Below are 49,468 nucleotides of genomic sequence, written 5' to 3' on the forward strand. Positions count from 1 at the left end.
ACCCGAATCGAACTTGTCGGTAGAAACAAACAAAGGCTCTCCGGTGGTAATATCAACATAAATGCCTGGGCGGTGCTCATTCCAGTATTCATTGTGGAAGGCCGGTTCGGTGGCATTCTTCTGGGTTACTGCATATTGTTCCGCCGACAGTTCCTTGCGGAGGGTTGAGTCATCCGGTTTTTGATACACTTTTGTTTTCGGTGCATTGGCTTTGCGTGCCATTTCAAATAAAGCGGGATTGATATGGCAATATCCTCCCGGATTTTTATCCAGATAGTCCTGATGGTAAGTCTCTGCCGGATAGAAATTAGTCAATGGCTTTACTTCTATAGCGATAGGAGTCTTATATTGTGCAGACAATAGTTTAATAGCCTGGTTAATGATAGGAAGATCTTCTTTATCTACATAATAAATTCCGGTTCTATACTGTGTTCCCCGGTCATTACCCTGACGGTTGAGGCTGGTAGGATCAATTGTCTTGAAATACAGATCGAGCAGCAAATTTAAATCTACCGTTTTAGGATCATAAACCACCTTTACTGTTTCCGCAGCATTGGTTTTTCCTGAACAGACCTGTTCATAACTCGGGTTGGCAACATTACTGTTGGCATATCCTACTTGAGTACTTTCTACTCCTCGAATTTGTTTCAGGAAATGTTCTGTTCCCCAGAAGCATCCTCCTGCAAAATAGATTTCTGCTTGATTTTTCATTGGTTTAGCAACTCCTAAAAATGTATTACTAATCACTACGATCACTATGATGATAAAATACTTCATATCCGTTAGTTCTTTCTATAATAACGAATGAACCAACGGATATGTTTTAAGGAACTACTATACTAAACTCAAATATATTTCTTTTTATTCAATGATCTGTCCTTTGTAGAAATCCAGAATTTTAGTCCTGAACAGATAGTCGTATTTAGCTTGCAACTTATCCGAAAGAGCTTTCGTCAGATTAAGTTTGGCTTCATTATATTCTACAAAGGTAGCTTTGCCGTTATTGAATTTCTCACTCATCAGGCGGAAAGACTCCTCGTTGGCTTTCACTGCCACTTCACTGGAGTTGTACTTGCTTTCAGCAGCTAGAGCATTATACCAAGCCTGCTGAATCTCTTTGTAGAGTACTTTCTTTGCGTTATCCAATCTCAAAGATAAGTCTATTTGTTGTAAACGAGCGGTGCGTACTCGGTTTCGTGTAGAAAAACGATTAAAGATCGGAACGCTCAAATTGAATCCTATATACTTATTTAGGTTGTTCTTTATCTGACTGCCGAAGCTGTTTTCTGATCTTCCGCTCACCGTATAATAATTGCTACCCAAACCGGCGCTGAAAGAGAGTTGTGGATAGAATGCACTTTGAGCAATACGAATGCTATTAAGACTACCTTGTAAACGGTATTCTGCAGCCTTAATACTTGGTTTGTAAGCAAGAGCCTGTGTATATATATCATCCGGTGGGGTGAGAGATTCGAACTCTAGTTCTTCCTTAGGACTTTCGAGCACGAATCCTTCAGGCGTAGGTAATTCCAAAAGTTGGGTGAGGTCTAATAATGACAACTTGTACGTATTGTCTGATTGTACAGCAGTCATTTCGTCCTGTGCGACACGGGCTTGTGCTTCGGCCACTTCAGAAGGGGATGCTTTACCTACTCCGTGAAGTCCTTGGATGCGCTTTAGCTGGTCTTTGCTTAAATCTACCTGATTATGAGCAACCTTACTTAATTCTTGGTTGAATAAAACCTGCAAATAAGCGGAAGTGACATTGATTGCAATGTCTTCTTTGGCTTTATTCAAATCTTCTATAGCGGCTTTTAAATCCAACTTGGCAAGTGAATATTGGTTGGATAACTGCAAACCGGTAAATATAGGTACATTGGTTCCCAAGCTGAAACTGGTATTGGCACTGTTAATGTCACTATACGAGTTGTCTATCGGAGAAGCAGTACGTCCCCAACTCCAGTTTTGGCTGGCGCTACCGCTCAAATTCGGAAGACGTGTCCATTTGCTAGTGTTTACACTCACTTTATTGGCTTCAACACTGTTGGTCGATTGACGAATCTCTATATTATGCTCGATGGCATAGTCGATACATTGCCGCAATGTCCATGCTTGCGGGGAGTTGTTCTGTGCTTGGATAGAAGTGATTCCGATCCCGGCAAGCAGAAGGGCTGATATGGTTTTACGAATTATTTTCATTGAATTCAATTATTTATCTTTTTTCTCTGCACCCCGTATTTTGTCCTGTGCAGTTATTCCTTTCTTGATTTCTATCTTGATTCCATCACTCATACCGGCAGTCACCTGCGTACGCTGGAACTTTTGTTCGGGCACTGAATCTGTCATGATGTACACAAATGTAGAGTCGCCATTAAACTCAATAGTGCTTTCGGGCACTGCCAATACTTGATTTGCCCTTTGCAACACGATTTCCGCATTAGCCGAATATCCGGAACGAATCTGAACGGAATCTGGAATGGTAATTGCAGCCTTGATTTCAAATTGGTTGGCACCATTGGTTTCTACCCCTTTCGGAGAGATATATTCCAGAATGGCGTTGAAAGTCAGATTTTGCAAAGCTCCGATTGTCAGTTTGATCGGCATCTGTTCGTGGATACGTCCCACTTCCGTTTCATCAATATTACCACGGAAAATCATGTCGTTCATATTGGCTACCGTAGCAATCGTGGTTCCATCATTGAACGTGTTACTCATAATCACAGAGTTACCGGCTTTTACAGGTACATCCAAAATCAACCCGTCAATGGTAGAACGAATCATCGTACTACTGAACGATGCGCTGTTTTTGGTAATCCCTTCTTTTACGATTTCCAGATTATCTTTAGCCGTCTGTCTCTCTTCACGAGCTTGCTTCAAGGCTACTTCACTTTTCTCATATTCTTCCCGGCTAATCAGCTGATCTTCGTACAACTTCTTTACACGGGCAAAATCCGTTTCTGCCTGTGTTGCATTAATCTCTGCCAGGCGCACACGACTTTCCGCAGAATTCAGTTGACCGAGTTCAGGGATTACTTTTACTTTGGCGATCACTTCCCCTTTCTTCACAGCTTGTCCGGCTTCTTTGTACACTTCGTCGATAATACCCGAAATCTGCGGTTTGATTAAAATTTCGTCTCTCGGTTCTACCTTTCCGGTAGCTACTGTGGTCTTTTGGAGGTCAGTGACTTCCGGTTTTACTATTTCGTAAGTGATTACCTTGGGTTTAGACTTCTGATAAAGGAATACGAATGTTCCGACAAGAATGATAGCAATGGCTACCAATAATGTGATTTTCAGATACTTTTTCATGACTTTATTTATATTTTTATTGTTTACGATTAATAATTGAAATCCCTCGCACCTCTTTATTCGTCTCGAATAGCTTCAATCGGTTTGATAGCCATAGCCCGATAAGCAGGTGCCAGACCTGCCAACATTCCCAGTGCGATCAGAAGAGCACAAGTGCCGATTGCCAGTCCGAAGGTAACCTGAAAACGGACGTCTCCTCCGTCGGCGTTTGCTCCCATTTCTACCAATTGCAACACCATGACGGCAAAAGAGATTCCACACATTCCTGCAATAGTGGTAAGCACCATACTTTCCGATAGAATTTGTTGCAGGATATCTTTGGGGCGTGCGCCGATTGCCCGGCGGATACCAATTTCGGTGGTACGTTCTTTCACGGTTACCATCATAATATTAGATACGCCGATGGCACCTGCCAGCAGAGTCCCCAATCCTACCATCCAAACCAGTATGTTGATACCGGTAAACAGATTGTCTACCATCGAAAACATTGCTTCCGCATTCAGGTACATAAGTGCCTGTTTGTCGTTAGGCGCGATATAATGCGCAGCTTTAATAATCTGCTCCATTTCCGGTTGTACGTCGGACACTTTGATTCCATGCTTCACGGTGAAGCAGATGACGTCGATCCGTCCCCCTAAGTTATACGTTTGCTGCATTGTGGTGAAAGGCAGGGTGACAGCTTCCGAAGCCCGTCCCTGTATGTTCATATCCCCTTCGGAGGAAGACATGCCGATCACCTGATAATAAATTCCGTCCACACGTATGTATTTTCCGCAAGGGTCTTCTCCCGGTTTGAACAGGCTTTCATAGATACGTTTTCCGATAACGCACACTTTACGTGCTTCCTGTATATCCACTTCGTTGATAAACCTGCCGTAGGCCATTTCTTGTGATTCGATGTGGAGATAGTCCGGATATAATCCTTTCACGCTGCAATCGTATTTCTTATCTTCGTATACAGCTTTGGAACCCCAACGGGCAATGGAAGGAGTAATGACCTCCACATCTTTGACTTTCGAACGAAGACGCTCGATGTCGATAGCTTCCAGATTCCACCACCTGCCTTTGCGGAAACCTTTGTAAGCTTCGCCCGTTTTCTGTGCGGCAAGGAAGCCGGAGTTGGTTGCGAATCCTTCAAAGTTCTTTTTCATCATGCCTTCCAGTCCTTGTCCGCCGCCGATCAGGGCGACGAGCATAAAGATTCCCCAGAAAACACCGAATGCAGTCAGCAGGCTTCTCGTTTTATTTCTTGTAATGGTAATGAGGATTTCCTCACAGGTATCCATGTCTATTCTCATAGTCTTAATCTGCTCTAAGTGCTTCGATTGGTCGGATGCTGACTGCTTTTCGGGCAGGGAATAATCCGGCTAATGTACCAGCTATTATTAATGTGAGTGTAGCCTGTATGGCGATTCTTATATCTACTGTCGGATTCAGGAAAACAGTTTCCGTCCACATTCCGGTATCCATTGTCTGATTGCCAAAGGCGTTATTCATCCATTCGGTCACTCCGATACCCGCCACCATACCTATATATCCGAATATCGTGGTAATGGTGACACTCTCTACGATAATCAACCAGAGAATAGAAAGCGGCTTGGCACCCAGAGCTTTGCGGATACCGAATTCACGGGTACGTTCTTTTACGGTAATCAGCATAATGTTGGACACTCCTACAATCCCGCTTAACAGTGTGAAGATACCGATCACCCAGATAGCGATGCGTAGCATGTTCGAGCCTTGCTGCTGTTGCAAGTAGTTGGTAAACCGGTTCCAAATCCAGATAGCACTATGGTCTGTCGGGTCAAAGCGATGATTAGCCCCCAGCACCTTGCGGTAATGAGCTTCAAATGCTTCATTCGCTTCTATCGTTTCCAGGTTTTTGGTAGTCATGACAAGGTTATTCAACTTGTCTCCTTTGTTGTAAATCGTTTGCAGGGTGGTGAAGGGGATGTAAGCATCGCTGTCTCCGCTGTCTCCTTTATCATTATACAGCCCTACTACCTGATAAACCACATTTCCGGCATTGACAAACTGCCCGATAGGCTCGGTATGCGTTTTATCGAAAAGAATCTCTGCTGTCTTTTTATGGAGCACAATTACTTTCCGGCGCTCTTTAATATCAATTTCATTGATGAAACGTCCTTTGAAGAGTTTCACCACTTCTACTTCCGTATGGTTGGGATATACGCCGGAAAGATTCAAACTGACGTATTCTTGTCCGAAACTTAAGTTAATACCTCCTTGCCACACAGTTGCCCCGGCTTTAATGACATGGTCCGGAAAATAATGGTCGGTAGCGTCCACGTCTTTATTATCCAATTGCACTCGTCTTCCTTCTTTCAGTCCATCGTATGATTTGCTGGTCCATCCCGGAAAAATCTTGATGGAGTTCATGGCACGTTCGGAAGCCGATTGCTCGAATGCATGGATCAATCCGTTGCCTGCGCCTAACAGGACGATCAGCATAAAGATACCCCATGCCACAGCAAATCCTGTGAGAAAAGTCCTTAGCTTGTTACGCTTGATGGTACTGTATATTTCTTGCCAAATATCAATCATTTTTTTAAGTATTAGGTGATAAGTAGGTATTAAGTATTAGGTGTTAAGTATTAGGCTGCGCTGCGACCGCATGGAATTAATACTTAATACTTAATACTTATTTCATGAAACCGTCTTTGCCGAACGGAGAGGCATCGTGGTCGATATTATCTTCAATGCGTTCGATAACCCCGTCCTTGATGTGTATAATCTTGTCTGTTTGGTTGGCAACTCCGCTTTCGTGGGTGACAACCACAATCGTCATTCCCAGTTTATGAAGATCTTTCAGAATTTGCATCACTTCCACGGAAGTTTTACTGTCCAAAGCTCCCGTAGGCTCATCTGCCAGAATGATTTGCGGTTGGGTGATTAAAGCCCGTGCGATTGCTACACGTTGTTTCTGACCGCCACTCATTTCGTTGGGCATGTGATGTGCCCAGTCTTTTAAACCCAGACGGTCGAGATATTCCAAGGCAAGTGCATTTCGCTTCTTGCGGCTTATCCCTTGATAAAATAAAGGAAGTGCTACATTCTCTACGGCATCTTTAAAGGAAATCAGATTGAATGACTGGAAGATAAATCCGATCATGCGGTTCCGGTATTCGGCAGCTTTGGTTTCGCTTAAGTTCTTGATGAGTACGTTATTCAGATAATACTCTCCGGTGTCGTAGTTGTCGAGAATTCCCAATATATTGAGTAAAGTTGATTTCCCAGACCCGGATGCTCCCATGATGGAAACAAATTCTCCCTGTTCGATATTGAGATTGATACCTTTAAGTACATGGAGAGGCGCTCCGTTGTTGTAGGTCTTGTTGACGTTTGTTAGTTGTATCACAATTTTCTTTATTTAGATTCTGTTTTCTAATAATTTTCTACTATTAGACGGCTGCAAGATACGAAAAGTTGCAAAGAGGTTGAACTTTTTTTGAAAAACATTTTGTAGACTCAATCTTCTTTACGTAATTTGTGTGCAGTAAACTTAATGATTAACTAACCCTTTTAAATAAAAGTATCATGAATTCAAACATGGAAAAGCCCTACGTAGTAGGTATTGACATAGGCGGAACGAATACCGTCTTTGGAATTGTAGACGCACGCGGAACTATTATTGCCAGCAGTTCAATCAAAACATCTGGTTATCCTACAGTAGAAGAATACGCTGATGAAGTGTGTAAAAGCCTGCTTCCATTGATTATTGCTAATGGTGGCGTTGATAAAATCAGAGGCATCGGTATCGGTGCTCCGAATGGTAACTATTACACGGGAACGATTGAATTTGCTCCGAACTTGCCTTGGAAAGGAATTCTTCCGTTGGCTGCCATGTTTGAAGAAAGACTGGGTATCCCCACTGCTTTGACAAACGATGCAAATGCTGCTGCTATCGGTGAAATGACTTATGGCGCTGCCCGTGGTATGAAAGACTTTATCATGATTACACTGGGTACCGGTGTGGGTAGTGGTATTGTTATCAACGGCCAGATGGTATATGGACATGACGGTTTTGCAGGCGAATTAGGACACGTGATCGCTCGTCGCGATGGTCGTCTTTGCGGTTGTGGACGTAAGGGATGTCTGGAAACTTACTGTTCGGCTACCGGTGTAGCTCGCACAGCTCGCGAATTCCTTGCCGCTCGTACGGATGCCAGCTTGCTTCGTAACATTCCTGCAGAAAACATTACTTCAAAAGATGTATATGATGCAGCTGTACAAGGTGATAAATTGGCACAGGAGATCTTCGAATTTACAGGTAATATCTTGGGTGAAGCTTTGGCGGATGCTATTGCATTCTCCAGCCCTGAAGCCATTGTATTGTTCGGTGGCTTGGCTAAGTCCGGTGACTATATCATGAAACCGATTCAGAAGGCCATTGATGATAATATCCTGAATATCTATAAAGGTAAGACGAAATTGCTCGTTTCCGAATTGAAGGATTCTGATGCTGCTGTACTGGGTGCCAGTGCATTGGCTTGGGAACTGAAAGATTTGAAAGAATAATATATCATTATTATAATAAAGGTGATGAAGCCTCGGGAGTCTATGACTTTCGGGGCTTTGTTTTATTATTCCTTTCCGCCATCTACAAGGCATCTACAGCCTATTCAGAAAAGGGTTTATTCTCACTAGTATGAGAAATAATACTCATACTAATGGGAATATATTCTCATAGGTATGAGTATTTTTTCTCACAGGTGTGAGTATAGTTGAGAAAATGTACTTCCCAGATAATAGCTTTGCGAGAATGGTAGCAATAAAAAAGGGAACTTCATTCATTATGAAGTTCCCTTTTTTATTTCGAATCGAAAAGTTCGGCTTAGCCGTTAACTCTTTTTTCTTTGATTCTAGCTTTCTTACCAGTAAGAGCACGCAGGTAGTACAATTTAGCGCGACGAACTTTACCTACCTTGTTCACCTCGATGCTATCGATAGCCGGTGATTCGATTGGGAAAATTCTTTCTACGCCTATAGTTCCTGACATTTTACGTACAGTAAAACGTTTCTTGTCTCCGTGACCGGCGATTTTGATAACAACACCACGGTACAACTGTACACGTTCTTTGTTACCCTCGATAATACGATATGCCACTGTTACAGTGTCTCCTGCTTTGAAGCTCGGGTGCTGTTTTCCGGTAGCAAATGCTTCTTCTGCAATTTTAATTAAATCCATTGTTGTTATTATTAAATTGTTTCATCGTTACAACGCAACATACCAAGTATCTCTTCTCTTGACAGCGATTGCGCGAAAGCGGTGCAAAGTAACGAATTATTTGCCAGATAGCCAAATGTTTTTGTATATTTGTAGCATATCTAAAAATAGCGAACATGAAACAGACTTATGTAAAGTATCTGATGGTGGCAGTGTTGACAGGAGGTTTCCTGTTTACTTCCTGCCGGACCGCACGCGAGACTACGGCACAGTACGAAGTAACCAAAGTAGAGGGTAGCATGATAACGATTGATTCTGTTTGGGACACCACTCCCAACGTGAAAGCTACCGAAATCTTAAAGCCTTATAAGGAAAAGGTGGATGCGATGATGTATGAAGTCATCGGTACCAGTGCGATGAAGATGGACAAAGGAGCTCCTGAAAGCTTGCTATCCGACCTTGTCGCGGGTGTTTTACAGCAAGCGGCAACCCAGGTATTGGGGAAACCGGCCGATATGGGATTGGTAAATATGGGTGGCTTGCGTAATATCTTGCCCGAAGGAGATATCACGGTAGGAGATGTTTTTGAAATTCTTCCTTTCGAGAATTCCCTTTGTGTATTGACTATGAAAGGGACAGACTTGCGACGGCTTTGTGAAGCAATAGCGTCTCTGCATGGCGAAGGAGTGAGCGGTATCCGCCTCGAAATCACAAAAGACGGAAAGCTGCTGAACGCATTTATTGCCGGAAAACCGCTAAAGGATGACCAGCTTTACACAGTGGCTACTATCGACTATCTGGCAGATGGAAACGGACGAATGGATGCGTTCCTGCAGGCAGAAAAGAGAGTATGCCCCGAAGATGCTACCTTACGCGGACTGTTTCTTGATTATGTACGCAAACAAACAGCCGAAGGCAAAGTGATTACCTCCAAACTGGACGGACGTATTACGATAAAATAAAAAAGGAGAATCTAAAAATATTGAATATGAAAAGATTTCAGATATTATTCCTGCTATGTCTTGCATTGAGTTTCACTTTTTCAATCTTTGCGCAGGATACCAAAGAAGTTATCATTTTACAAACAAGCGATGTGCATAGCCGTATCGAACCTATCAATCAGAAGGGCGACCGATATTATAACAAAGGTGGTTTTGTCCGCCGGGCTGCTTTTCTCGAAGAGTTCCGCAAAGATCATAAGAATGTATTGCTTTTCGATTGCGGAGATATTTCCCAGGGGACACCTTATTATAATATGTTCCGTGGAGAAGTAGAAATCAAACTGATGAATGAAATGGGCTATGATGCAATGACAATCGGTAACCATGAGTTTGATTTCGATGTGGATAATATGGCCCGTATTTTTAAGATGGCTGATTTTCCGGTCGTTTGTGCCAACTATAATCTGGATGCTACGGTGTTAAAAGATATAGTCAAGCCCTACGTCGTTCTGGAGAAATATGGTTTGAGAATTGGCGTGTTCGGTCTCGGAACCCAGCCGGAAGGAATGATTCAGGCCAATAAATGCGAAGGAGTCGTTTATGAAGATCCTATCCGTGTATCCAACGAGATAGCTACCTTGTTGAAAGAGGAAGAAGGTTGTGATCTGGTCGTATGCCTGTCTCATCTGGGCATCCAGATGGATGAACATCTGGTTGCCGGAACACACAATATCGACGTGATTCTGGGTGGACACTCCCATACATTTATGGAAGGCCCCAAAACATACTTGAATATGGACGGAAAAGAGGTGCCTGTCATGCACACAGGAAAAAATGGTGTTCGTGTAGGCCGTCTCGATTTGACATTGAAACATAAATGAAGATAATTCCCTCAATAGTAACGCTTTTATTCCTTATCGCGGCCGGCACAGTTTCGAGTCCGGCGCAAAATGCTACCACCGTTGAACCTCTGCTGGTGTACAAAGCCCTTCAGGACAAGGACTGCCGGCACTGGGTTGATTCGGTGATGGATAAACTTTCCTTTAAAGAAAAGGTAGGTCAGTTATTCATCTATACCATTGCTCCGGTAGACACCAAACGAAACCTGGAACTGCTGCGCGAAGTCATCGACACTTATAAAGTAGGCGGACTTCTCTTTTCCGGCGGGAAGATGCAAAACCAGGTCGAACTGACGAACCGGGCGCAACGACAAGCCAAAGTACCTTTGATGATTACCTTTGATGGAGAATGGGGGTTGTCTATGCGCTTGCGCGGTACGCCTGTCTTCCCGCGAAATATGGTGCTGGGATGTATACGCGACAATCGGCTGCTTTATGAGTACGGACGTGAAGTTGCCCGTCAATGCCGGCAGATTGGAGTACAGGTAAACTTTGCTCCCGTGGCGGACGTGAATATAAACCCTAAAAATCCTGTCATCAATACCCGTTCTTTTGGCGAAGATCCGATCCAAGTGGCCGATAAGGTAATCGCTTATGCTTCCGGTTTGGAAGGTGGAGGGGTGTTATCTGTGTGCAAACACTTTCCCGGACACGGGGATACCGATGTCGATTCGCATAAAGCGCTTCCGGTACTTCCTTTCACTCGCGAGCGTCTGGATAGTGTGGAGCTTTATCCTTTTAAAGAGGCCATCCGTGCCGGACTGGGCGGTATGATGGTGGGGCATCTGCAAGTTCCGGTGATTGAACCTATTGGCGGACTTCCGTCTTCCTTGTCCCGCAATGTCGTGTATGATTTGCTGACCGATGAACTGGCGTTCAAGGGATTGATATTTACCGACGCGCTTGCCATGAAAGGTGTGGCAGGAAATGGAAATGTCAGTTTGCAGGCTTTGAAAGCAGGTAATGACATGGTACTGTCTCCCCGGAACCTGAAGGAAGAGATACCGGCCGTACTGGAAGCTGTTGAAAAAGGGGAACTAAGCCGTGAAGAGATTGAAAGCAAATGCCGCAAAGTCTTGACTTATAAATATGTGTTGGGACTTAAGAAGAAATCGTATGTACAATTATCCGGTCTGGAACAACGCATTAACAGTCCGCAGACACGTGACCTGGTTCGTCGGTTGAATTTAGCGGCAATAACCGTTTTGAATAACAAGAATCATATCCTTCCTCTACATACAGACAAGGAACAGAAGATTGCACTGCTCGAAGTGGGAAATCCCGGAAAAACTGATGTATTGGCCAAACAACTTTCCCGTTATACCTCTTTGGTCCGCTTTTGCCTTCGCGCTAATCAGACAGAAGAGGAAAACCAACGGTTGCGTGATTCTCTGTCTACCTATAAACGAATCATTGTAGCCATTAGCGAACAGCGCTTGGCTTCTTATCAGCCTTTCTTTGCGAAGTTTGCTCCTCAAAGTCCGGCTATTTATCTGTTCTTCACTCCTGGGAAGATGATGTTACAGATTCAGCGGGCCGTGGCTCATGCTTCGGCAGTCGTGTTGGGACATAGTTACAATGTAGACGTGCAGCGTCAGGTCGCAGATGTGTTATTTGCCAAGGCATCCGCAGACGGACAGTTGTCGGCAAGCTTGGGAGAACTGTTTCCAACGGGAGCAGGAGTGACCATTACCCCCAAGACGCCATTGCATTTCGTGCCGGAAGAATATGGGCTTTCTTCCACTCATTTGAAACGCATTGATTCCATCGCATTAGACGGTATTCGTCAGGGAGCTTATCCCGGTTGCCAGGTGGTAGTGTTGAAAAACGGGCATATCATGTTCGACAAATCTTTCGGCACTTATGCGGGTAAAGGAAGTCCGCGTGTCGAATCTACCAGTATCTACGATTTGGCTTCCCTATCAAAGACGACGGGCACTTTGCTTGCCATCATGAAACTCTACGATAAGGGACGTTTCAATCTGACAGATAAGATTTCGGATCATTTACCGTTTTTGCAACGTACTGATAAGAAAGATATAACGATTCAGGAAATCCTGTATCATCAGTCTGGTTTACCTTCCTGGATTCCTTTCTACCAAGAAGCCATTGATAAGGATAGTTATGACGGAAGATTGTTCAGCGCACGCAAAGACGCGCATCATCCGTTACAGTTGGGAACGACTTCATGGGCGAATCCGAAGTTCAAATTCAAAAGTGAATACGTCTCTCCCGTCAAGACCGGTGATTACACTGTTCAAATCTGCGATAGTTTGTGGTTAAACCGTTCTTTCCGGAAGGTGATGGAAGAGAAAATAATGGAAGCTCCGTTAAAGCAGAAACGCTATGTATATAGTGATGTCGGATTCATTCTGTTGGGCATGTTGGTAGAACAACTGGCCGGTATGCCTATGGAAGCCTATCTGCAACGTGAGTTTTACGAACCGATGGGGTTGGAGTATACAGGCTACTTGCCTTTACGCCGTTTTGCCAAATCGGAAATTGTCCCTTCCAACAAAGACCGTTTCTTGCGTAAAGAGACTTTGCAGGGATTTGTGCATGATGAGGCTTCCGCTTTCTTTGGCGGATTGGCCGGAAATGCCGGACTTTTCTCTACTGCCCGTGATGTAGCCCGCGTTTATCAGATGTTGCTGAATGGAGGAGAAATAGATGGTCAACGCTATCTAAGCAAAGAAACCTGCCAGTTGTTTACTACGGAAACTTCAAAGATCAGCCGGCGTGGCTTGGGCTTTGACAAACCGGATGCTGATGATCCGAAGAAAGGAAATTGTGCTCCTGCCGCACCTGCCGGAGTGTACGGTCATACCGGCTTTACCGGTACATGTGCATGGGTAGATCCGGTCAATGAACTGGTTTATGTATTCCTTAGCAACCGGATTTATCCGGATGTAACAAATCGCAAACTGAACCAACTGCACATTCGTGAGCGAATACAAGGGGCGATTTATGATGCGATGAAGAAAAAATAAAAAAAAGAAAGGTAAAAGGTGCCTATATTAAAAGCTACCTTTTACCTTTTTTATTATTAACGTAAATTCTGATAGTTGTCAGCCAGCCTTAGAAGGATACACCCAGGCGGAAGCCGAAGTTGCTCAATCCATCTACACTGTAATGCAGTACGTCAGCCTTGTTGGTACCATAGCTGTAGTACAAAGCAAAGTGCAAGCCCGGTCCGTAAACCCATGGGAATACATTGATACCTACTTCAGGAGAAGCGTAGAATCCCCAACTGTTTTCTCTTGCTTCCAGCATGCTGAAATTAGAGCGGATTTTAGCATATTCAGCACCTAATTTAGCACTGACGTATGGTTGAAAGGCTCCACCACGATTCCACTGGTAACGTGCAGCAGCACCGAAAGGCAATTGGAAAATGGTATGTTGCTGATCGGTAGTCACTTCACCGGCACCCATCTGGAAGGTTTCGCGACCTACATATTCGTGGTTGCTGTGATAGTTGAGGAAAAGACCCAAACCGATGTTAGGAGTAACGAAATAACCACCTTCGAAGTTCATACCCCAACCGCTTGCTTTATCAGCAAAATTGTTACTTAGCGGAGCGTTGAACTGCCAGTCGATATTTGCATATCCATTGTCCGATAGCTGTGCCTTAGCCGGCATGGCGAAGGCGATGGCAATAGCCGCCAAGGCTACTACCTTGAAGTATATATTTTTTCTTGTTTTCATAACAGTTGTAGTTGTTTATTTGTTAGTAAGATAAGGTGACTGTGTAAATGACTGGTTGACAGCTTCTACTGCAAGAGTACGGTTGATAGCTTTGGAACCAGTTTCAAATCCGGTCAGATAACTTGTCCATACAACAGGCAGTTTTTTACTGTCTCCCTGTTCGGCTTTCAAGTTCACCATTTCTGTCAGGAAGGAGTTGGTGCTATAACTATAAGTTACTGCATACGGGTAGTACCATCCACCACCCCAGTTGCCACCCCAGTAGCCAGGGCCCCAATATCCGGGATAACCCCACCACCATTCAGGTTGTGTGTAGCTGGTGAAATAATAAGTACTTGCGATGTAGCTTACCTGGATACCAAGATCTGCGCTTTCCTGGTCAGCTGCTGCTTCGTAACCTCTAGCTTCCATATTGTCTGTATAAGCTGCCAGAATTTGTTCTGCGCCTTCACCTTCGAGATATTCCGGTTCTTTACTATCACTGATGACCAGAATCTGTGGTGCCAGATAGAATGTAGGAACTTTGAAATCGGCTTTCTTGTCGTAGTTAGTGTATACCAGATAATTGTCATCCAGTTTACCCATGTCCGGGTCTTTTTCACATGAAGCGAGTGCAAAGACCGCCAATAAAATAGGAATTAATTTCTTCATATCTTTTATAATGTTTAGGTTATATAAAAATCACGCCCAGGTACCTTGGGCTTTTGATACAAACAACAAGAAAGGTGGAAAAAGGTTCGCGTGGAAATTTCTTTTGCCGGAAAATTAACATATTTCTTTGGCCCGGCGGAAAGAAAAACGGTGAGCGCTCTGCCCTATTATCAGGGAGTTTGCTCACCGTTTATTATTTACAGATATTTATTTGAAAAATCCGTTTATTAAAACAGAGGTTTTAGTAGATCCGGTATTTCTACCTTATCAAGTTCCAGTTCAGTTACCCGTTGTTTACCCAATTGAGTCAGATGGAAATACATCTGTCTCCGGTCTTCACTTCCGAGTGATCGGACGATTAGTCCTTTTTCTTCCAGTATCCGCAGCATTTTGGATGTGTGTGAGGGGCTTAGTTCGGTTTGTTTAGACAGGTTGGTAGCCGTCACTTTGTCCGAAGCCTCTTTAAGGGCACACAATATCATTGCTTCATTAAGCGTTATCTGGTACATTTTTTCAAATGCTGTTTCAAAGTTTCCCATTGCTTTGAATACATCACGCATTGCACATATTGTTTTCATACCTTATTTAAATATTTCATTTGTTCATTTTTTAAATAAATAGATTAACGTTTGCGTTATCCGCCCGTTCCATATACGTTGCTACGCCGCCAATGGTCACCTCGTCCAGGAGTTCTTCTTGTTTGACTCCCATCACGTCCATTGACATCTGGCAAGCAATAAATTCCACACCGTTTTCCAGCGCTTGCTGGCGCAGGGATTCCAGTGAATCAATCCCTTTTTTGTTCATGATATACCGCATCATTTTTCCGCCTATTCCGCCCATACTCATCTTAGAAAGTTTCAGCTTTTTGGAGCTGGAAGGCAGCATCATGCCAAACATTTTTCCGAAAATATCCTTTTCGGTTTCCGGTTTGTGCAACTTCTTGATGACGTTCAGTCCCCAGAATGTAAAGAAGATGGTGACTTTCTGCCCCGTAGCTGCTGCGCCGTTTGCTAGTACAAAAGTAGCCAAAGCTTTATCCAAATCATCACTAAACATGATAAAGGTTTTTCCTTTGCCCTCACATGAAGTAACAATATTGCACGATTTTGGTTCTCCTTTTTCTATGACAACAACAGATTTTCCTCCGGAGCTGTCTTTCGAAATCAGTTGATTGCCCGTTGAACTGCACCATGCGGCAGCGTCACGCGGAAATCCCGGATCGGTTGAGGTGATTTCCACCCGTTCGCCTGACGCCAGTGTATCCATTGTTTTTTTCATTTTCAAAATCGGGCCGGGACATTGTAATCCGCAGGCGTCTACCCGAACTGTTTTAGCGGGGTTTGCAAGAGTATCGGCGGTGACGGCAGCAGTGGCAGTAACCGTGGTATCCGAAACCTTAGCAACCCCAGGTTGCCCAACTTGGGGACTACCTCCCTGTTGTTCGGGTGATTCGTCTATTTCATTTCCATTTTCTTCGCGTATGATAATCGGAGCAGTGGCAGCTCGATAAGTCTTCAGTCCTCCCGAGAGATTACGCACCTTGTCAAATCCATGTTGAGTCAATATCCGGTAGGCAAGATACCCCCGTAGTCCGACAGCGCAGAAGGTATAAATCATTTTATCTTTCGGCAGTTCGGCCAGCCGGTCACGAAGCTCATCCAGCGGAATATTCACGGCGCCCGGTAAGCTGCCTAAAGAATATTCGTCCGGGGTGCGGACATCCAGCAGGAACTTATTTTCCATTTCAATGTCCCGCAACTCTCTCCAATATACCGGATTGGTTTTGCCGGTAATGATGTCTTCCGCTACATATCCTGCCAGTGCTACCGGATCTTTGGCCGAAGAGAACGGAGGAGCATACGCTTGTTCCACTTTCATCAGGTCGTAGATCGTTCCCTCGTGTTTGATGACAAGCGCGAGTTCGTCAATCCGTTTGTCCACTCCGTCGTAACCGACGATTTGCCCGCCGTACAATCTTCCCGTCTTTTTGTCGAAAGTGATTTTGATACTCATCGGCATGGCATCCGGATAGTAGCCGGCATGAGAGGCGGGATGGATGGTAGATGACATATAATCTATCTCTTCCTGGCGCAGGCGCTTGCCGGGTAAACCGGTTGAAGCAACGGTCATGTCGAAAACTTTTGCGATTGAAGTGCCGATAGAACCTTCGTAAGGTATTTTTGCCCCGAGAACGTTGTCTGCAACGATGCGTCCCTGACGGTTGGCAGGTCCGGCAAGATAGTTGAGCCAGGGTTTTCCGGTGATCGGATGGCGGAACTCGATTGCGTCACCGATGGCATAAATCGATTCATCAGACGTTTGCAGGTAATCATTCACGGCAATACCTCCTGCAGGGCCGATAGTCAGTTCGGCAGCTCGTGCCAGACTGGTTTCTGGGCGTACTCCGATTGACAGGATAACGATATCGGCAGAAATGGACTGACCGTTTTTGAACGTTACTTTCAACCCTTTTCCCTCCCGGCTAAAAGAGGCGACAGCTTGTTCCAGATAAAGATTGACTCCTTTATCCATCAAGTGCTGGTGGACGAGCGATGCCATCGAGAAGTCAATAGGAGCCATCACTTGATTGCCCATTTCCACAATCGACACTTTCGCTCCCTGTGTATGTAAGTTTTCCGCCATTTCCAGACCGATAAATCCGGCTCCTACGATAACGGCTTTTCGCGGAGCGTGGCTCTTGATATATTCTTTGATCCGATCCGTGTCGGTGACATTCCTTAACGTGAAGATTCCGCTAAGGTCGATTCCTGGAAGAGGAGGACGCACCGGGGAAGCTCCGGTGGAGATGACTAATTTATCGTAGCTCTCCTCATAAGTGTCTTCACTGCTTTGCCGGATGGTCACTGTCTTTCTTTTCCGGTCAATGAAAATCGCTTCGTTTTCTGTACGTACATCTACACGGAAGCGTGTAGAGAAGGCTTCGGGCGTTTGCACGAACAATTTATCCCGTTCCTCTATCACTCCTCCTATATAATAAGGAAGCCCGCAATTGGCGTATGATATATACTTTCCTTTTTCCAAAAGGATAATTTCTGCTGTTTCATCTACTCGTCTGATTCGGGCAGCAGTGGTGGCTCCTCCTGCAACTCCCCCAATAATAATTATTTTCATCTGTTTATAGTGTAAATAGTTTCCTATGGAAATAACAAACAGGATCGAAGAAATGTTCATGGATTCAGATAAAAAAACTATATTTGCGCACCCTGTTTTTCATTCTTCTATTTAATGTAGACAAATTGTATGAATAAAATTCTTATTATTGACGATGAAGTCCAGATTCGCAGCCTTTTAGCTCGTATGCTGGAACTTGAGGGCTATGAAGTGTGTCAGGCAGGTGATTGCAAAGCTGCCATCAAACAACTGGAAATTCAATCGCCCGACGTAGCTTTATGCGATGTTTTTCTTCCTGATGGAAACGGAGTGGATCTAGTTTTGAATATCAAAAAAATAGCTCCCAATGTAGAAGTGATTCTTCTTACTGCTCACGGCAATATTCCCGACGGGGTGCAGGCTATCAAAAACGGTGCGTTTGATTATATAACGAAAGGAGACGATAATAACAAGATTATCCCTCTCATTAGTCGTGCCGTAGAGAAAGCAAAAATGAATATCCGTCTCGAAAAACTGGAAAAGAAGGTCGGGCAAATGTACTCGTTCGATTCTATCCTGGGGGAGTCAAAAGTGCTGAAAGAGTCGGTGTCTTTGGCGCAGAAGGTGTCTGTGACAGATGTTCCCGTATTGCTGACGGGAGAAACCGGAACAGGAAAGGAGGTCTTTGCGCAGGCTATACATTATAACAGCAAGCGGAGCAAACAGAATTTTGTGGCGGTCAACTGTTCGTCTTTCAGCAAAGAACTGCTCGAAAGCGAGATGTTCGGACATAAGGCAGGTTCGTTTACCGGTGCGTTGAAAGATAAGAAAGGGCTTTTTGAAGAGGCCAATAACGGAACGATCTTTCTGGATGAAATCGGAGAGATGGCTTTCGAATTGCAGGCAAAGTTACTGCGTATCCTTGAAACAGGAGAATATATAAAGATCGGTGATACCAAGCCGACAAGAGTCAATGTGCGTATCATCGCTGCTACCAACCGGAATTTGCAGGAGGAGATCAAAGCCGGGCATTTCCGTGAGGACTTGTTTTATCGTCTTTCGGTTTTTCAGGTGCATCTTCCTTCGCTTCGCGAACGTACCGGTGATATCAGGATTCTTGCGACTGCTTTCGCCAAAAGTTTCTCTGAAAAACTTTCGTATGCCGTCAATGAGATGACTCCTGCTTTTTTGGAAGCGCTGGAACAACAGCCGTGGAAAGGGAATATCCGTGAGTTGAGAAATGTGATTGAGCGTAGCCTGATTGTTTGCGAAGGTGGACGGCTGGATATCTGCGACCTTCCTTTGGAAATCCAGAACACTCATTATGAATGTTCGGACGATAGTACAGGTAGTTTTGAACTGGCTGCAATGGAGCGCAGGCATATTGCGCGTGTGTTGGAATATACGAAAGGGAATAAAACGGAAGCTGCCCGCTTGTTGAAAATCGGACTTACTACGTTGTATCGGAAGATAGAGGAATATAAAATCTGAATATACATTTTAATCAGGCCACGCACTGGCTTTCGAGAAATTGTTTGGATAGCGAACTGATTAGTTTGTTTTTATCTGTGCTGTGCACAGATAGTGTGAGCCGATGATATGTATTACAGACATATTTTCGTCCATAACCATTTCGGCATATTTGTGTAGTTCCCTTTCAATGATTCGCAGGGTGTCCCGACTGGCTGTCAGCATCATCGAGATAGATACATTAGATGAGGCCATTGAGATGACATTGATTTGATATTTGTTGATAACTTCCAATATCTTACCCATAAACAAATATCCGGGCAATACATTCAATGAGGTAAAACGTACAAAGGTAGCCGAATCCTGTGAGAGGATGGCCTTGACACTGTTGCCTGTGTCATGGGAAGATATATAGAGTCGTTCTGTTGACAGATCGTGTGTATCGGTTAGGCGGATAACTATATTAGAGCGTGCCGCAAGGGTGATACAATCTGCGTAGAGCAGGTGTACTCCGCTGTTAATCAGTTGTTCGGCTTCTATGTAAGTTAGTGAATGTTGTTCTCGCAGACAATTCCGGTTTGCGTAGATATGGTTGATAGGGGTGGATAACAGCATTTCGTCCGCTTTGAATAGGGTGGCAAGCACTGTTGCATAGTAATCATTGCGTTGTTCGCTCATAAAGTCTATTTCACCATACACATTTCTGCAAATGGAAAGTGGGGCGATAAAAATATCTACATTCCGGTTCTCGTCAATGTATTGTTGGATAGATTCCTGAATATATGGGATGTCCGGCTTTCTTTCCAGGTTGATCTGTATAAGTTTGCCGGTATCTAATGTTTGGGCACGAAGACCCTGTTGACGTAAGCAATAAGTGAATAAATCGCTGGATAATCCGTATACTTCCGCTTTTATCATTTTATCAATCAGTAAATCTGCTTTGTCTTCTACAAGTATATGTATTTTCTTTATACACTCCAGAATCCGGTTTTTAATTTCCTGATTTAAGTGCGAATCTGTAATGAGATGATTGGCAAGGGTACAGCAATATGCTTCGATGGCATTGACTGTGGTATGAGAAGCTTCATCTTCTTCGTGAAACCAACTGATGGAAATAGCCTGTAACCACTCCTGTAATTGTGCCAATATAGGGACTACAGCTACATAAGGATGTTCTTTCTGAATACAATTGATTACTTGCTTCATTTCATCCTCATCTTTAATTTTCTCGAATTTACAAACTTTCATTGTTATCTGGTTATTTATTGGTTACTACTCTTTTCAAAATGATATGCCTTTTTTCAAAAGAGAAAGATATTTAAGAATTATTCCTTAGCTTTAGAATATGGTATATCTGTATAAATCAATCTGTTAATGTTGCAATCAATGTTTTTAATACATTTCTTTACTATAAGTAATCTGCTAATACCATACCACATTGGGATATGAAAATAAGATTTCTTATCTTTGTTGCGTAATTGATTGATAAACCAGCAATATTCATCCATTTATGAAACTCTGCATATAGCTACGCTCAACGAATAGCATCATTTCTAACAGGGCTATTCAGCTATCCGACAGGCAACTACTCGCCTGGCAAAGAGTTTTATATCCATTTTTATAAATTTACGGAACTGTGTGCTGCTATGATGTGGTATACCGTATCGTGTTATTTTTAAGTTGAGCAATGAATTATACATATAAGCAAATATGGCTCATCAACTTTCCTGTGATGATGAGCATTCTGATGGAACAATTAATCAATATTACCGACGCTATTTTCCTGGGGCATGTGGGAGAAGTCGAACTGGGAGCTTCTGCGCTTGCCGGAATCTATTATTTAGCTGTTTATATGTTGGGCTTCGGATTCAGCATCGGGCTGCAGGTAATGATTGCCCGGAGAAATGGGGAACAACATTATAAAGAGACGGGACGTACATTTTTTCAGGGAGTATATTTCCTGTCGGGGATGGCAGTCATTCTTTGCCTATTGCTCCATTTGGCTTCTCCCTTGATCCTGCGCCGGTTGATAACTTCGGATGAAATTTATCAGGCAGTGATTCATTATCTGGATTGGCGTAGCTTCGGTTTGTTATTCTCATTTCCTTTTTTAGCTTTCCGGTCTTTTCTGGTAGGGATAACAACGACCAAAGCATTGTCCGTGGCAGCTATCATGGCTATCTGTATCAATATTCCTTTTAACTATCTGCTGATATTCAAACTGAATCTGGGTATATCCGGGGCGGCGATGGCTTCTTCTTTGGCAGAGTTCGGAGCTTTTATCGTACTCCTATTATATATGTGGGTGAGGGTAGATAAAGTGAAATATGGGCTGAAGGTCGTTTATGATGGGAAAGTGTTAATAAAGTTGTTGAGGATATCTGTATGGAGTATGCTTCACTCTTTTGTCAGCGTTGCTCCCTGGTTTCTGTTCTTCGTTGCTATCGAGCATCTGGGAAGGACAGAGCTTGCTATTTCCAATATTACTCGTAGTGTTTCTACCGTCTTTTTTGTGATTGTCAACTCTTTTGCATCCACTACTGGTTCATTAGTCAGCAATCTAATTGGGGCGGGGCAGGGGAAGGAACTTTTTCCCGTTTGCCATAAAGTTCTTAGGTTGGGTTATGCCGTGGGGGGGCCATTGATAGTTATGGCTCTTTGGGGTAACCAATGGGTTATCGGATTTTATACGAATAACGATAATCTGGTGAGACTAGCTTTCTATCCTTTTATAGTTATGCTGTTGAATTATGCTTTTGCACTGCCCGGATATGTTTATATCAATGCTGTTACCGGTACAGGAAAGACGAAGCTCGCCTTTATCTTCCAGTTAATCACCATTCTTGTATATTTGATTTATCTGTATCTGTTAAGTGAATGTTTTCATGCTTCTCTGACTGTGTATATGACGGCAGAATATTTGTTTGTTATTTTATTAGGGATACAATCTATCATTTACTTAAAGAGGAAATCCAACTAGAATATGTATTTTTGTACTTTCAATACTTGATACTTTCTCGAAATGACTGAAGATATAAAGAATAAACTTTTGATGTGTGCGGAGATGTATCATCGCGCAGACTTTATACAAAGCGATCCGGTGCAGTTTCCCCATCGTTATACGCTGAAACAGGATATCGAAGTCAGCGGTTTGCTGACAGCGATTATGAGTTTTGGCAATCGCAAACAGATCTTGAAGAAAGCGGACGAATTGCACGGGCTAATGGGAGATTCGCCTTATCAGTATGTACTGTCCCGTCAGTGGGAGAGAGATTTCCCATCGGGAGCAACCGGTAGTTTTTATCGGATGCTGTCACATGCTGATTTCTATGGATATTTTCAGCGATTATACATTGCTTATACACAGTTTGAAAGTCTGGAAGAAGCCTTGAAGACATACCCCGGAATACCGATGGAAAAGCTATGTGCATTTCTTGAAGTCTCTGCCAAAAGCCCTCAAAAGAAACTGAATATGTTTTTGCGTTGGATGATTCGTCGGGACTCGGAAGTCGATTTGGGCATTTGGGAGAGTTTTGATCGCAGGGATTTGATTGTTCCCTTGGATACACATGTCTGCCGGGTAGCCCATTATTTCAAGTTGACGGATGCGGAAAACTTTTCTCTGAAAAATGCCCGTCAGATAACGGCAGCATTGGCTAAAGTCTTTCCGGATGATCCTTGTTTGGGCGATTTTGCTCTGTTCGGATTAGGGGTGAATGGGGAGATTTAATGTATAATCTGATAAAATGAAATTTTCGATTATAATCGGAAAAGTCTACGTTAAGCGAACAGTTTTCGATCATAATCGAAAAATTAGAGAGCTGTTAAAATACTGTTAGGATAATTCATTAATATTTATTTTGTCTAATTTGGGATTTGGAAAAGCAGGGTTTAAATAAAAGTATTCACTTCGTTTATAACGTTTAAATCCCATTTTCTTATAAAAATTGTATAACTGTTTTTTGGCGATATTACTATCCTGTTCCATTTGTTTAAAATTCATTTTAGTATTCCATTCACTATCCTGTTTAGAAGAGTTAGGATGACTAACTTCTAATTGTAATGGAAAAGCTTTTAGGATTGCAATTCCATATGAACTATTTAATCTAAGCAGGATATCTTTCGTGATAAGTTTACCATATCCTTTTCCGCGATATTCAGGTAGAATTTCAATTCGATCTAAATATAGAATATTTGAGTTGAATGATTCGTCGATTTTTTCTTGCCATTCTTTTTTAAAACTGTTAGTATCATAATCAAATAATAGACCTCCTAGTTCATTATGATCGAGTTGGGAAAATAAATCATCAACCCAATAATTATCTTCTATACATAGCTCCCATAAGAAAAGTTTAACGTTTACTTTTCCTATTAATGAAGCACTTTCTTTGTCGTTTTTATCTATTTGAATTTCATATACTTCGATGTTGTATTTATTGATATAACGCTCTTCTTCAATATTTCCAGTGCGTGATGATAAACTATAGTTTAATCTTAAGAATGTAATAATGTCAGTGTCCATAAATAAAGTATTATTGATTTGCGAATATAGTGATTGTTTTTGAGAATGGAATTTTTTTCCCTGTTCTTTTAAGAAAATGTACATCAGATAGCGACCACATTGGCTTGAAGTTTTTCCAAATGATTCTTGTCTAGGTAATTTGGCCTTATTTGATTATAACCGAGAAAGTCGATTTAATTTGTCTGTTTCGGGTGTAAAAATGATAATTAGGGTTTTTAATATACCCCTTTGGGTATAATGCGATGATAGTTGTTATTGTAACACCCTGTAAAATAATAATTATGATATACCCGTTTGTTGTTTGATTTTTCTAAATAATTTGTACTTTTACGGTGATTTAGTTAGGAAGTTAAAAGTACAAATAACTTTATTATGAAAGAATTACCTAGAAACATAAAACGCGATGATATTCTTCAGGGTATCCGTAAAATAGAAGAAGAGGGTATTCCACCTCAAGCTCATTCGTCCACTTATGATCTGTTATACAATGGAAAAAGGTTTCCACCCAAATTGGTTTTAGCTTATGCTAATATTTTTGCAAATGGAGAAGAATTAGATCGTAATGAATTTGAAGGCGGAAAAGGTACTACTTGTTTTAAGATATTGAAAGATAATGGTTTTAAAATAGTTTTGAAGAGCGAATCCAATTCTATATTGGAAACATTAGTAAAGTTTTTAGAACAAGCTAAAGGTAATAGTTTGAAAACCAAAGATTATATAAGGTATTTTGATGATTTACAAGTGAAAGTAAGCTTTGGAATGGCCAGTTTAGCACGTGTACCATGGATTTCTTTTTTAGCACAGGGACAAAAAACAAGTAATGGAATATATCCTGTATATCTCTTTTATAAGAAATATAATATTTTGGTATTGGCTTATGGTGTCAGCGAAGGGACTGTGCCAGTTGTTACCTGGAATTTAGATACTAATGTAGAAACGATTAATTCCTATTTTAAAAAAAGAAATATAATACCGGATAGATATGGAGATTCTTATGTTTATGCGGTGTACGATACAACCAAACCTTTGAATTATACTTTAATTGAAGAAGACTTGAAAAGAATAATAGCCCAGTATAAGAACATAATAACTTCAGATAAAAACTCGTTGATTGCTTTATCTGGTCAAAGTAAAAAGTACGACGAGAAAGATTTTGAGCCTGAATCATTTATGAACGATTTAAATTCTACAGGGCTTGTTTTCTCATCAGAGTTTGTTTCTCGTTTTATCTTGTCATTGTTGACAAAGCCTTTTGTTATTTTAAGTGGTCTAGCTGGTTCTGGTAAGACGCAATTAGCCATGATGTTTGCAAAATGGATTTGTGAGGATATAGATAAACAGGTTTGTATGATTCCTGTTGGAGCAGATTGGACAAATCGAGAATTCTTGATTGGATATCCTAATGCACTGGAAAAAGGAGCTTATGTAAAACCCGATAATGGAGCATTGGATCTTATAATAGAAGCAAACAAGAATCCAAGAAAGCCATACTTCTTAATTCTTGATGAAATGAATCTAAGTTATGTTGAACGTTACTTTTCTGATTTTTTGAGTGTAATGGAGTCAGAAGAAGGGATTCCTTTAATGAAGAATTGTATAGATAAAGAAATTACTCCTGTTATAAAATTGCCTCGTAACTTATTTATAATAGGAACGATTAATGTAGATGAAACGACTTATATGTTTAGCCCTAAGGTTTTAGACCGTGCTAATGTCTTAGAATTTCGTATTATGGAGAAGGACATGAAAGATTTCTTGCAGAAGCTTCAGCCTATTCATAAAGATATTATCAATAATAAAGGCGTTGAGCAAGCAACTTCCTTCGTAAAATTGGCAGTTGATTCTTGGGGCTTGCAAATCTCTGAAGAGCGTAAAGCGTCTATTATTACTTCTTTAGAATGTTTCTTTTATGAGTTGAAAAAAATACATGCAGAATTTGGGTATCGCACAGCCTGTGAGATTTTTCGATTTATGGCTTTAGCAGAGAAAGTTAATACAAAGTTGGAAGGTGATGCTATTGTTGATGCCGCAATTATACAAAAATTGTTGCCAAAACTACATGGTTCTCGTAAGAAAGTGGAACCTGTACTAAAAGCATTATGGAATCTTTGCCTTGTTAAGGGTTCCGAGTTAACCCTGGAAAATACAATAGAGTTTGTTCACAATGACCAATTTAAATATCCGCTGTCTGCAGAAAAAATATGGCGTATGTATTGTGTAGCGTTGGATAATGGTTTTACTAGTTTTGCTGAAGCATGACGTATGGATGAGTTATCAATACATATTGCTTTAAATAATGGTGATTGTACAACCTTATATGTTTTTGCTAGGCGAAAGAATACTTTGTTTAAAAGTGAGGACGCCAAAGAATATGGAGAATCTCCTTTTCAATTACAAGAAGGTTGTATGTATGATTTTGAGCTTGATAAGAATAGCTACTATTTACAAGAAGATAGAGATATTTTAACTAATAGCAAAAGTCGCCAAGCAATTAGTCGTGGATGTATATCTACAGGAATTTATGTGGGTACATATAGTATTGATGTTTTACAAAAAGAGGATAATAAAAAGGTAGGTGAGGTTGCTTTTGAGATTCGTTCCGCCAAAGTCGGTTATCGTGATGACTACCGTAGAATGTTAGAGGATATCACAGAGTTTTGTACAGAGCTACTTATGCAGCAAAGTTCTCCTGTGATACAACGTTATGAGGTAGATATAACTAAAGATCCTAGATCAGATTATCAGCGTTTTGCTTTTGTTCGTTCGCTTGTTGATAGTGACTCTTTTGCAGATGCGATGTATCAGATTCAATTGTCTCCAGTTAAGAGATGGATCGATTCAGAAGAAGAAAGGCAACTTTGTAATGTAAAACGTTGGGGGCAACATACGCTAAGGCAACTTGCTTGTGCAACTAATAGAGTTTCTTTGTCTAATCAACATCCTTTGAAAGATCGTTTCGATACATTGCCACGCTGCGTGCCTGTTGCTTTTAGAAAAGAAACTGCCGATATTCCGGAAAATCGTTTTATAAAGTATGTATTGCGTTCATTTTTAACATTTTGTTCTTCTATACAACATCATTCTAAGGCTGGACAACGATTAAAACAGGAAGCTTCTTTAGTTTGTGAGAAGTTGTTACAGTATCTGTCATATCCTTTGTTCCGTAATATTTCAGAAATAAATGTACTGCCTTTAAATAGTCCAATTTTACAAAGAAAAGAAGGGTATCGAGAAATCTTTCAGAAATGGTTAATGTTTGATATGGCTGCTCGACTTACTTGGCAAGGTGGTGAAGATGTGTATGGAGCTGGAAAAAAGGATGTTGCCAGATTGTACGAGTATTGGCTTTTCTTCAAATTATTAGATGTTTTGAGCCAGAAGTTTCACATTCCCTCAAAAAGTAAAGAAGAGCTCATTGATTGTAGTAATGAGTTAAACCTAACCTTAAAGCAAGGTAAAATGATTATGTTGAGTGGCATATATGAGACAGATAGTCGTAAATTAAATATATGTTTTTCTTATAATCGAACTTTTAGTTATACAGATAACTATCAATTATCAGGAAGCTGGACTCGGAATTTTCGTCCCGACTATACATTGACAATATGGCCAGGAGACATAACTAGTGAAGAAGCTGAACGAGAAGAGTTGATTACGCATATACATTTTGATGCGAAATATAGAATAGAACAATTATTTCTTCGTGACAATACAAATAAGAATAATGATGAAGTATCCGATGACTTATCGGAGATGAAGCGAGAGGAAGAGCGAGGAACTTATAAGCGCGCTGATTTATTAAAAATGCATGCCTATAAAGATGCTATTCGAAGAACAGGAGGAGCTTATATCCTTTATCCAGGAACAGAAAATCAAGTTATTCATGGCTTTCATGAAATCATTCCTGGGCTAGGAGCCTTTGCTATTTCGCCTAAGGATTATCATAAGAGTATACAGGCTTTTCTAACTTTTCTTGATGATGTAGTTGATAATTTCCTAAATCGCACCTCTTTACGTGAGAAGCTAGCTTATCATACATATTCTGTATTGAGTAAAAATAATAATCGTAGTTTACGTGAGCCTCTGCCAGAACCTTATGGGGCCAATCGCGATCTATTACCTGATGAGACATACGTCTTAATTGGGTATTATAAAAATGAACAACAATTAGATTGGATTCTAAAAAGAAAATTATATAATACTCGTACTGGTAGTGCTAATGGTTCTTTACATTTGAGTAAAGAGGTTATATCTGCGCGTTATTTATTGTTACATGGAGAAGGAGAATTATTGACTGGAAGATTATATAAATTGGTTCCTAGAGGGCCTCGGATCTTTTCGAAAGAGAAGTTGGAAAAAATAGGGTATAAAGAACCTTCGGGAGATTACTATTTAATTTATAATATAGAAGGAATACCTGAACCTGAATTTGAAGGCATGAAATGGGATATAAGGCTTTTAGATGGATATAAGAAAGGAAATTTGTCAGCAAGTGCTTTTTCTGTTTCGTTGGCTGATTTGATGAAAGTTAAAGTCTCATAGGTGGTTAACGTTTGATTTGAGACAGTTGCTGTATCTCTTTTAAGGCGAATTTCGCCATTTGCTTGTGATGTTTCATCAGGTATTTTTATGACTGTTTCTTTCTCACAGGAAACTTTGATTTTTGTGAATGAACGTACTTTTTTATATAAAGGATAATTTTTCATTTCAGATTGTTGTTGTAAAATAACTTGTTTAAAGTATTCACAATTTTCTTTAGGCCAAAGTCTGAGAGTGGAAAATACCATATAAGTCCATCAGGTACTATCATTTGGTAACTTTTGGGTAAATGATATGTGATTCCAAATAATATCAGAAAATGCCAATGCAATGCTAAGAGAAAAAGAGATTTATATAGTATTTCATAGCTTTATGTCTTGTTTTTGACAAATTAATGAAAAGTATTTTTGATAATTATAATGTTTGATTGAAAAAGTTTTTGTTTTCATATAATGATTATTTTCCTTTCATCATCTTCCTCCACCTCTGAAACCCTCTTATCAAACTTTCTTCTTCCACTAATTCTACCATATTATAATGTTCAACGAAAGTTTCCATCGACTTTTTGAACATGATGCCATGGCAGTATTTGTTGTCTAGTAGAAATTCGTAAAGTTCGGCCTTCATTTCTACTTCTATTGCCTTTTCGATGATAAGTGCACTGTCATGACCTATATAATTATATACATTTGGATTTTTACCGTTTCTTGGGTGGGGGAGAGTGAAAGTGATATTTCCGGTTTCGTGCCATGAAATATTGGGAGGATGGGGAGTGGAGAGTTGGTGGAGGAAGTGGTAGATGGGGTGGGTGTCGAGGAGATGGATGGCAGAAAGTGCGGAGGAAGAACGGTCTGGGGGGAGGTCAAGGTGATTTTTGTAGCGTGTGTACATGTAAGCCGCTAGATAGGGCTTGATTTGAAAAGTAACTGTAACCATTGTTTTTTAGATTTGATTTGTAAAATAATTGCTGTTAGATTGTAATTTTTTGATATTGATATTCTTTTTCTTGTATTGAAAAACTTTGCTGAAAGTATATGATTGAATGAACTGGGTAATTCGTTGTATAATAGTGCTTTATATGTACCTAATTTCCTTTAAAACCAACGGGTCGTTTCTTTTAAAGAAACGACCCGTTGCATACAGAGAAACGCCCTCTTCCTTTTAAAGGGAGAAGTTGTTTGGAAGTTAGGTTAATAAAACTATGCTTGTTGCTTTTGATTTATTGTTATAGGATGCAATTTATTTGATTAGAAATGTATTGAAATTTCGTATTTATATTGAATTTTGGCTTATATACATTCTGAATGTATATAAGCCAAATAGTATAAATGGAATAGTTGTTTTGAAACTATACCTTAAGAATAGTACAATAGAAAAAAGTTAATAAGAAGGTAAGCATTGAAGAACTTCTTGCTTTGATACAGAAAAATTGCGGTGAGCATTAAATCGTTTTAAGACTAGAGTACCTACTTTACGTGTGCTGACCTCGTCAGGGAAGGGAATTGCTGTATCAATAGCCGGGATAGTGGGTTGGTATATCAAAATTTTCTGCTTCATGATAATTTGATACCCCCAACCATTTCCAGATTGAAATATTTCCAGTTCAGCTTTCGGTTCTCCTTCATCCTCAATTACCATAATTGAGTGATGAAGAAGAATGATGGTTAGTAACGACAGTAAACTAATCCAAAGTATGCAGGTGCTGATTTTGATATTAATTATTTTCATAATTGTCATCGTCATATTCGTATGGATGAAGTTCCCATATGTCGTCAAAGCGGTAATTATTGCTTCTGCCTGTAACGATGAAACCTTTGTCACCATTAGAGAAGGAGGCGGTTGCTGTGCGTGGAGCACCTTTGAATTTGGCAACTTCTTCCCATAAATCATTAGTAGGAGAGTATTTCCAAGTATTGCTGCGTAAGTCAGGCGCTCTACCACAGGTTAGGTATGCTTGCCCGTCAATGACAAAGGCAACTCCGTAAATTCGTGTGATACTGTTATATTTATTGTCGTATGTTGCATCCGAGGTATCTGTGATATCACGAAGTTGAATCCAACGCTTTTGAGAAGGATCATATTTCCAGAAATCTTTAACGTATTCACCATTATTGAACCCGGCACAAACATAAGCAATATCATTTATCACAAAGCAGGCAGCTCCTCGACGTTTACTTCCACCTAGGCTGACAATTTGTTCCCATGTATCAGTTTGCGGATCATAACAATAGAAATCTTTCAGATAGTTTCCGTCATAGCCGCTACCTAGATAACCTTTATCTGATAACCCAAATGCTGTGGCATCATTTCGCGCGCTACCCGGATAATCCTTTTTTGAACTCCATACATTCGTGCTCGGATTATATTCCCAGAAATCATTGTAGTAGTTTTTTCCGTCATAACCTGTTCCAAAGTATCCTTTGCCACCAACAGAAAATGCTGTGGATGAACTACGGGAAGTTCCCGGGAAAGAAGCTTTTTGTGTCCAAAAGTCGAGTTCCATATCATATTCCCATAGATCATTCAGGTGTTTTCTACCGTCATAACCACCGGTGAGATACCCCTTGTTACCAATAGTGAAAGAGGTTGCTTCTCCACGTGCCAGGCCGTCAAAATCGGAAACACGATACCATTTACCCATTAAATCTTCATCTTCGTCATCGTTACTACAAGAAACTGTGATAACAGAGAACATTGTTAACAGAAGTGCTAATAAATTTTGATGTTTCATCATATTATACATTGTTATTATTTTATGGATACAAAAGAACAAGGCTTTCACGTGCTTGACAAATCGAATCGGTAAGCGTCTGGATTTATGCCGTAAATTGAGTATTTGAGAAGGTAAACGGCTTTGCTATATTTAATACATGTTTTGCCTTTGTTAATGGCATGTTGCCGGAAGATATGTATTGGTTGGCGGGATAAAATTGTATGAATGAATGCTTATTCCCTCTTTTGCCGCAAAAATAGAATATGCATAAATTGTTGATTGTTATTGGCTTTTGTTTAGTCACATTTTTAGGAGTGATATCGTGCTATGATGAGCGCAATACTTTTGGGGACAGATTGGTTGATTCGGATTTACGCAATATAAGTATGGATACAAGTACCATTGTCATGACTGCTGTGCTGATAGATTCTTTGGAAACTTCCGGCAAACAGGTTGTTCTTGCGGGAAGATATGTGCATCCGGTATGGGGGAAGGTTTCTGCTGCCAGCTACATACCTTACGTGCGACCCCAATATTCGACAGAAGCGGATGTGACGGTAAAGTTTGACTCATTAATGTTGGTACTTTCCAGTAGTGGTGATTTTGTTGGTGATACGACTTTACAGCAACGATATTTTATTCATTTAGTTACGGAGAAAATTATTCTGAATGACAATGGTTATTTGTATAATAATTCTTCATTTGCTTATGAATCCGAACCGATGGCCAGTTATTCTTTTATACCTAGACCTCATGTTACAGAGAAACTGGAAATACGTTTGCCTGATGAGTTAGGACAAGATTTGCTGACTCGTTTTCACAACCATGATGAGTCTGTTGCTATCAATCATTTTGAAGATTATTTTAAAGGGATTGTTATAATGCCTGATGAAAAGCAAAGTTATTCATTGCTGAGTTTTCAAGTTTCGGATTCATTGTCGGCTTTGGTATTGCATTATCATATTGAAGGGGGATATGAGAATCAACAGAAGCTGGTTTTCTCGCCGAATACAACTACGCAATTTAATCAGTTGATACATGAACGCCACGGTACTCCTATGGAACCTTATCCGTTGGAAAAGGTAGAGATACCTTCTGAAAAATTAGGAAATCGTGGAATATTGTTCAGTGGTATCGGCTGGTACACTCGTCTTGAATTTCCTTATCTTAATAATATTATGGAACAGGGAGAGTATATACATATCGAAAAAGCCGGATTGAAAATATATCCTGAATATGGGACTTATTCGGGATATAATGCGTTGCCGGATAGTATCTTTCTATACATAGCAGATGAAAATAATGTAGTGACTGATGCTGTAAAAGACTATTTAGGAAAGCAAGTACAGGGTGGAAAGCTGGTGAAGGATGATTTGTTTCTCGGAAATACATATTACTATTTTGATGTTACCAAGTTTATGAAAGATGAGTTGGGAACTTCAGGTAAATATAAACATAATCTTCAGTTGGTATTTAATAGTGATGATTATACCAAGACATTGAAGAACCTGACTTTCGGTGACCCCAATGGGCAGCATCCTATTATTTTACAACTAAATTATAAAATATATGAAAGCTATTAACTGCATAATCTTTCTTTTGTTGGTTACGCTAAAATCACAGGCACAGAACGTTATGACTTCATCTCCTTATTCTATGTTTGGTATCGGAGAATTGGAATCCGGACTTTACGGACAAAATGCAGCTATGGGTGGTGTTTCCTACGGAATGCGAAATAATACACTGATTAATATTGAAAATCCGGCAGGATTGACAGCGCTGGAGAGTAAACGGCTGTTGACGGAACTTTCCATATTTCTAAAAAATGAATCGTATACTTCTGGGGGAAGTTCGAATCAGGCTTTTACAGGAAGTTTTTCTGCTTTAATGTTGGGAGGCCGGGTGATTCCGCGGTGGTATACGGCAGTCAGTCTGACTCCTTATAGTTCGGTAGGTTATTATTTTCAGTCTTCCCAGCCGGTAGAAGGAAATCCTCATGAAAATTATGATGCTGCCTTTACAGGAAGTGGGGGAATTTCAAAAGTTACTTGGTCTAATGCTTATCTCCTGTCTCAACATTGGTCGTTGGGGATGAATATCAGTTATTTGTTTGGTAACATTGTGTTATCTGAGCAACAAAGTGACTTGATTGTTGATAGGAAGATGCATGCACGATCACTTTATGCTAATTTAGGTGTTCAGTATCACCGTACATTGAACCATGATTTGTCTTACACATTAGGAGCGGTTTATGGTTATCGGCAAAAACTTGATATTACTAATGCTAAATATATAGTAAATGGCAACGCACATGAAAAGAAGAAACAAAGAAGTCAAAAACAAAGTTTGCCTCAATATTTTGGCATAGGTGGATGTCTACAATATAAGAAATGGACGTATGCTTTAGATTATGCTTTTCAGCAATATAGCTCTTTGACATCGACGGACAGTCGAATTGAATTCAGGGATGTAAATGAATGTCGCATCGGAGTATGTTATTTTCCCAATGGTTATTCTTCAGATAGCTTCTGGAAGCAAGTAGCCTATAAGACGGGAATTAATATTTCCAGTTCGTATATGACGATTAATGGAAACACGGGATTTTCTTTGCGATTTAATGCAGGACTGAGTTTGCCTGTATTTAGAGGAAGAATAGATACCAGCATTTTTTATGACCGTATGCAACTGAAAAAAGGTACGTTAAATCGGGATGTGATAGGTGCTACTGTTTCTTTTACATTAGGTGAGATATTCTATCACAGTAAACTCAAATAATAGAAATAAATGAATGGGTGGGGTGCAATATAAAGCTTAATTTTCCGTTTACTCATAAAATGCGGGCGTTTTACCGCCTGTTTTATCCGTTTCACCGGACTGCTTGCCGGAAAGTGAATAGATTGATTATTTTTGTAGATTAAAAAATAAAAGAGCTTATGCTGCGATCAACAAGAAATGAATTTTTTATTGGATTCACCCTATCGGTGATTCTTTCTCTTTTCGCCAATTTTGCATTGTTGATACGCCGTTATGATCTGATGATGGACTCAAAATTGCCTGGTTCTTCTTATGCGATAGAGAAATATGAATTGTGGTTCTCTGTCTTATGGTTTTTCTTTTTCTCTTTTGTATTGTTTGTTCTTTATAGATGGACATACAGATGGGGTGATAAGGTGTTTCAACATAAAGAAGTGAAGACGATAGGACTTGCAATGGGAAGTATTTTTATTGTTGCTTTAGGGCTGTACAGGGCATATCCTGTTATAAATACGGCTATAATGGGAAAGGTATGTAATGTATCTGTTCTTCACGATTGTGCAGAGCGTTCAATTATGATAACAGAGGTTTCGGGAAAGACGCTTGATACAGTTTCTGGTTCTGTACTGGAACCGGATAAGGTTCGGGTAGGGGTGAATACCGTGTTTTCAACAGCTTATTCGAATCCTTTATTGATAGAGCATATTTTTGTATTGTTGACTATTATGTTAAGTATGCTGTTACTTCACTTGCTTGATAAAAAGCAGGAAATGAAATTAGAGTATGAGAAGATAAAAGTAGAGAAACTGCAAAACTCATATAATGCACTGATGGGACAAATCAACCCGCATTTCTTTTTCAATTCGTTGAATGGGCTTAATTCATTAATTCGTATGGGAGAGCAGGAAAAGACACTTGAGTATCTGAATGGATTATCTAATGTTTTCCGGTATATTCTGCAAAGTAATCATAAGACATTGGTAAGCCTCGATGAAGAACTGCAATTTATTAAGGCATATACTTATTTACTAAGTGTACGATATGAGAATAAGTTGTTTTTCTCAATTCGGATAGCTGATATTTGCTTACAGAAGCGTTTACCCATCCTAAGTTTGCTTCCATTGATTGAAAATGTGGTTAAGCACAATGTTATTAGCATGCAACATCCTTTACAGATTGAGATTTATACAACTTCAGAAGATTTATTAGCCGTTTCAAATTTTATTCAACCCAAAATGGAAGAGTGTGTCTGTAATGGGATTGGATTAAAGAATCTTCAGGGACGTTATCTGATGTTGGTTGGCAAGAATATACAGATAGATAATTCTAATGGATACTTTGTGGTTTCTCTGCCTTTATTAAATACACCGGAGTGAATATGAAAGCAATAATTATTGAAGATGAAACAGCAGCAGTAAACAGTTTGAAAGCTGTTTTGCAACAAAATTCGGTCACGGAGATTGAAGTGATTGCTGAACTGGAAAGTATTGAAGAAAGTGTGGAGTGGTTCAGATGTTCATCGCAACCGGATATTATTTTCATGGATATTCATTTGGCGGACGGACTGGCTTTTAAAATTTTTGAGCAAGTGGAAATTGCTGCTCCTGTAGTATTTACAACTGCTTATGATGAGTATGCTTTACAGGCTTTTCAGGTGACCAGCATTGATTATTTGTTGAAACCTGTTACACTCAATACATTAGAACATGCTTTGAATAAGTTTTTCCTTTTCAATCCGGCGGAACGAGAGGAGCATATTCGACAAACTAATTCTGCTATTAAAAATCGTAATGAGGTAAAAAAGTTGCTGATAATGCTTGCTGATAAGTTCTATCCGCTTTCGGTAGATGATATTTATTATTTTTATACTACTCGGGAGAAAGTTACTGCCTATACCTTTGACGGTAAAAAACATCCTGTAGACCGTACACTGGATACACTTGGTGAACAACTGGATAAACGGCTTTTCTTTCGTGCTAATCGTCAATTTATTATATCCCGTAAATCAATTAAAGATGTAAATCTTTGGTTGGGCAACCGACTTTCTGTAAACTTACTATTGCCTGTTCCGGAGCGTATTATAATAAGTAAGGTAAAGACTCCGGTATTCAAAAAGTGGCTTATGCAGGAAGATAATTGAATCTGTTCACCTTTGCTTATTGTACGTCTCACCTGCGAAGAATCCCTGTTTGCCGGAGTTTAACTTTAGTTTGCTAATGTTTCCCTTTAATTTGTAACAGATAATAAGAACAAATTAAACGAGATGTTATGCTGAAATGTATCACTTTGGACGGCGATGTTTCTACGCTCAATGATTTGATGGAGTATTTAGAAAAGATTGACCGCACTTTGGCGGAAGTCAATGAGTTGTTAGCTAACAAGCGGGCTGAACAAGCTGTTTATCTTCGTGAAGGCTCCAAGATTGTGCGTCTTAATCAAGAGGATATTTTATATTTGGAAGGGTACGGTGGTGACTATGTTAAAGTACACCGTATAGAAGGAAAACCTATTCTTTCACAAGTGAGTCTGAAACGTTTTGAAGAATGTCTTGGAGAGAATTTTTGTCGTGTACATCGCTCTTATATTATTTCACTGTCTCATATAAATTATATTGAACGGAAAAGAATCCGTATCGAAGGTACTTTGATTCCGGTCAGTGATTCTTATCTACCTATGTTAATGAGCAGACTGCGCATACAAATATAGATTGATTTAATAGGTTATGTAGTATGAATTATAAATATTTTTGATGTGTCACATTTAAAAAAACAATCTTATGAATTACGAAATGAAATCTTTAAAAACAGGGATGAAGAACGCTATTTTATGGCTGTCCCTAGTTCTTCTTTTAGTGATGGTAGCTTATTCTTCTGGTAAAGCACAGAATTGTGTTGATAAGACAAGTGTTAATACTATTATTATGTCGGGTATGAAAAATGATACGGTTATTATTTCTCAAATAAAAACTGATTCTTTACATAATAACGGTTCTTGTTGTTCGAATAATATGCAGGTTGTATTTACCTACCTTGGGAAGCATATTGATTATCTGCCCAAAGCGATTGATAACAAAGTAGAAGGGGATATAATAGTTGGTTTTACCATGACTAAAAATGGCGAGGTGGCGAATGGTAGGATTATCAAAGGTCTTTATTCTGATTTGAATGAAGAAGTACTTCGGGCTATAAAAGAAATTCCTAAATGTGAGCCTATAAAAGAGGATATGGATTATAGGGTTACTATGAACTTTAATTTGTCAGATGGGACTTTGGTCTTTAAGCCGAAAATGTCTATTATCGGAGTAGAAACAAGTAATGCGAAACTTTCCGTAAAAAGAATGGACGGGAAAAATTATGGTTCTATGATTGTTTATGGAGAATCTGGTATGGGAGAGGATTCTGTTGTTATAAAGACGATGTCTGTTAGAGTCAGTGATATGGATAATAGTATAATAACCATTGATAAAAAGAATAAGTAGCTAAAGCGTGAATATTCATATTCGAATATTCCTTTAAGAAATATCATACTAATAATATATTGGAGAAATAAACTTATCTTGGTGTATCATAATATATCAAGGCGGTTTATTTCTCTAATATTGTCTATATACTTTTGATTTATTATTTGTTTTTGTTTGTTCCCTAGCTTCCTTCCTTGTCGCTTTTTTCTTCTTATTTGGTAGTTTTTAGACTTAAAAATACTGTTCAGACTGCTTGTAGAGCCGACAAATACTTGTCGTTTCATGTCCGATGAATATACTGCATCTTTGCATCGTTAACGTTAGCGAAGAAGTAATTAAAACAGTAATTCATTAAAAAAAGAAAGGACAAAAATTATGGCAATTAGGTTTAGAAGAGTTCAACGTTTGTGTGATCCTACAAACAAAGAGGCAGGAAAGAAAGTGTATCCGGTGATTTCTTATCAGTATGATACGAGTGCAACATTAGATGAGTTTGCAAAAGATATTTCGTCCACTTCCGGTGTAAGTGAAGGTGAAACGATTAGTGTATTGAAAGATTTTCGTACCCTGTTGCGTAAAACTTTGCTTTCGGGACGTTCGGTGAATATTAAGGGATTAGGGTATTTCTTCCTCTCTGCGCAGAGCAAGGGAGCAGAGAAAGCTGAAGACTTTACTATCGCCAATATTTCAGGGCTTCGTGTTTGTTTTCGTGCCAATTCGGACATTCGTCTATTTACGGGAACGACTACCCGTTCGGATGGATTGAAGTTCAAGGATTTGGATCATATTAATGATTCGGGTAGCATTGGTGACGGTTCTGATGATGGGGGTGAAACTCCGGATCCGGATGGTGGTTCGGGTGGTAATGGTGAAGCACCGGATCCGGCGGCTTGATTCATAGATCGTTGAGAACTGTCTGGTTTGTATGGAATGGGGCTTCGGCCTCATTCTTTCTTTATAACTACGTAAAAATATAAATATGCAAATAACTACAATCCTTGCTTTTTTTACCGCTATGGGTGGTTTGGAAGCTGTGAAATGGTTAGTGAGGTATATCACTTGCCGTAAGACGGATGCACGGAAAGAGGAAGCGTCCGTGAACAGTATGGAAGAAGAAAATCGCCGTAAAAAGGTGGACTGGCTGGAAGAACGGCTGACTCAACGTGACGAGAAGATAGACGGGCTTTATATTGAACTTCGCAAGGAGCAGGAAGAGAAGATTGACTGGATACATAAATGTCATGAAGTGGAGTTGATACAGAAGGAGTCGGAAGTGAAGAAGTGTGAGATTAGAGGGTGCGTGAAGCGTATGCCACCTTCGGATTATTAACTGGTGCGTTTGAACTAATAATGAATTATCATGAGAAATATAGATTCTATCATAGTACATTGTTCGGCTACGAAAGCCGGGCAGGATTTTACTGCCACAGATATTGACCGTTGGCACCGGGAACGTGGGTTCAATGGTATCGGGTATCACTATGTGATCCGTTTGGATGGGAAATTGGAAAAGGGGCGTGATGTCGCTTTGGCCGGTGCTCATTGTAAAGGTTGGAATGAGCAGAGTATCGGGATATGTTATATCGGCGGATTGGATGAGAACGGGCGTCCGGCAGATACCCGAACGAATGCTCAAAAACGGGTGCTTTATCAGATTATTATGGATTTGCAGCGGGAATATAATATTCTCCAAGTGTTGGGACATCGGGATACTTCACCGGATTTGAATGGTGACGGAGTGATTGAACCTTATGAATATGTGAAGGCTTGTCCCTGTTTTGATGTGAAGGAGTTTTTGAGGAGTGGGAGGGAGTTACTGTTTGTGTTGTTGGTGGCTTTGGTTGTGCCTGTATTGCTGTCGGGATGTAGGAGTAAGAAAGAGGTGATAAACAGGGAGAGTGAAGTTAGGGTTGATTCAAGTTTAAATAGTAGCTCCGGGAAAAGTCTTGTTGAAAATAAGGTTGCTTCAGAAAAGGATTCGGAGGTGGTAGAAGAGCATATCGAACAGGTGGTGTTTGTGTTTCCTGTTGATACGCTTGGGTTGAAGGCTGGGATGGTGGTGAAGACTGTGGTGGATAGGAAAAACGTTAATGAGAAACAACTTCTTCAAGAAGTGAATTCACAGTCTGTGAGCTTATCGGATATGAGTGCTAAGACAGAGATTCATAAAACGGGAGTTGAGAAAACTACTAATAGGACAACCGGAGGTTGGTATTGGTACGGAATTATTTTGCTGGTTCTGGTTATTGTGTGTTGGATTTGCAAAGTGAAGAGGAAGTGAGATGTTGTTTGTCTGGTACAAAGTTAGTTTTGATGAAAAATGGAGTCATGGTAGTGCTGTCTGTGAAACTGTGTACTTTTTTGTGGAGTTTGTATGTGTATTCCCATGGAAATGCGTATCTTTGAATAATCAAAATAGAGGAAAAATAATGAACGGAGTATTGCCCAAACTTCCAATTGGAATACATGATTTTGAGAAACTTCGTAAAGGAGATTATCTCTATGTGGATAAAACCACTCTTGTATGGCGAATAGCTAACACAGGTAAAGCCTATCTTTTAACTCGTCCTCGTCGTTTTGGGAAAAGCCTGCTACTCTCTACTTTTAAAGCCTATTTTGAGGGCAAGAAAGAATTATTTGGAGGGTTGGCTATTGCTGGCATGGAAAAGGATTGGAGGAAATATCCCGTACTGCATTTGGATTTGAACGTGAGAAAACATGATTCTTCCCAGGCTCTAGTCGAAATTCTTAGCAGGCAGTTGACGCAATGGGAACTGAAATATGGCAAAGGAGAGGATGAGGAAACTCTTTCAGGACGTTTTGCAGGTGCAATTCGTCGTGCCAGTGAACAGTCTGGTTGTGGAGTAGTAGTGCTTGTTGATGGATATGATAAACCTTTATTGAAAGTATTGAGCAATGATGTTTTGCTTGATGATTATCGTAAAACCTTGAATGCTTTTTATAGTGTACTGAAAAGCTCTGATCGTTATCTCCATTTTGTTTTACTTACAGGTGTGACTAAGTTTGCACAAACTGGCATGTGTAATGATTTGAATCAGCTGAATGATATCAGCATGACGTCTCAATATGCCACAATTTGTGGTATTACACGGCAAGAATTGGAGGATACCTTTATTCCTGAGTTGAACCGATTGGCAGAAACAAATGAACTGACTTATGAAGAAACATTGAATAAGATGACGGCTTTATATGACGGTTATCATTTTTGTGAGTTTGCGGAAGGAGTATTCAATCCATTCAGTGTGCTTAACGTTTTTGACGGGTATAAGTTTAGTAACTATTGGTTCCAAACCGGTACTCCTACTTTTTTAGTCGAACTGCTTAAAAAGAGTGAGTATGATTTGCGTACGTTGATTGATGGGGTAGAAGCCAATGCTTCTTCGTTTATGGAATATAGGGTAGATGCTAATAATCCGATTCCGTTGATTTATCAGAGTGGCTATTTGACTATAAAGGGGTATGACAAGCGTTTTGGAAACTACCTGCTGAAATTTCCCAATGATGAAGTACGATATGGATTTATGGATTTTTTGGTTCCTTATTACACATCAGTGGTAGATGATGAACGGGGCTTTTATCTAGGTAAATTTGTACGTGAATTGGAGAGTGGTGATGTTGACGCTTTTCTTACCCGCTTACAGGCTTTCTTCGCAGATTTCCCTCATGAACTGAATGAAAAGACCGAACGACATTATCAAGTTGTATTTTACTTAGTATTCAAATTGATGGGACAATTTACCGGAGCAGAGGTTCTTAGTGCCCGCGGACGGGCGGATGCAGTGGTGAAAACTCCGAAGTATATTTATGTATTTGAATTTAAACTGAATGGTACTGCCGAACAGGCTTTGCAGCAGATTGATGAAAAAGGCTATCTGATACCTTATCAGGTAGACGGGCGTGAGTTGGTTAAAGTTGGAGTGGAGTTCAGTGCAGAAAAAAGGAATATAGACCGGTGGTTGTATTAGCTCGATAACCATGTTGTTAAAGGAGTTACGGAGCCGTTTGAGATTGTTCAAGCGGCTCTTGTTTTGCGGGTAGTTCTTCTTATCGTTTGTTTTAAATCCAAATCATAATCTCTATTTCTTTATCAGTTGTGATCTTTTCCTTTTTTCTGATTTCCGCTTTGAGAGGAAGTAAATAAGTATCAAGTTTGGTGTCAAACCAGATTGCGGTTTCCCATTGGGTATTGCCGATTTTGGCCGTCATCTTCAACCGTCCCCAGCCTTCCTCTAAGAATCCGAGATTCTCTCTTATTTCTTTGGACATCTCTTTCGGCAGGCAGGCTATGTGCCAACCGCCCGTTCCAACAGTCGATGAGTAGTTCCATACTTTTGCGGTAAACTCGTATTTCATTCCTTTATTTTTCATTGTACAAAAATAGGTAATAATAGGAGATTAGCTATAATTTTTTCTTTTAATTAATTTTCGATGTTTGTTTGAATACACATCTATTATAGGAATTGGCAACTGGGCAAAGTGGTAGAATAAGTCAAAGTTAACTTGTGCATAGCCCTTGTGACTGCCACATAAAGCATACTTTTGTCAATATTGGAATGATAGTTCTTATCATCTGTTTGCGGAATGATTACTTCGTCAAATTCTAGTCCTTTCGCCATATGGGCAGAAGTGATGATAATCCCTTTCACATAAGCAGAACTTTGATTTGACAAAAGTGAGATGTCGTTTGCATATATCTGGAGTTTTTGAACAAGTTCTTTTGCTTGGGATTCTGTTTTGCAGATGATCCCTAATGAGGTATAATGGGAGTTCCTGAAGGAGTTTACTAAATCCGCAATACCTTGGATCTCTTCTTTTGTACTTTTGAATGGAAGAATCTTGGGGTGTTCTCCATGTCTCATAATCGGTTCTAATTCATTGTTCGATTGAATTTTTTGTGCAAAACTGGTAATCTCAAAAGTAGAACGATAGCTTTTGCAAAGTTTCATTATTTCTCCTGTTACAAATGCTTTTTGAATCATACCGGCAGTGGAAGATCCATAAGGATTGACGGATTGGGAAGCGTCTCCAAGAATTGTTTTTCGACACGGATAAAGTTTTTGAATCACTTTGTATTGTATGGGAGAATAGTCTTGCATTTCGTCTATCAGAAGGTGTTTGACATAAGATTGGGCGTTGTTCCCATCTAATGCGATATGCAGATAAGCCAAAGGAGCTAAGTCCGCATACTCCAGTATGCGATTTTTGCGTGTCTTGAACATCTCCGGTTTTCCGATCCATTCAAAAAAGTCTTTATAGATTTGGAGATCGTTATTGCCCGCGAACATCTTTTTTATCTCTTTCTTTAGTTGGTTTTTCTCCGGAGTGCTAACTGTGAGATTATATTGTAGTTGCATCATCTCCAGAATGTAATCTGTCATAGTCTCAAATCGTTGACGTATGGGATAGCGGTGGAATCGTTTGAACTGTTCGTTAATAAATTCGGCAGGAACGGTGATATATTTGGTGAGTTTTACGTCTGTTGCTTTGAAATAGTTGTTTTCCATGTAAAGGATGAATTTGTCAAGTAGTGATATAAACTCGAAGGAGGCTTTGTATTGAATCCGTTCGATAAAGTCGGGTGTCGGGTTTTCTAATAGTTCCGTCACTTGGTCGAAGAAATTCTGGTGTTTATATTTGTTGTCAATTACATCCGACAGAATTTGCTCCATGCTGGTTTCGGGAACGGTCTCTTCGCCAAGTTCCGGAAGTACATTAGAAATGTAATCGGCAAATACTTTATTGGGGGAGATGATTAATATGTCTTTGGAAGAAATCTGTCCTTTCTGTGCATAAAGCAGGTAGGCAATACGATGGAGCGCGATAGAGGTTTTTCCTGAACCGGCAACACCTTGTATAATGAGTACAGAAGCGTTTTCATTACGGATGATCTGATTCTGCTCCCTCTGAATTGTCGTGACGATGTTTTTCATTTTGTTGTCGGCATTGGAACATAGTTCTTTTTGCAGAATATCGTCATGAACAGTTACGGAACTTTCAATCATGTACTCCATTTTTCCTTTGCGAATACGATATTGGCGTTTGAGTGAGATCGCCCCGTTAATTTTGCCTGCCGGAGAGGAGTAGAACGCCTCGCCTAATTCATGATCGTAGAACATGCTTGAAATAGGAGCTCGCCAATCGTAAATCAGATTCTTTTTTTGATTGAGGTCATAGAAAGTATGTATTCCTATATAGATTGGACTAACTTGGCTTTTGTCTTTCTTTTCCTGAAAGTCGATTCGTCCGAAATAGGGGATATCCAGTATTTTGCTTAGTCGCCTGCGCTTGTCAATTACATTTTCACCTAATGCAAAATGATTTAATATGCTTTCGCGCATGGAACGGATTTCGTGGGGATCGATATCTTTGTTCGACCATAGATAATCTTTGTACTCCTGCAGGGTGTCTATATGCTCTTTGACGGAAGTACTGGTGGTGTTAATCGTATCATGGATAGTGGTTATGACTTGCTGTAAATACTCTTTTTCCTGTTTCTCTGTTTGATTGAATATCATAATCTCTTTTTAGTTGTATGATGAAGAATTGAAATTGCGGGCAAAGTTAGCTCAACCCATTAAGGGATTAAATAGTTATTTATAGCTATATATGTATCCTTTTTCCTATTTTTGCATGCTTACTAAATAAGGAGGAAGATGAATATTCTTGAATTGGCAAAACGTAACCAGCAGAAAGCTTGGGAGATTATAGAAGATACCCGTATTGTTCGGATATGGGAGGGGATGGGTGCCAAAGTGAATCTGGTGGGTTCGTTGCGTACAGGATTATTAATGAAACATCGGGATATTGATTTTCATATTTATACTTCCCCTTTGGATTTGTCTGCCAGCTTTCGGGTGATGGCAGAATTGGCGGAAAATACGTCCGTAAAGAAGATTGAATATACGAATTTATTACATACAGTAGAAGCGTGTATAGAGTGGCATGCATGGTATCAGGATATGGAAGGAGAACTCTGGCAAATGGATATGATTCATATCCAAGAAGGCTCTCGTTATGATGGCTATTTTGAAAGGGTGGCCGAACGCATTTCTGCGGTATTGACAGATGAAATGAGACTGGCTATCCTGAAATTAAAATACGAAACGCCTGATACGGAAAAAATTATGGGAGTGGAGTATTATCAAGCTGTGATTCAGGATGGTGTACGTAGTTATCCGGAATTTGAGGAATGGAGAAGATTGCACCCGGTGGTGGATGTGGTGGAATGGATGCCCTAGCCAGATTGGATCACAGTGCGGGGAGAAAGATTGCATGTATTAACTTAGCAATCCACTCTCTTGTCCTAAACGAATGGCTTCAATGGAATTCTGTACACCTAACTTCCGTAACAAATTTTGTCGATGAATATTAACTGTATGAATGCTGATGCATAATTTGTCTGCGATTTCTTTACTTAACAGGCCTTTTTGAATAAGACGTAATACTTCTATTTCCCGATTAGTAAGATTGGTAGAAGGCATTAGCGATAGGGAAGGAGAAAATATTTCTCCATTCTTTAGATTCAGGACGGTACAATCTACGGTTTCAGAGGCTTTTTGGTCGGGTGATATGTCCATGTTTCCTATGATAAGCCATGCTTTACCGTTGCGGTCCTGTTCCAATACCTGATGTCTGCTGGCGACACGTATGTACTGTTGTTTCGCATTAAGCATACGAAAACTGTAAATGTTAGAGTAGTTATTCCGTTGCTCAAAAGGCAGGCTATAGATGAATTGGCTTAGTGTGACCTGTAATGCCGCCAGTTGTGCGCGATCATCGGGATGGATGCGCGATTCCAGATAATCACCTTGTCTTTCTAATGTTTCTATCTTGTGGCTGTCGTATCCCAGTAAATCAACAAAATTCGGAGAGGCGTAAGCATATTTGCATTTATAAACATCGACAACAAATGTACAGTTACGACCCATTTTCGAGAGTTGATGAAGCATGGATTTATCCCGTTCCCATACGGCATAGTCAATGTCGGTAGCAGATAGATGCTGCTTTGCCCACGTTTCTTCTCTAGTTGTAGTGTTTAGTTTCATTCTCGGATATATTTGTTGGGTGTATCTTAATAATTGTTCTGGAACAAAAATAGATATATTATGGGAAATGGTCAAGAATGAATGAGAGAATTGCTAATTGTGACTGTTTTGTGTGATTGACATGCTAACAAATGATAATAATTGAGCTTCTATTGAAAAATATAGAATAAAAACATAGTTATCTAATTTATTGTGTTACCTTTGTTCCCAGAGTTTGAGTTACGAATCATTATTGTGTAGTTCTTCTTTTTAATATATTATTAGTAAGTAGTCCTCTTCTGTAATTATCCTCCTCACTCCAAAATAGTATTTATTTTAATAAAATTTTTAGATGAACATTTACATTTCAGGTTTAAGCTATGGCACAACTGATGCCGACTTAACAAATTTATTTGCAGAGTTTGGAGAAGTTTCTTCAGCCAAAGTTATTTTTGATAGAGAAACTGGTAGATCCAGAGGATTTGCTTTCGTAGAAATGACAAACGATGGAGAAGGACAAAAAGCAATTGATGAACTGAATGGAGTTGAATACGACCAGAAGGTTATTTCAGTAAGCGTTGCACGCCCTCGTACTGAAAGACCGTCAAACGGTGGAGGCCGTGGTGGTTATAATAACTCTAGAAGATATTAATATCCGAATGAAAGCAGAAGATTCTGTCTTCTGCTTTCATTTAAAAGCTGTTTCCGTTTCATGATTCAACGGGGGAATCTCTACTGAATAGAGAAGACGAAAAATCATTTTACATTTAAGTTCTGCTAATTCTGGCTCTTCTATGCAAAATTAGGAATTTCTAATCCTGTACTTTCCATTCTGAAAATAGATTTATTAGGCTTTTTTGTAATACAATACTCTTGAAATAGCCAAGGGCATATAGTTTAATAAATTATCCAACAAGGTAAATCATTCGTGACAGAACCAAATATTGAGCACTTGAATAAAGTATGCTCACTTCTATCTGTCTGTTTTGCCAATACAAAATGAAACATATGAAATCGTTCTTTATAGGAAATATTGAAATTAAAACACCTGTTATACAAGGTGGAATGGGAGTAGGAATCTCACTGTCCGGTCTGGCATCAGCAGTTGCAAATGAAGGCGGAGTAGGCGTTATATCATGTGCGGGTTTAGGATTGTTATATCCCAAGGGAAAAGGCTCTTATCCGGAGAAATGTATAAGTGGACTGAGAGAAGAAATTCACAAGGCACGTACAAAAACAGAAGGTATTATTGGCGTAAACGTAATGGTTGCTTTATCTAATTATGCCGATATGGTGCGTACTGCGATTGAGGAAAAGATAGATGTGGTATTTTCAGGTGCGGGACTTCCGCTTGATCTGCCGTCATATTTGACCCCGGAAAGTGTAACCAAGTTAGTTCCTATTGTATCTTCTTCAAGAGCTGCCAAGGTTATTTGTGACAAGTGGCAAAAAAACTATAACTATCTGCCCGATGCAATTGTGGTGGAAGGGCCTAAAGCCGGTGGGCATTTAGGATTTAAAAAAGAACAAATACAGGATCAGCATTATGCTCTGGAAGCATTGATTCCGGAAGTGGTGATGATTGCATCCAGTTATAAAGAACAAAAGCAGATTCCGGTGATTGCTGCCGGTGGAATTTCGACAGGTGAGGATATAGCGCATTTTATGGAATTGGGAGCTTCCGGTGTGCAAATGGGGAGTATTTTTGTTACCACCCTTGAATGTGATGCTTCAGAAACATTCAAAGAAGTATATATTCATTCCAAGTCCGAAGATGTTCTTATTATAGAAAGTCCTGTCGGGATGCCGGGAAGGGCTATTGATGGAGAATTTATTCACAATGTGAATAATGGTTTGGAGAGGCCTAAAAGTTGCTCATTCCATTGTATAAAGACATGTGATTATACAAAAAGTCCTTATTGCATTATTAAGGCTCTATATAATGCAGCCAGAGGAAATATGAAAAAAGGCTATGCATTTGCTGGTAGCAATGCCTTTCTCGCAGAAAAAATCAGTAGCGTAAAAGAAGTAATGGCTACACTGGAACGCGAGTTTTTTTTAGCAACCCACAGACTGGCTTAATGATTGAAACTCTGCTTTTTCATGATTGAAATTGTTCGGGTTTCCCACTATATATAAAACTAATCGCTGTTTGAGTACAGCAAAAATAACATTTATGACATTTAAAGAATTAAATATAACCGAACCGATATTAAAAGCAATTGGAGAAAAAGGATATACAGTACCAACTCCCATTCAGGAAAAGGCGATTCCGCCTGCACTGGCAAAAAGAGATATATTAGGCTGTGCGCAAACCGGTACCGGAAAGACGGCTTCATTTGCTATTCCTATCATACAGCATTTGCAACTGGATAAAGAGGCTGCCAGACGTCAGGGAATTAAAGCCTTGATATTGACGCCCACACGTGAGCTTGCCTTGCAAATCAGTGAATGTATTGACGATTATTCAAAACATACTCGTATTCGCCATGGAGTAATCTTTGGTGGTGTAAATCAACGCCCGCAGGTTGATCTGTTGCGTAAAGGTATTGATATTCTGGTCGCTACTCCGGGACGTTTGCTTGACCTGATGAGTCAGGGACATATACATTTGGACACTATCCAATATTTTGTATTGGATGAGGCTGACCGTATGCTTGATATGGGATTTATCCATGATATTAAGCGGATATTGCCGAAATTTCCAAAAGAAAAGCAGACTTTGTTTTTCTCGGCAACAATGCCTGATTCTATTATCTCCTTGACTAAGTCTCTGCTGAAGAATCCGGTGAAGATTTACATAACACCGAAATCGTCTACTGTAGATTCTATCAAACAGCTGGTGTATTTTGTTGAAAAGAAGGAGAAAAGCCAGTTGCTTATTTCGATATTGTCGAAGGCAGAAGATCAGTCAGTACTTATCTTCTCACGTACGAAACACAATGCTGATAAGATTGTGAAGATTCTGGGTAAGGCTGGAATTGGCAGCCAGGCTATTCATGGGAATAAGAGCCAGGCGGCAAGACAGTCTGCATTGGGCAACTTTAAATCGGGAAAAACTCGGGTGATGGTTGCCACTGACATTGCTTCCAGGGGGATCGATATTAACGAATTACCTTTGGTTATCAACTATGATCTTCCGGATGTTCCCGAAACCTATGTGCACCGTATTGGGCGTACAGGAAGAGCAGGGAATATGGGAACTGCACTTACGTTCTGTTCGCAGGAAGAACGTAAACTAGTGAATGATATTCAAAAGTTAACCGGTAAGAAACTCAATAAGGCTGATTTCACTATTTGAAAGTAAGCACTTACATTATTTATTCATTAAAAATATAGTATAAACTAAATATTATTTCTATGGCAAAATCCATGACAGTAGGTAAACGTGAAAATGAAAAGAAAAGAATCGCTAAGCGCGAAGAAAAATTAAAGAAGAAAGAAAATAAGAAATTATCGGGCAGCTCAAACAGCTTTGAAGATATGATTGCTTATGTTGATGAGAACGGGAGAATAACCTCAACTCCTCCGACAGAGAATGTCAGAAAAGAAGAGATCAACCCGGATGAAATAGTTATAGCAACTCCTAAAAAAGAGGATGAAGAGCCAACTATTTTGAGAGGACGGGTTGAGTTTTTTAATGAGTCAAGAGGATTTGGTTTTATTAAAGATCTTTCCGGCGTTGAGAAGTACTTTTTTCATGTAAACAATGTCGTTGGTAATATTACAGAAAATAATATCGTAACATTTGATCTTGAACGTGGAGTGAAAGGGATGAATGCGGTCAATATCTCGTTGGAAAACAAATCTAAGCCGGAAAATTTAGCTCAAACAGAATCTGTATAAGAATATCTGTATTCTGCTTGTGTATAACAAAAAACAAAAAATAATAATTTGAGATATGAAAAAAGGTAATATAATGCGTGATGTTATTTCATCCAGCCAGTTTACTGCAAACGTGATCAAGGAGTACAAAAAAGGTTTGGGAGATGTAGTGCTGGTAGCAATAACTCCGCGGACTACCATTGAACTTCCTGCACATTTGACTCAAGCAGAAATAGATGCTCGTATAGAGATTTATAAAAAACTACATAGCTCCAAAGTATAGGGGCTCAGTCTGAAACCTTGGGGGATTGCGTTAAAATTCTTATTTTTGCATCA

Annotated in this window: 44 protein-coding genes (1 of these 44 running past the window's edge); 25 read left to right on the top strand and 19 right to left on the bottom strand. The window is 40.0% G+C overall.

The window, feature by feature from the left end:
* The 6 genes from msrB to DW862_RS15340 all read right to left on the bottom strand — a co-directional run.
* A protein-coding gene (msrB, locus tag DW862_RS15315) for a peptide-methionine (R)-S-oxide reductase MsrB (protein ID WP_120069150.1) crosses the window boundary here: on the bottom strand, positions 1 to 777 show its 5' portion. It extends 252 nt beyond the left edge of the window; 777 of the gene's 1,029 nt are visible here — the first part of the coding sequence; its start codon is at positions 775 to 777; its stop codon lies beyond the left edge, outside the window.
* Positions 778 to 861: 84 nt separating this feature from the next.
* On the bottom strand, positions 862 to 2,199 hold the full coding sequence (locus DW862_RS15320; protein WP_008026224.1) for a TolC family protein: 1,338 nt from the start codon (positions 2,197 to 2,199) through the stop codon (positions 862 to 864).
* Between the two features lie 9 nt (positions 2,200 to 2,208).
* The gene (locus tag DW862_RS15325; protein WP_008026226.1) at positions 2,209 to 3,309 is read right to left on the bottom strand and encodes an efflux RND transporter periplasmic adaptor subunit; all 1,101 of its coding nucleotides are present in this window, start codon (positions 3,307 to 3,309) and stop codon (positions 2,209 to 2,211) included.
* A gap of 56 nt (positions 3,310 to 3,365) precedes the next feature.
* A complete protein-coding gene (locus DW862_RS15330) occupies positions 3,366 to 4,607 on the bottom strand; it encodes an ABC transporter permease (protein WP_004315004.1) in 1,242 nt (413 codons plus the stop codon).
* Positions 4,608 to 4,611: 4 nt separating this feature from the next.
* Positions 4,612 to 5,871 carry an ABC transporter permease gene (locus DW862_RS15335; protein ID WP_008026227.1) on the bottom strand — a complete coding sequence of 420 codons (1,260 nt, stop codon included), beginning with the start codon at positions 5,869 to 5,871 and terminating at the stop codon, positions 4,612 to 4,614.
* 97 nt (positions 5,872 to 5,968) lie between these two features.
* The gene (locus DW862_RS15340; RefSeq protein ID WP_008026229.1) at positions 5,969 to 6,685 is read right to left on the bottom strand and encodes an ABC transporter ATP-binding protein; all 717 of its coding nucleotides are present in this window, start codon (positions 6,683 to 6,685) and stop codon (positions 5,969 to 5,971) included.
* A 179-nt stretch (positions 6,686 to 6,864) separates the two neighbouring features.
* On the opposite strand from DW862_RS15340, the gene DW862_RS15345 reads away from it, so the two are divergent.
* Positions 6,865 to 7,845 carry an ROK family protein gene (locus tag DW862_RS15345; protein WP_004315007.1) on the top strand — a complete coding sequence of 327 codons (981 nt, stop codon included), beginning with the start codon at positions 6,865 to 6,867 and terminating at the stop codon, positions 7,843 to 7,845.
* 316 nt (positions 7,846 to 8,161) lie between these two features.
* Here the strand turns inward: DW862_RS15345 and rplS are convergent, their stop codons facing one another.
* Positions 8,162 to 8,515, bottom strand: a complete 354-nt coding sequence (rplS, locus tag DW862_RS15350; protein ID WP_008026232.1) for a 50S ribosomal protein L19 — start codon at positions 8,513 to 8,515, stop codon at positions 8,162 to 8,164.
* Between the two features lie 155 nt (positions 8,516 to 8,670).
* Between rplS and DW862_RS15355 the strand changes: the two genes are divergently transcribed.
* Genes DW862_RS15355 through DW862_RS15365 form a run of 3 tightly spaced genes read left to right on the top strand, consistent with a single transcriptional unit; the run spans position 8,671 to position 13,324 of the window.
* Positions 8,671 to 9,456 carry a 5'-nucleotidase C-terminal domain-containing protein gene (locus tag DW862_RS15355; RefSeq protein WP_008026233.1) on the top strand — a complete coding sequence of 262 codons (786 nt, stop codon included), beginning with the start codon at positions 8,671 to 8,673 and terminating at the stop codon, positions 9,454 to 9,456.
* A 26-nt stretch (positions 9,457 to 9,482) separates the two neighbouring features.
* Entirely contained in the window at positions 9,483 to 10,316 is an 834-nt protein-coding gene (locus DW862_RS15360) for a bifunctional UDP-sugar hydrolase/5'-nucleotidase (protein ID WP_015531673.1), read from the top strand.
* Entirely contained in the window at positions 10,313 to 13,324 is a 3,012-nt protein-coding gene (locus DW862_RS15365) for a glycoside hydrolase family 3 N-terminal domain-containing protein (protein WP_120069155.1), read from the top strand. Before DW862_RS15360 ends, DW862_RS15365 begins: the two co-directional genes overlap by 4 nt.
* A gap of 88 nt (positions 13,325 to 13,412) precedes the next feature.
* Here DW862_RS15365 and DW862_RS15370 read toward each other — a convergent pair whose 3' ends face one another.
* From DW862_RS15370 to DW862_RS15385, 4 genes are all read right to left on the bottom strand, one after another.
* Positions 13,413 to 14,039, bottom strand: a complete 627-nt coding sequence (locus DW862_RS15370) for an outer membrane beta-barrel protein (protein WP_008019936.1) — start codon at positions 14,037 to 14,039, stop codon at positions 13,413 to 13,415.
* Between the two features lie 15 nt (positions 14,040 to 14,054).
* Entirely contained in the window at positions 14,055 to 14,690 is a 636-nt protein-coding gene (locus DW862_RS15375) for a DUF4136 domain-containing protein (RefSeq protein ID WP_004314298.1), read from the bottom strand.
* A 227-nt stretch (positions 14,691 to 14,917) separates the two neighbouring features.
* Entirely contained in the window at positions 14,918 to 15,268 is a 351-nt protein-coding gene (locus DW862_RS15380; RefSeq protein ID WP_004314299.1) for a winged helix DNA-binding protein, read from the bottom strand.
* Between the two features lie 31 nt (positions 15,269 to 15,299).
* Positions 15,300 to 17,825 carry an FAD-dependent oxidoreductase gene (locus tag DW862_RS15385; RefSeq protein ID WP_008026236.1) on the bottom strand — a complete coding sequence of 842 codons (2,526 nt, stop codon included), beginning with the start codon at positions 17,823 to 17,825 and terminating at the stop codon, positions 15,300 to 15,302.
* Positions 17,826 to 17,954: 129 nt separating this feature from the next.
* On the opposite strand from DW862_RS15385, the gene DW862_RS15390 reads away from it, so the two are divergent.
* Positions 17,955 to 19,295, top strand: coding sequence for a sigma-54 dependent transcriptional regulator (locus tag DW862_RS15390; RefSeq protein ID WP_008026237.1), 1,341 nt, complete (start codon positions 17,955 to 17,957; stop codon positions 19,293 to 19,295).
* Positions 19,296 to 19,355: 60 nt separating this feature from the next.
* Here DW862_RS15390 and DW862_RS15395 read toward each other — a convergent pair whose 3' ends face one another.
* The gene (locus tag DW862_RS15395; RefSeq protein WP_120069158.1) at positions 19,356 to 20,522 is read right to left on the bottom strand and encodes an aspartokinase; all 1,167 of its coding nucleotides are present in this window, start codon (positions 20,520 to 20,522) and stop codon (positions 19,356 to 19,358) included.
* A 439-nt stretch (positions 20,523 to 20,961) separates the two neighbouring features.
* On the opposite strand from DW862_RS15395, the gene DW862_RS15405 reads away from it, so the two are divergent.
* Positions 20,962 to 22,254, top strand: coding sequence for an MATE family efflux transporter (locus DW862_RS15405; protein ID WP_015531680.1), 1,293 nt, complete (start codon positions 20,962 to 20,964; stop codon positions 22,252 to 22,254).
* 42 nt (positions 22,255 to 22,296) lie between these two features.
* Positions 22,297 to 23,004, top strand: coding sequence for a TIGR02757 family protein (locus tag DW862_RS15410; RefSeq protein WP_087323282.1), 708 nt, complete (start codon positions 22,297 to 22,299; stop codon positions 23,002 to 23,004).
* Between the two features lie 105 nt (positions 23,005 to 23,109).
* Here the strand turns inward: DW862_RS15410 and DW862_RS15415 are convergent, their stop codons facing one another.
* Positions 23,110 to 23,796 carry a hypothetical protein gene (locus DW862_RS15415; RefSeq protein ID WP_133304329.1) on the bottom strand — a complete coding sequence of 229 codons (687 nt, stop codon included), beginning with the start codon at positions 23,794 to 23,796 and terminating at the stop codon, positions 23,110 to 23,112.
* Positions 23,797 to 24,168: 372 nt separating this feature from the next.
* Here DW862_RS15415 and DW862_RS15420 point away from each other — a divergent pair, with 372 nt between their 5' ends.
* Positions 24,169 to 26,055, top strand: a complete 1,887-nt coding sequence (locus tag DW862_RS15420) for an McrB family protein (RefSeq protein WP_087323275.1) — start codon at positions 24,169 to 24,171, stop codon at positions 26,053 to 26,055.
* A gap of 3 nt (positions 26,056 to 26,058) precedes the next feature.
* Positions 26,059 to 28,338 carry a DUF2357 domain-containing protein gene (locus DW862_RS15425; protein ID WP_087323272.1) on the top strand — a complete coding sequence of 760 codons (2,280 nt, stop codon included), beginning with the start codon at positions 26,059 to 26,061 and terminating at the stop codon, positions 28,336 to 28,338.
* A gap of 453 nt (positions 28,339 to 28,791) precedes the next feature.
* On the opposite strand, the gene DW862_RS15430 is transcribed toward DW862_RS15425, so the two are convergent.
* The 3 genes from DW862_RS15430 to DW862_RS15440 all read right to left on the bottom strand — a co-directional run bounded on the left by DW862_RS15430 (position 28,792) and on the right by DW862_RS15440 (position 31,066).
* Positions 28,792 to 29,271, bottom strand: a complete 480-nt coding sequence (locus DW862_RS15430; protein WP_120069161.1) for a hypothetical protein — start codon at positions 29,269 to 29,271, stop codon at positions 28,792 to 28,794.
* 444 nt (positions 29,272 to 29,715) lie between these two features.
* Positions 29,716 to 30,063, bottom strand: a complete 348-nt coding sequence (locus DW862_RS15435) for a DUF4907 domain-containing protein (RefSeq protein ID WP_087323648.1) — start codon at positions 30,061 to 30,063, stop codon at positions 29,716 to 29,718.
* On the bottom strand, positions 30,050 to 31,066 hold the full coding sequence (locus tag DW862_RS15440) for a kelch repeat-containing protein (RefSeq protein WP_087323645.1): 1,017 nt from the start codon (positions 31,064 to 31,066) through the stop codon (positions 30,050 to 30,052). Before DW862_RS15440 ends, DW862_RS15435 begins: the two co-directional genes overlap by 14 nt.
* 245 nt (positions 31,067 to 31,311) lie before the next feature.
* On the opposite strand from DW862_RS15440, the gene DW862_RS15445 reads away from it, so the two are divergent.
* The 10 genes from DW862_RS15445 to DW862_RS15495 all read left to right on the top strand — a co-directional run bounded on the left by DW862_RS15445 (position 31,312) and on the right by DW862_RS15495 (position 41,248).
* Entirely contained in the window at positions 31,312 to 32,631 is a 1,320-nt protein-coding gene (locus DW862_RS15445; RefSeq protein ID WP_087323639.1) for a DUF4270 family protein, read from the top strand.
* Positions 32,618 to 33,823: a hypothetical protein gene (locus DW862_RS15450; protein WP_087323637.1), complete on the top strand. Its 1,206-nt coding sequence runs from the start codon at positions 32,618 to 32,620 to the stop codon at positions 33,821 to 33,823. The genes DW862_RS15445 and DW862_RS15450 overlap by 14 nt, the downstream gene beginning before the upstream one ends.
* Positions 33,824 to 33,981: 158 nt before the next feature.
* On the top strand, positions 33,982 to 35,178 hold the full coding sequence (locus tag DW862_RS15455; RefSeq protein ID WP_049701158.1) for a sensor histidine kinase: 1,197 nt from the start codon (positions 33,982 to 33,984) through the stop codon (positions 35,176 to 35,178).
* A 2-nt stretch (positions 35,179 to 35,180) separates the two neighbouring features.
* On the top strand, positions 35,181 to 35,942 hold the full coding sequence (locus DW862_RS15460; RefSeq protein WP_022274897.1) for a LytTR family DNA-binding domain-containing protein: 762 nt from the start codon (positions 35,181 to 35,183) through the stop codon (positions 35,940 to 35,942).
* Between the two features lie 128 nt (positions 35,943 to 36,070).
* Positions 36,071 to 36,508 carry a LytTR family DNA-binding domain-containing protein gene (locus DW862_RS15465; RefSeq protein ID WP_022274898.1) on the top strand — a complete coding sequence of 146 codons (438 nt, stop codon included), beginning with the start codon at positions 36,071 to 36,073 and terminating at the stop codon, positions 36,506 to 36,508.
* Between the two features lie 70 nt (positions 36,509 to 36,578).
* Positions 36,579 to 37,280, top strand: coding sequence for a TonB family protein (locus DW862_RS15470; protein WP_022274899.1), 702 nt, complete (start codon positions 36,579 to 36,581; stop codon positions 37,278 to 37,280).
* A gap of 357 nt (positions 37,281 to 37,637) precedes the next feature.
* Positions 37,638 to 38,156: an HU family DNA-binding protein gene (locus tag DW862_RS15480; RefSeq protein ID WP_087323633.1), complete on the top strand. Its 519-nt coding sequence runs from the start codon at positions 37,638 to 37,640 to the stop codon at positions 38,154 to 38,156.
* An 85-nt stretch (positions 38,157 to 38,241) separates the two neighbouring features.
* The gene (locus DW862_RS15485; protein WP_032856058.1) at positions 38,242 to 38,592 is read left to right on the top strand and encodes a hypothetical protein; all 351 of its coding nucleotides are present in this window, start codon (positions 38,242 to 38,244) and stop codon (positions 38,590 to 38,592) included.
* A gap of 30 nt (positions 38,593 to 38,622) precedes the next feature.
* Positions 38,623 to 39,543 carry an N-acetylmuramoyl-L-alanine amidase gene (locus tag DW862_RS15490; protein ID WP_087323631.1) on the top strand — a complete coding sequence of 307 codons (921 nt, stop codon included), beginning with the start codon at positions 38,623 to 38,625 and terminating at the stop codon, positions 39,541 to 39,543.
* A gap of 148 nt (positions 39,544 to 39,691) precedes the next feature.
* Positions 39,692 to 41,248: an ATP-binding protein gene (locus tag DW862_RS15495; RefSeq protein ID WP_087323643.1), complete on the top strand. Its 1,557-nt coding sequence runs from the start codon at positions 39,692 to 39,694 to the stop codon at positions 41,246 to 41,248.
* Positions 41,249 to 41,339: 91 nt separating this feature from the next.
* Here the strand turns inward: DW862_RS15495 and DW862_RS15500 are convergent, their stop codons facing one another.
* A complete protein-coding gene (locus DW862_RS15500) occupies positions 41,340 to 41,636 on the bottom strand; it encodes a DUF1905 domain-containing protein (protein WP_008026284.1) in 297 nt (98 codons plus the stop codon).
* Positions 41,637 to 41,734: 98 nt separating this feature from the next.
* Positions 41,735 to 43,798: a UvrD-helicase domain-containing protein gene (locus DW862_RS15505; RefSeq protein ID WP_008026286.1), complete on the bottom strand. Its 2,064-nt coding sequence runs from the start codon at positions 43,796 to 43,798 to the stop codon at positions 41,735 to 41,737.
* 138 nt (positions 43,799 to 43,936) lie between these two features.
* On the opposite strand from DW862_RS15505, the gene DW862_RS15510 reads away from it, so the two are divergent.
* Positions 43,937 to 44,521 (top strand): hypothetical protein, encoded by a 585-nt coding sequence (locus tag DW862_RS15510; protein WP_008026288.1) that lies wholly within the window; start codon positions 43,937 to 43,939, stop codon positions 44,519 to 44,521.
* A 39-nt stretch (positions 44,522 to 44,560) separates the two neighbouring features.
* On the opposite strand, the gene DW862_RS15515 is transcribed toward DW862_RS15510, so the two are convergent.
* Positions 44,561 to 45,328, bottom strand: coding sequence for a LuxR C-terminal-related transcriptional regulator (locus DW862_RS15515; protein ID WP_008026290.1), 768 nt, complete (start codon positions 45,326 to 45,328; stop codon positions 44,561 to 44,563).
* A gap of 331 nt (positions 45,329 to 45,659) precedes the next feature.
* Between DW862_RS15515 and DW862_RS15520 the strand changes: the two genes are divergently transcribed.
* The 5 genes from DW862_RS15520 (at position 45,660) to DW862_RS15540 (ending at position 49,415) form a co-directional block, all read left to right on the top strand.
* Positions 45,660 to 45,959 carry an RNA-binding protein gene (locus DW862_RS15520; protein WP_004315028.1) on the top strand — a complete coding sequence of 100 codons (300 nt, stop codon included), beginning with the start codon at positions 45,660 to 45,662 and terminating at the stop codon, positions 45,957 to 45,959.
* A gap of 356 nt (positions 45,960 to 46,315) precedes the next feature.
* Positions 46,316 to 47,389 carry a nitronate monooxygenase family protein gene (locus DW862_RS15525; protein WP_032811555.1) on the top strand — a complete coding sequence of 358 codons (1,074 nt, stop codon included), beginning with the start codon at positions 46,316 to 46,318 and terminating at the stop codon, positions 47,387 to 47,389.
* A gap of 94 nt (positions 47,390 to 47,483) precedes the next feature.
* Complete coding sequence (locus DW862_RS15530) at positions 47,484 to 48,608, top strand: DEAD/DEAH box helicase (protein ID WP_120069164.1); 1,125 nt, start codon at positions 47,484 to 47,486, stop codon at positions 48,606 to 48,608.
* Between the two features lie 59 nt (positions 48,609 to 48,667).
* On the top strand, positions 48,668 to 49,153 hold the full coding sequence (locus DW862_RS15535; RefSeq protein WP_004315032.1) for a cold shock domain-containing protein: 486 nt from the start codon (positions 48,668 to 48,670) through the stop codon (positions 49,151 to 49,153).
* Positions 49,154 to 49,208: 55 nt separating this feature from the next.
* Complete coding sequence (locus DW862_RS15540; protein ID WP_008026295.1) at positions 49,209 to 49,415, top strand: hypothetical protein; 207 nt, start codon at positions 49,209 to 49,211, stop codon at positions 49,413 to 49,415.
* The last annotated feature ends 53 nt before the right edge of the window (positions 49,416 to 49,468 follow it).

It is taken from the genome of Bacteroides sp. AM37-9 (genome assembly GCF_003603455.1).
GTDB classification, from domain to species: Bacteria; Bacteroidota; Bacteroidia; order Bacteroidales; family Bacteroidaceae; genus Bacteroides; species Bacteroides xylanisolvens.

Bases quoted from the DNA above. Each gene is read 5' to 3' on its own strand.
- DW862_RS15320 (WP_008026224.1), bottom strand. From the start codon at position 2,199: ATGAAAATAATTCGTAAAACCATATCAGCCCTTCTGCTTGCCGGGATC.
- DW862_RS15325 (WP_008026226.1), bottom strand. From the start codon at position 3,309: ATGAAAAAGTATCTGAAAATCACATTATTGGTAGCCATTGCTATCATT.
- DW862_RS15330 (WP_004315004.1), bottom strand. From the start codon at position 4,607: ATGAGAATAGACATGGATACCTGTGAGGAAATCCTCATTACCATTACA.
- DW862_RS15335 (WP_008026227.1), bottom strand. From the start codon at position 5,871: ATGATTGATATTTGGCAAGAAATATACAGTACCATCAAGCGTAACAAG.
- DW862_RS15345 (WP_004315007.1), top strand. From the start codon at position 6,865: ATGAATTCAAACATGGAAAAGCCCTACGTAGTAGGTATTGACATAGGC.
- rplS (WP_008026232.1), bottom strand. From the start codon at position 8,515: ATGGATTTAATTAAAATTGCAGAAGAAGCATTTGCTACCGGAAAACAG.
- DW862_RS15355 (WP_008026233.1), top strand. From the start codon at position 8,671: ATGAAACAGACTTATGTAAAGTATCTGATGGTGGCAGTGTTGACAGGA.
- DW862_RS15360 (WP_015531673.1), top strand. From the start codon at position 9,483: ATGAAAAGATTTCAGATATTATTCCTGCTATGTCTTGCATTGAGTTTC.
- DW862_RS15365 (WP_120069155.1), top strand. From the start codon at position 10,313: ATGAAGATAATTCCCTCAATAGTAACGCTTTTATTCCTTATCGCGGCC.
- DW862_RS15370 (WP_008019936.1), bottom strand. From the start codon at position 14,039: ATGAAAACAAGAAAAAATATATACTTCAAGGTAGTAGCCTTGGCGGCT.
- DW862_RS15375 (WP_004314298.1), bottom strand. From the start codon at position 14,690: ATGAAGAAATTAATTCCTATTTTATTGGCGGTCTTTGCACTCGCTTCA.
- DW862_RS15380 (WP_004314299.1), bottom strand. From the start codon at position 15,268: ATGAAAACAATATGTGCAATGCGTGATGTATTCAAAGCAATGGGAAAC.
- DW862_RS15385 (WP_008026236.1), bottom strand. From the start codon at position 17,825: ATGAAAATAATTATTATTGGGGGAGTTGCAGGAGGAGCCACCACTGCT.
- DW862_RS15390 (WP_008026237.1), top strand. From the start codon at position 17,955: ATGAATAAAATTCTTATTATTGACGATGAAGTCCAGATTCGCAGCCTT.
- DW862_RS15395 (WP_120069158.1), bottom strand. From the start codon at position 20,522: ATGAAAGTTTGTAAATTCGAGAAAATTAAAGATGAGGATGAAATGAAG.
- DW862_RS15405 (WP_015531680.1), top strand. From the start codon at position 20,962: ATGAATTATACATATAAGCAAATATGGCTCATCAACTTTCCTGTGATG.
- DW862_RS15410 (WP_087323282.1), top strand. From the start codon at position 22,297: ATGACTGAAGATATAAAGAATAAACTTTTGATGTGTGCGGAGATGTAT.
- DW862_RS15415 (WP_133304329.1), bottom strand. From the start codon at position 23,796: ATGGACACTGACATTATTACATTCTTAAGATTAAACTATAGTTTATCA.
- DW862_RS15420 (WP_087323275.1), top strand. From the start codon at position 24,169: ATGAAAGAATTACCTAGAAACATAAAACGCGATGATATTCTTCAGGGT.
- DW862_RS15425 (WP_087323272.1), top strand. From the start codon at position 26,059: ATGGATGAGTTATCAATACATATTGCTTTAAATAATGGTGATTGTACA.
- DW862_RS15430 (WP_120069161.1), bottom strand. From the start codon at position 29,271: ATGGTTACAGTTACTTTTCAAATCAAGCCCTATCTAGCGGCTTACATG.
- DW862_RS15435 (WP_087323648.1), bottom strand. From the start codon at position 30,063: ATGAAAATAATTAATATCAAAATCAGCACCTGCATACTTTGGATTAGT.
- DW862_RS15440 (WP_087323645.1), bottom strand. From the start codon at position 31,066: ATGAAACATCAAAATTTATTAGCACTTCTGTTAACAATGTTCTCTGTT.
- DW862_RS15445 (WP_087323639.1), top strand. From the start codon at position 31,312: ATGCATAAATTGTTGATTGTTATTGGCTTTTGTTTAGTCACATTTTTA.
- DW862_RS15450 (WP_087323637.1), top strand. From the start codon at position 32,618: ATGAAAGCTATTAACTGCATAATCTTTCTTTTGTTGGTTACGCTAAAA.
- DW862_RS15455 (WP_049701158.1), top strand. From the start codon at position 33,982: ATGCTGCGATCAACAAGAAATGAATTTTTTATTGGATTCACCCTATCG.
- DW862_RS15460 (WP_022274897.1), top strand. From the start codon at position 35,181: ATGAAAGCAATAATTATTGAAGATGAAACAGCAGCAGTAAACAGTTTG.
- DW862_RS15465 (WP_022274898.1), top strand. From the start codon at position 36,071: ATGCTGAAATGTATCACTTTGGACGGCGATGTTTCTACGCTCAATGAT.
- DW862_RS15470 (WP_022274899.1), top strand. From the start codon at position 36,579: ATGAATTACGAAATGAAATCTTTAAAAACAGGGATGAAGAACGCTATT.
- DW862_RS15480 (WP_087323633.1), top strand. From the start codon at position 37,638: ATGGCAATTAGGTTTAGAAGAGTTCAACGTTTGTGTGATCCTACAAAC.
- DW862_RS15485 (WP_032856058.1), top strand. From the start codon at position 38,242: ATGCAAATAACTACAATCCTTGCTTTTTTTACCGCTATGGGTGGTTTG.
- DW862_RS15490 (WP_087323631.1), top strand. From the start codon at position 38,623: ATGAGAAATATAGATTCTATCATAGTACATTGTTCGGCTACGAAAGCC.
- DW862_RS15495 (WP_087323643.1), top strand. From the start codon at position 39,692: ATGAACGGAGTATTGCCCAAACTTCCAATTGGAATACATGATTTTGAG.
- DW862_RS15500 (WP_008026284.1), bottom strand. From the start codon at position 41,636: ATGAAATACGAGTTTACCGCAAAAGTATGGAACTACTCATCGACTGTT.
- DW862_RS15505 (WP_008026286.1), bottom strand. From the start codon at position 43,798: ATGATATTCAATCAAACAGAGAAACAGGAAAAAGAGTATTTACAGCAA.
- DW862_RS15510 (WP_008026288.1), top strand. From the start codon at position 43,937: ATGAATATTCTTGAATTGGCAAAACGTAACCAGCAGAAAGCTTGGGAG.
- DW862_RS15515 (WP_008026290.1), bottom strand. From the start codon at position 45,328: ATGAAACTAAACACTACAACTAGAGAAGAAACGTGGGCAAAGCAGCAT.
- DW862_RS15520 (WP_004315028.1), top strand. From the start codon at position 45,660: ATGAACATTTACATTTCAGGTTTAAGCTATGGCACAACTGATGCCGAC.
- DW862_RS15525 (WP_032811555.1), top strand. From the start codon at position 46,316: ATGAAATCGTTCTTTATAGGAAATATTGAAATTAAAACACCTGTTATA.
- DW862_RS15530 (WP_120069164.1), top strand. From the start codon at position 47,484: ATGACATTTAAAGAATTAAATATAACCGAACCGATATTAAAAGCAATT.
- DW862_RS15535 (WP_004315032.1), top strand. From the start codon at position 48,668: ATGGCAAAATCCATGACAGTAGGTAAACGTGAAAATGAAAAGAAAAGA.
- DW862_RS15540 (WP_008026295.1), top strand. From the start codon at position 49,209: ATGAAAAAAGGTAATATAATGCGTGATGTTATTTCATCCAGCCAGTTT.